At 63.5% G+C, this 55863-nt stretch carries 55 protein-coding genes and 1 riboswitch (2 of these 56 cut by a window edge); of the genes, 30 read left to right on the forward strand and 25 right to left on the reverse strand.

Annotated features, from left to right (window positions below; all coding sequences use genetic code 11):
• Positions 1-3087 carry the 3' portion of an error-prone DNA polymerase gene (locus ISS97_RS14840; protein ID WP_379985647.1) on the forward strand. It extends 6 nt beyond the left edge of the window, so the window shows 3087 of its 3093 coding nt (coding positions 7-3093); its start codon lies off the left edge, out of view; its stop codon occupies positions 3085-3087.
• Positions 3088-3107: 20 nt separating this feature from the next.
• Here ISS97_RS14840 and ISS97_RS14845 read toward each other — a convergent pair whose 3' ends face one another.
• The 4 genes from ISS97_RS14845 to ISS97_RS14860 all read right to left on the reverse strand — a co-directional run bounded on the left by ISS97_RS14845 (position 3108) and on the right by ISS97_RS14860 (position 8988).
• On the reverse strand, positions 3108-3776 hold the full coding sequence (locus tag ISS97_RS14845; RefSeq protein WP_379985646.1) for a TMEM175 family protein: 669 nt from the start codon (positions 3774-3776) through the stop codon (positions 3108-3110).
• Positions 3777-3870: 94 nt separating this feature from the next.
• Complete coding sequence (locus tag ISS97_RS14850) at positions 3871-7749, reverse strand: transporter substrate-binding domain-containing protein (RefSeq protein ID WP_379985645.1); 3879 nt, start codon at positions 7747-7749, stop codon at positions 3871-3873.
• A gap of 192 nt (positions 7750-7941) precedes the next feature.
• The gene (locus ISS97_RS14855) at positions 7942-8169 is read right to left on the reverse strand and encodes a hypothetical protein (protein ID WP_379985644.1); all 228 of its coding nucleotides are present in this window, start codon (positions 8167-8169) and stop codon (positions 7942-7944) included.
• 171 nt (positions 8170-8340) lie between these two features.
• The gene (locus ISS97_RS14860) at positions 8341-8988 is read right to left on the reverse strand and encodes a response regulator (RefSeq protein WP_379985643.1); all 648 of its coding nucleotides are present in this window, start codon (positions 8986-8988) and stop codon (positions 8341-8343) included.
• Positions 8989-9504: 516 nt separating this feature from the next.
• On the opposite strand from ISS97_RS14860, the gene ISS97_RS14865 reads away from it, so the two are divergent.
• Positions 9505-10281, forward strand: coding sequence for a ferredoxin--NADP reductase (locus tag ISS97_RS14865; RefSeq protein WP_379985642.1), 777 nt, complete (start codon positions 9505-9507; stop codon positions 10279-10281).
• Positions 10282-10293: 12 nt separating this feature from the next.
• Here ISS97_RS14865 and ISS97_RS14870 read toward each other — a convergent pair whose 3' ends face one another.
• Positions 10294-10947 carry a protein kinase family protein gene (locus tag ISS97_RS14870; protein WP_379985641.1) on the reverse strand — a complete coding sequence of 218 codons (654 nt, stop codon included), beginning with the start codon at positions 10945-10947 and terminating at the stop codon, positions 10294-10296.
• 116 nt (positions 10948-11063) lie between these two features.
• On the opposite strand from ISS97_RS14870, the gene ISS97_RS14875 reads away from it, so the two are divergent.
• The 3 genes from ISS97_RS14875 (at position 11064) to ISS97_RS14885 (ending at position 14191) form a co-directional block, all read left to right on the forward strand.
• On the forward strand, positions 11064-11822 hold the full coding sequence (locus ISS97_RS14875) for a hypothetical protein (RefSeq protein WP_379985640.1): 759 nt from the start codon (positions 11064-11066) through the stop codon (positions 11820-11822).
• Positions 11823-11833: 11 nt separating this feature from the next.
• Complete coding sequence (locus ISS97_RS14880) at positions 11834-12316, forward strand: DUF456 domain-containing protein (protein WP_379985639.1); 483 nt, start codon at positions 11834-11836, stop codon at positions 12314-12316.
• A gap of 102 nt (positions 12317-12418) precedes the next feature.
• Positions 12419-14191: a DUF885 domain-containing protein gene (locus ISS97_RS14885; protein WP_379985638.1), complete on the forward strand. Its 1773-nt coding sequence runs from the start codon at positions 12419-12421 to the stop codon at positions 14189-14191.
• Between the two features lie 45 nt (positions 14192-14236).
• On the opposite strand, the gene ISS97_RS14890 is transcribed toward ISS97_RS14885, so the two are convergent.
• The 3 genes from ISS97_RS14890 to ISS97_RS14900 all read right to left on the reverse strand — a co-directional run bounded on the left by ISS97_RS14890 (position 14237) and on the right by ISS97_RS14900 (position 15786).
• Positions 14237-14596 (reverse strand): hypothetical protein, encoded by a 360-nt coding sequence (locus ISS97_RS14890; RefSeq protein WP_379985637.1) that lies wholly within the window; start codon positions 14594-14596, stop codon positions 14237-14239.
• Positions 14593-15261 (reverse strand): PAQR family membrane homeostasis protein TrhA, encoded by a 669-nt coding sequence (gene trhA, locus ISS97_RS14895; RefSeq protein WP_379985636.1) that lies wholly within the window; start codon positions 15259-15261, stop codon positions 14593-14595. The genes ISS97_RS14890 and trhA overlap by 4 nt, the downstream gene beginning before the upstream one ends.
• Before the next feature lie 96 nt (positions 15262-15357).
• Positions 15358-15786 (reverse strand): hypothetical protein, encoded by a 429-nt coding sequence (locus ISS97_RS14900; RefSeq protein ID WP_379985635.1) that lies wholly within the window; start codon positions 15784-15786, stop codon positions 15358-15360.
• Between the two features lie 325 nt (positions 15787-16111).
• Between ISS97_RS14900 and ISS97_RS14905 the strand changes: the two genes are divergently transcribed.
• Together ISS97_RS14905 and ISS97_RS14910 are read left to right on the forward strand one after the other, a co-directional pair.
• A complete protein-coding gene (locus ISS97_RS14905) occupies positions 16112-16942 on the forward strand; it encodes a universal stress protein (protein ID WP_379985634.1) in 831 nt (276 codons plus the stop codon).
• Positions 16943-17136: 194 nt separating this feature from the next.
• A complete protein-coding gene (locus ISS97_RS14910; protein WP_379985633.1) occupies positions 17137-17802 on the forward strand; it encodes an energy transducer TonB in 666 nt (221 codons plus the stop codon).
• Between the two features lie 72 nt (positions 17803-17874).
• Here the strand turns inward: ISS97_RS14910 and ISS97_RS14915 are convergent, their stop codons facing one another.
• Positions 17875-18165: a hypothetical protein gene (locus tag ISS97_RS14915; protein WP_379985632.1), complete on the reverse strand. Its 291-nt coding sequence runs from the start codon at positions 18163-18165 to the stop codon at positions 17875-17877.
• Positions 18166-18368: 203 nt separating this feature from the next.
• On the opposite strand from ISS97_RS14915, the gene ISS97_RS14920 reads away from it, so the two are divergent.
• Together ISS97_RS14920 and ISS97_RS14925 are read left to right on the forward strand one after the other, a co-directional pair.
• Complete coding sequence (locus ISS97_RS14920) at positions 18369-18947, forward strand: cysteine dioxygenase (RefSeq protein WP_379985631.1); 579 nt, start codon at positions 18369-18371, stop codon at positions 18945-18947.
• 37 nt (positions 18948-18984) lie between these two features.
• Positions 18985-20352: an FAD/NAD(P)-binding protein gene (locus tag ISS97_RS14925; protein ID WP_379985630.1), complete on the forward strand. Its 1368-nt coding sequence runs from the start codon at positions 18985-18987 to the stop codon at positions 20350-20352.
• 118 nt (positions 20353-20470) lie between these two features.
• Here ISS97_RS14925 and ISS97_RS14930 read toward each other — a convergent pair whose 3' ends face one another.
• Together ISS97_RS14930 and ISS97_RS14935 are read right to left on the reverse strand one after the other, a co-directional pair.
• Positions 20471-21487, reverse strand: a complete 1017-nt coding sequence (locus ISS97_RS14930; RefSeq protein ID WP_379985629.1) for a zinc-binding alcohol dehydrogenase family protein — start codon at positions 21485-21487, stop codon at positions 20471-20473.
• An 87-nt stretch (positions 21488-21574) separates the two neighbouring features.
• Entirely contained in the window at positions 21575-22765 is a 1191-nt protein-coding gene (locus tag ISS97_RS14935; protein WP_379985628.1) for an MFS transporter, read from the reverse strand.
• Positions 22766-22912: 147 nt separating this feature from the next.
• Between ISS97_RS14935 and ISS97_RS14940 the strand changes: the two genes are divergently transcribed.
• The 5 genes from ISS97_RS14940 to ISS97_RS14960 all read left to right on the forward strand — a co-directional run bounded on the left by ISS97_RS14940 (position 22913) and on the right by ISS97_RS14960 (position 27077).
• Entirely contained in the window at positions 22913-23851 is a 939-nt protein-coding gene (locus tag ISS97_RS14940) for a LysR family transcriptional regulator (protein WP_379985627.1), read from the forward strand.
• 433 nt (positions 23852-24284) lie between these two features.
• Positions 24285-25217, forward strand: a complete 933-nt coding sequence (locus ISS97_RS14945) for a DUF6662 family protein (protein WP_379985626.1) — start codon at positions 24285-24287, stop codon at positions 25215-25217.
• A gap of 9 nt (positions 25218-25226) precedes the next feature.
• Positions 25227-25757, forward strand: coding sequence for an FMN-binding protein (locus ISS97_RS14950; protein WP_379985625.1), 531 nt, complete (start codon positions 25227-25229; stop codon positions 25755-25757).
• On the forward strand, positions 25726-26604 hold the full coding sequence (locus ISS97_RS14955) for an FAD:protein FMN transferase (protein WP_404580122.1): 879 nt from the start codon (positions 25726-25728) through the stop codon (positions 26602-26604). Before ISS97_RS14950 ends, ISS97_RS14955 begins: the two co-directional genes overlap by 32 nt.
• Positions 26601-27077 carry a hypothetical protein gene (locus ISS97_RS14960; RefSeq protein ID WP_379985623.1) on the forward strand — a complete coding sequence of 159 codons (477 nt, stop codon included), beginning with the start codon at positions 26601-26603 and terminating at the stop codon, positions 27075-27077. The genes ISS97_RS14955 and ISS97_RS14960 overlap by 4 nt, the downstream gene beginning before the upstream one ends.
• A gap of 4 nt (positions 27078-27081) precedes the next feature.
• Here the strand turns inward: ISS97_RS14960 and ISS97_RS14965 are convergent, their stop codons facing one another.
• The gene (locus ISS97_RS14965; protein WP_379985622.1) at positions 27082-27474 is read right to left on the reverse strand and encodes a hypothetical protein; all 393 of its coding nucleotides are present in this window, start codon (positions 27472-27474) and stop codon (positions 27082-27084) included.
• 207 nt (positions 27475-27681) lie between these two features.
• Between ISS97_RS14965 and pncA the strand changes: the two genes are divergently transcribed.
• The gene (gene pncA, locus ISS97_RS14970; RefSeq protein WP_379985621.1) at positions 27682-28332 is read left to right on the forward strand and encodes a bifunctional nicotinamidase/pyrazinamidase; all 651 of its coding nucleotides are present in this window, start codon (positions 27682-27684) and stop codon (positions 28330-28332) included.
• Between the two features lie 11 nt (positions 28333-28343).
• On the opposite strand, the gene ISS97_RS14975 is transcribed toward pncA, so the two are convergent.
• Positions 28344-28532 carry a CPXCG motif-containing cysteine-rich protein gene (locus tag ISS97_RS14975; protein WP_379985620.1) on the reverse strand — a complete coding sequence of 63 codons (189 nt, stop codon included), beginning with the start codon at positions 28530-28532 and terminating at the stop codon, positions 28344-28346.
• A 9-nt stretch (positions 28533-28541) separates the two neighbouring features.
• Positions 28542-29012, reverse strand: a complete 471-nt coding sequence (locus tag ISS97_RS14980) for a PIN domain-containing protein (RefSeq protein ID WP_379985619.1) — start codon at positions 29010-29012, stop codon at positions 28542-28544.
• Between the two features lie 142 nt (positions 29013-29154).
• Between ISS97_RS14980 and ISS97_RS14985 the strand changes: the two genes are divergently transcribed.
• Positions 29155-29796, forward strand: coding sequence for a DUF6348 family protein (locus ISS97_RS14985; RefSeq protein WP_379985618.1), 642 nt, complete (start codon positions 29155-29157; stop codon positions 29794-29796).
• Positions 29797-29812: 16 nt separating this feature from the next.
• Positions 29813-30145 (forward strand): DHCW motif cupin fold protein, encoded by a 333-nt coding sequence (locus ISS97_RS14990; RefSeq protein ID WP_379985617.1) that lies wholly within the window; start codon positions 29813-29815, stop codon positions 30143-30145.
• A 28-nt stretch (positions 30146-30173) separates the two neighbouring features.
• Here the strand turns inward: ISS97_RS14990 and ISS97_RS14995 are convergent, their stop codons facing one another.
• The gene (locus ISS97_RS14995) at positions 30174-31178 is read right to left on the reverse strand and encodes a quinone oxidoreductase family protein (protein ID WP_379985616.1); all 1005 of its coding nucleotides are present in this window, start codon (positions 31176-31178) and stop codon (positions 30174-30176) included.
• A 145-nt stretch (positions 31179-31323) separates the two neighbouring features.
• On the opposite strand from ISS97_RS14995, the gene ISS97_RS15000 reads away from it, so the two are divergent.
• Positions 31324-32271: a sulfotransferase family protein gene (locus ISS97_RS15000; protein WP_379985615.1), complete on the forward strand. Its 948-nt coding sequence runs from the start codon at positions 31324-31326 to the stop codon at positions 32269-32271.
• A 33-nt stretch (positions 32272-32304) separates the two neighbouring features.
• Here ISS97_RS15000 and ISS97_RS15005 read toward each other — a convergent pair whose 3' ends face one another.
• Positions 32305-32994 (reverse strand): alpha/beta fold hydrolase, encoded by a 690-nt coding sequence (locus ISS97_RS15005; protein ID WP_379985614.1) that lies wholly within the window; start codon positions 32992-32994, stop codon positions 32305-32307.
• A gap of 241 nt (positions 32995-33235) precedes the next feature.
• Here ISS97_RS15005 and ISS97_RS15010 point away from each other — a divergent pair, with 241 nt between their 5' ends.
• Positions 33236-34069: a DUF4377 domain-containing protein gene (locus ISS97_RS15010; RefSeq protein WP_379985613.1), complete on the forward strand. Its 834-nt coding sequence runs from the start codon at positions 33236-33238 to the stop codon at positions 34067-34069.
• A 100-nt stretch (positions 34070-34169) separates the two neighbouring features.
• Here the strand turns inward: ISS97_RS15010 and ISS97_RS15015 are convergent, their stop codons facing one another.
• The gene (locus tag ISS97_RS15015; protein WP_379985612.1) at positions 34170-34550 is read right to left on the reverse strand and encodes a YciI family protein; all 381 of its coding nucleotides are present in this window, start codon (positions 34548-34550) and stop codon (positions 34170-34172) included.
• Positions 34551-34917: 367 nt separating this feature from the next.
• On the opposite strand from ISS97_RS15015, the gene ISS97_RS15020 reads away from it, so the two are divergent.
• Both ISS97_RS15020 and ISS97_RS15025 read left to right on the forward strand, forming a co-directional pair.
• Entirely contained in the window at positions 34918-36231 is a 1314-nt protein-coding gene (locus tag ISS97_RS15020) for a carbohydrate-binding protein (RefSeq protein WP_379985611.1), read from the forward strand.
• 173 nt (positions 36232-36404) lie between these two features.
• Complete coding sequence (locus ISS97_RS15025; protein ID WP_379985610.1) at positions 36405-37115, forward strand: aspartyl/asparaginyl beta-hydroxylase domain-containing protein; 711 nt, start codon at positions 36405-36407, stop codon at positions 37113-37115.
• 3 nt (positions 37116-37118) lie between these two features.
• On the opposite strand, the gene ISS97_RS15030 is transcribed toward ISS97_RS15025, so the two are convergent.
• From ISS97_RS15030 to ISS97_RS15050, 5 genes are all read right to left on the reverse strand, one after another.
• Positions 37119-37484 (reverse strand): hypothetical protein, encoded by a 366-nt coding sequence (locus ISS97_RS15030; RefSeq protein WP_379985609.1) that lies wholly within the window; start codon positions 37482-37484, stop codon positions 37119-37121.
• 60 nt (positions 37485-37544) lie between these two features.
• Positions 37545-38312, reverse strand: coding sequence for a LytR/AlgR family response regulator transcription factor (locus ISS97_RS15035; protein WP_379985608.1), 768 nt, complete (start codon positions 38310-38312; stop codon positions 37545-37547).
• Positions 38305-39564 (reverse strand): sensor histidine kinase, encoded by a 1260-nt coding sequence (locus ISS97_RS15040; RefSeq protein WP_379985873.1) that lies wholly within the window; start codon positions 39562-39564, stop codon positions 38305-38307. Before ISS97_RS15040 ends, ISS97_RS15035 begins: the two co-directional genes overlap by 8 nt.
• Before the next feature lie 489 nt (positions 39565-40053).
• Entirely contained in the window at positions 40054-40944 is an 891-nt protein-coding gene (locus tag ISS97_RS15045; protein ID WP_379985607.1) for an ATP-binding protein, read from the reverse strand.
• A gap of 2 nt (positions 40945-40946) precedes the next feature.
• Entirely contained in the window at positions 40947-41594 is a 648-nt protein-coding gene (locus ISS97_RS15050) for a response regulator (RefSeq protein ID WP_379985606.1), read from the reverse strand.
• A gap of 710 nt (positions 41595-42304) precedes the next feature.
• On the opposite strand from ISS97_RS15050, the gene pgaA reads away from it, so the two are divergent.
• The 4 genes from pgaA to pgaD are packed head-to-tail and all read left to right on the forward strand — an operon-like array spanning position 42305 to position 48028.
• Entirely contained in the window at positions 42305-44392 is a 2088-nt protein-coding gene (gene pgaA, locus ISS97_RS15055) for a poly-beta-1,6 N-acetyl-D-glucosamine export porin PgaA (protein ID WP_379985605.1), read from the forward strand.
• A gap of 2 nt (positions 44393-44394) precedes the next feature.
• Complete coding sequence (gene pgaB / locus ISS97_RS15060; RefSeq protein ID WP_379985604.1) at positions 44395-46302, forward strand: poly-beta-1,6-N-acetyl-D-glucosamine N-deacetylase PgaB; 1908 nt, start codon at positions 44395-44397, stop codon at positions 46300-46302.
• 8 nt (positions 46303-46310) lie between these two features.
• The gene (pgaC, locus tag ISS97_RS15065) at positions 46311-47558 is read left to right on the forward strand and encodes a poly-beta-1,6-N-acetyl-D-glucosamine synthase (protein WP_379985603.1); all 1248 of its coding nucleotides are present in this window, start codon (positions 46311-46313) and stop codon (positions 47556-47558) included.
• The gene (gene pgaD / locus ISS97_RS15070) at positions 47555-48028 is read left to right on the forward strand and encodes a poly-beta-1,6-N-acetyl-D-glucosamine biosynthesis protein PgaD (protein ID WP_379985602.1); all 474 of its coding nucleotides are present in this window, start codon (positions 47555-47557) and stop codon (positions 48026-48028) included. Before pgaC ends, pgaD begins: the two co-directional genes overlap by 4 nt.
• 332 nt (positions 48029-48360) lie before the next feature.
• Here pgaD and ISS97_RS15075 read toward each other — a convergent pair whose 3' ends face one another.
• Entirely contained in the window at positions 48361-48834 is a 474-nt protein-coding gene (locus ISS97_RS15075) for a cupin domain-containing protein (protein WP_379985601.1), read from the reverse strand.
• Between the two features lie 97 nt (positions 48835-48931).
• On the opposite strand from ISS97_RS15075, the gene ISS97_RS15080 reads away from it, so the two are divergent.
• Positions 48932-49954 (forward strand): TraB/GumN family protein, encoded by a 1023-nt coding sequence (locus tag ISS97_RS15080; RefSeq protein ID WP_379985600.1) that lies wholly within the window; start codon positions 48932-48934, stop codon positions 49952-49954.
• Positions 49955-50694: 740 nt separating this feature from the next.
• On the opposite strand, the gene ISS97_RS15085 is transcribed toward ISS97_RS15080, so the two are convergent.
• Positions 50695-52197, reverse strand: coding sequence for a GGDEF domain-containing protein (locus tag ISS97_RS15085; protein WP_379985599.1), 1503 nt, complete (start codon positions 52195-52197; stop codon positions 50695-50697).
• Positions 52198-52356: 159 nt separating this feature from the next.
• A riboswitch (S-adenosyl-L-homocysteine riboswitch) is annotated at positions 52357-52433 on the forward strand.
• Between the two features lie 14 nt (positions 52434-52447).
• Here ISS97_RS15085 and ISS97_RS15090 point away from each other — a divergent pair.
• From ISS97_RS15090 to ISS97_RS15100, 3 genes are all read left to right on the forward strand, one after another.
• Complete coding sequence (locus ISS97_RS15090; protein WP_379985598.1) at positions 52448-53320, forward strand: ATP-grasp domain-containing protein; 873 nt, start codon at positions 52448-52450, stop codon at positions 53318-53320.
• Positions 53321-53682: 362 nt separating this feature from the next.
• The gene (locus ISS97_RS15095) at positions 53683-54792 is read left to right on the forward strand and encodes an NHL repeat-containing protein (protein WP_379985597.1); all 1110 of its coding nucleotides are present in this window, start codon (positions 53683-53685) and stop codon (positions 54790-54792) included.
• Between the two features lie 34 nt (positions 54793-54826).
• The gene (locus ISS97_RS15100) at positions 54827-55153 is read left to right on the forward strand and encodes a ubiquitin family protein (RefSeq protein ID WP_379985596.1); all 327 of its coding nucleotides are present in this window, start codon (positions 54827-54829) and stop codon (positions 55151-55153) included.
• Between the two features lie 81 nt (positions 55154-55234).
• Here the strand turns inward: ISS97_RS15100 and ISS97_RS15105 are convergent, their stop codons facing one another.
• The gene (locus ISS97_RS15105) at positions 55235-55744 is read right to left on the reverse strand and encodes a lipocalin-like domain-containing protein (RefSeq protein ID WP_379985595.1); all 510 of its coding nucleotides are present in this window, start codon (positions 55742-55744) and stop codon (positions 55235-55237) included.
• Between the two features lie 110 nt (positions 55745-55854).
• Here ISS97_RS15105 and ISS97_RS15110 point away from each other — a divergent pair, with 110 nt between their 5' ends.
• Positions 55855-55863: the start of a LysR family transcriptional regulator gene (locus ISS97_RS15110; RefSeq protein WP_379985594.1), read on the forward strand. Its footprint extends 840 nt past the window's final position; the window shows 9 of its 849 coding nt (coding positions 1-9); its start codon is at positions 55855-55857; the stop codon falls past the right edge of the window.

Here is a 55863-nt window from a genome sequence, read left to right on the forward strand (position 1 = left end):
GCGTACGCCGAGCTGCATTGCCTGTCGAACTTCTCGTTCCAGCGCGGTGCTTCCAGCGCGATGGAATTGTTCCAGCGTGCCAAGGCATGCGGGTATACAGCATTAGCCATCACCGACGAGTGTTCTCTCGCCGGCATCGTGCGTGCCTATGAGGCATCTCTGAAGACGGAACTCGATCTGATTGTCGGCGCGGAATTCAAGCTCGAAGATGGCCTGCGTTTCGTCCTTCTCTGCGAAACCAGGCAGGGTTATGCCGCACTCTGCCAACTCATCACCAAGGGTCGCCGCGCCTCGGCGAAAGGAAGTTACCGACTAACCCGCAACGACCTTGCCCATGGTCTACCTGGCACGCTCGCCCTGTGGCTTCCCGACGCACAACCCGATACCGATGCAGGGCGATGGCTCGCCGATCTGTTCGACAACCGCCTTTGGCTCGCAGTGGAACTGCACCACAGCCCGGACGATGCGAAACGCCTTCGCCTGCTCGAGCAGACTGCCCGCACGCTGAACATTCCCGCGGTGGCAGCGGGCGACGTACACATGCATGTGCGACGCCGACGCGCCCTGCAGGACACACTCACCGCGATCCGCCATGGGCTCACCGTGGCACAGGCCGGCTCCGTGCTGTTCAAGAATGGCGAGCGCCATTTGCGCAAGCTCGAAGCACTAAAGGAGGTCTATCCTCTACATCTTCTGCAAGAAACGGCACGCATCGCCGGTCGCTGCAGCTTCAAGCTGGACCAGCTCGATTATCGCTATCCCTCGGAGCTGGTGCCGGAGGGGCATAGCGCGACGACATGGCTGCGGCAGCTTACCGAAGAGGGCATTCACAAACGCTGGCCGGCTGGCATACCACCGAAGATTCGCGAACAGATCGAGAAAGAGCTCGTCCTGGTCGAGAAGCTCCAGTACGAGCACTACTTCCTTACCGTGCAGGACATCGTTCATTTCGCCGAAACGCAGGACATCCTCTGCCAAGGCCGCGGTTCGGCCGCCAATTCGGTTGTGTGCTATGCGCTTGGCGTAACCAACGTCAACCCTGAGGAAGCAAACCTCCTGACAGAGCGATTCATGTCGGAGAGCCGCAAGGACAGCAAGTACAACCGCCCGGAACCGCCGGACATCGACATCGATTTCGAGCACGAGCGGCGCGAAGAGGTCATCCAGTACATCTACCGAAAATATGGCCGTGAGCGCACCGCATTGGCCGCCACCGTGATCAGTTATCGCGGACGCAGCGCAGCCCGCGATGTCGGCAAGGCGCTTGGCCTGGCACCCGACCAGGTCACCGCGTTGAGCAATGCATTCGCCTGGCGCAGCGATGCCCCGATGCATGCGCGCCTGCGGGAGTACGGCCTCGATCCAGATAGCCAGCTACTACAGCGCGCATTAATGCTTATCGGCGAACTGCGGGAATTCCCACGCCATCTCTCGCAGCACGTAGGCGGCTTCGTGATCTCCGATGCGCCGCTGTCGCAACTGGTGCCGGTGGAAAATGCGGCCATGCCGGACCGCACCATCATCCAGTGGGACAAGGACGATTTGGATCGGATGAATCTGCTCAAGGTGGATTGCCTGGCTCTTGGCATGCTCACGTGTTTGCGCAAGTGCTTTGATCTGGTGAAGAAGCACACTGGCGTGCTGCACAACATGACCTCCATCAAGCCGGATAATGAGGAAACCTACGAGATGATCCAGCACGCCGACACCATTGGCGTGTTCCAGATCGAAAGCCGTGCGCAAATGTCGATGCTTCCGCGCTTGCGTCCGGCCAATTACTACGACTTGGTGATTCAAGTCGCCATCGTCCGGCCCGGCCCCATCCAGGGCGACATGGTGCATCCCTATTTGCGCCGCCGCCAAGGGAAAGAGGATGTCACCTACCCGTCCGAAGCCCTTCGTGATGTCCTTGAACGCACGAATGGCGTCCCCCTGTTCCAGGAGCAGGTGATGAAAATCGCCATGGTGGCCGCCGGCTACTCCGGTCAAGACGCCGACGAACTTCGCCGCGCCATGGCTGCATGGAAACGCCACGGTGGTATGGAGAAACACCGCGATAAGCTATTCAGAGGCATGGAGAAGGAGGGTTACAGCGAGGCCTTCGCTGCACAGATCTTCGAGCAGATAAAGGGCTTCGGCAGCTACGGCTTCCCCGAAAGCCATGCGGCCGGCTTCGCCAAAATCGCTTACATCAGTGCATGGCTGAAATGCCACCATCCGGCGGCCTTCGCCTGCGCACTCCTCAACTCGCAACCCATGGGTTTCTACAGCGCCAGCCAGATCGTGCAGGACGCGCAGCGCCATCATGTGCAGGTGCTTCCCGTCGATGTGCGTCATAGCGATTGGGACTGCACACTCGAACCCGGCACTCGGAACGATACCCTGGCCATTCGCCTCGGCTTCCGCCAAGTACGCGGTTTCAACGAACAGGCTGCGCAACGCATCTCGCAGGCCCGGACGCAACGGACCTTCCTCGACATCGTTGACCTTTGCACGCGGGCTAGCCTCGATCGCCGCCATCAGGATCTGCTCGCCGACACCGGTGCCTTGCGTGGATTAGCCGGGCACCGGCATCGTGCGAAATGGGCGGTAACTGGCGTGGAACCTCAACTGCCGTTGTTCGGCCGCACCAGCCCGGATGAGCAGGCCGTCGCGCTGCCACCGCCATCGGTGGCGGAAAACCTGCATGCCGATTACGCGCGAACGGGGCTCAGCCTGGGGCCGCATCCCATCCGGTTGCTGCGCACCCGCCTTCGCGCAGGCCGCTACAAGGACTCCAAAGAGCTGAGCCGCCAGCCACACCAATCCCTCGTGCGCACTGCTGGCCTGGTAACTCAGCGCCAGCAGCCGCAGACCGCCAGCGGCATCACCTTCATCACCCTGGAAGACGAGCACGGCAACATCAATGTGATCGTCCGCCACCAACTGGCCGAGCGCCAACGGCGCCCTTATCTCGAAGCCCGTCTACTGGGCGTGGAAGGTCACTGGGAGAACGTCGACGGTGTCAGCCATCTCGTGGCCCGCCGCCTGCTCGACATGAGCGAGCTGCTCGGCCAGTTGGATGCGCGCTCCCGAGACTTCCACTGAAACACCCTGCCTGTTGTCAGCTACCCGAGGCCGCCACCCTCGTCGCTGGCGTCGGATGTCATATCGGCCTTGCGCCGGCGCACGAACCAGCGCGATGCCATCAGGAGCAGCACCCCGGCCAGGGTGATCGCCAGCGCACCGCTCTTGATCTGTGCTTCGTATAGCACGGCCGCCAGCATGGCCAGCGGCGCCAGGATCATCTGCACCAGCCATTCGCGCGCCGTGGCGCGATCCAGATCCGGCGCCAACTTGGCGATGAACGCTGCATAGACCCAGAACACCAGCATGCAACTGAAAGTCGCGGCGATGGCCACCGCGTAAATGGTGAAAGCCTCCTGCTGGGACGTATCCTCGAACGAGAAACGGATCACCACCGGCATCAGCGCCACCAGACTCAGCAGCACCATATTGATGGCCGTGCCGACCGCATCGATATCGCGCAGATGCGCCACGATGCGCCGATGGTTGGCCCAGATCACGCCGATCAGCAGGAAGCTCAGGAAATACAGAAGCAGCGGCTTCGACCAGGCTTCCCACAGCGTAAGCCCGCCGCTCGATTCCGGCTTGATCTCGATCGCCGACAAAGTGATGGCGATGGCGAACACGCCATCGGACAACATGATCAGCCGGTCGAGATGACGCTGACCGACATGCCGGTCTTCGACCGGCTCGTGCACGCGACTACCCATGCCTTCCCCCGCCCTCCATTGAGTGGCGGCATGATGCCGTAGTTGGCCTGGCTTGCGCAGCTACCGCCTCCGGATCGATAGCGTCACTCTCGACCTAGGCCTCCGGCAGTGACCGCGCGACGACCTCGAGATGGTCGATATAGGCTTCCACACGCCGCCTGAAGATCACCGCCGTGGACAACGCTTCGTAGCGCCCCTCGGATTTCAGCGCATGCTCCAGCACCTCGCCTTCTCCAGTCAGCGGCATACTGCCGAATACCTGCAAGCCGCCCAGCAGACGATGCACCCAATGGGCCACATCAGCCGGACGGCGCTCGGCGATCAGCGAATCCAGCGTCGCCAGATCGATCCGTGTCGTGCGCACGAATCGTACGATCAGGGACTGGATCACCTGATCGTCTCCGAAGCTCTCACGCAACAGCTCCAGGTCGACGGCGAACACGGGATCGTTATCCGGCTCGACGGGAGGCGCAGCGACCGCGAATACGCGCCCGAGCTTGACGCCTAGCTCTGCGATGCGCACGGGCTTGGGCAGGAAATCGTCCATGCCCACGCTCGTACAACGCTCCAATTCGCCAGCCATCGCGTTGGCGGTCATGGCCAGAATGTACAAGTGCCCCCCGCTAGTGGTTTCGCGACGGCGTATAGCGCGAGCCAGCTCATAACCATCCATCACCGGCATATGGCAGTCGGTGATCAGCATGGCGTAATCGCGACGATCCAGGGCTGCCAGCGCCTCCATGCCATTACCAACCACATCACTGGAATAATCCAGTTTTTCCAGCTGAGCCGCGATCAATGTCTGATTGATGGGGTTGTCTTCGGCCACCAGCACATGCCGCCCCTGCAACGATGCACGTTGCGCAGCCGCCGGCTCCTCGCCCTCGCCTTCCAGTCCCAGCGCGCGCTGGCAGGCAATGGCGAAGGTTGACCATTTGAGCGGATTACTGGTGATGGTGATGCCTGATGCGCCGCTCGCGTATCCATGCGGCTCGGGAATGCCGGTTACCGCGATGCATGCGCTTGCTTCACTCGGGCGCGCACGACCGAACTCGTCATCGACAAAGAGCAGATCCGCATTGACGTCGGCCGCCTCCAGCGACATGCCGAGCGCCAGCAAATTCTGCTCCAGCGCATGAGCCACAACGGCATCCTCCAGCCGCACCCGCGCCACGCGATCGCGTAATGCATGATGAGGCAGGCTACGGCGATGAACCGGCATCGGCAACTCCACGTGCATGCGCGTGCCTTTGTTCTCCTGGCTCTCCAGCGTGATGCTGCCGCCCATCAGCTCAACCAGTCGACGACAGATATACAGGCCAAGCCCCGTGCCGCCGTAGCGGCGGGTGGTGGAAGACTCCGCCTGGGTAAAGGGTGCAAACAACCGCTCGGCCTGGTCGGCGGACATACCGATGCCGGTATCGATCACACTCAGTCGTACGCGCTGTATATCGTCGGCTTCATCCAGCACGACCACCTGCACGCTTACCGAACCAAGCATAGTGAACTTGATTGCGTTGCTGAGCAGATTGAGCATCACCTGCCGCAATCGCACATTCTCCGCGCTCACTTCAGCGGCCAGGCGCGCATCGATTTCAATGGCAAGTGACAGGCCCTTGCGATGCGCCTGTGCGGCCAGCACGCTGACCGTGCTGTCGATCAGGTCCCGTACGTCCACCGGCACGTACTCGATACTGAGACGGCCGGCCTCCATCTTCGAGAAATCCAGTACGTCGTCCAGAATCTGCAGAAGCGCGGTGGCGGAAGTCTCCACCGTACCGAGCATCTGACGCTGCTCTTCTGTCAACGATGTATGCCCAAGCAGTTCCAGCATACCGATGACGCCACTCATCGGCGTGCGGATCTCGTGACTCATGGTGGCCAGAAATTCTGTCTTGGCCTGCGTAGCGGATTCGGCCTGTTCTTTCGCTGTCGCAAGCTGCAAGGCCTGGAGGTGCTGTTCGGTTACATCCACCCAGTAACCGCTGAAATACACCGCATCGTCCACCTTACGTGGCGTGGCCGTGGTGGCCACCCACCGTTGCGCACCATTCGCACGCACGCGCATGGTGACCTGCATGGGCGTCATCGTATAAGAGGCCCGCTCCACCTCGGCCATCAGCGGTTCGCGGTCTTCCTCCACGATGGTCGCAAAAGCAGCGGGTTCGTCATCGATGAAAGTCTGAGCCGCGATACCAAAGATGGGTTCCGGGTTGCCTCCCACGAACAGGAACCGCACCACCCTGTCCGAGGTATAGCGGAACTTGTAGACCACCGCCGGCAGATTACGTGTGATATCGGTCAACTGCTGCTCGCTGCGTTGACGTTGGTGCGTCTCTCGACGAAGACGGATGTACGCATACGACACCGTGACCAGAAACAGCAACACTACCGCCATTACAGGCAGGGTCTTGCGGGCGATTTCCGACCACGATCCGCCATAGGTATAGCGCGATGCCAGCCAGGTATTGCGAATGGACTGCTGCCTGCGGTCGGGGAGGTCCACCAATACGCGATTGATCAATGGCACCAGTGGCGCATATCGCTGCGCGACCCCCATCGCCAGTACCACGTGATCGTCGGTCGGCGCGCTGATCTTCAGGCGTCCGGCGAAGTGCTCCCGTATGACGTAATCGGCATTCGCCAGATCACCGATAAAAGCATCCGCCGTGTCATCGGCCACCATGGCAAGGCCCTGATCGGTCGTGGCCACGGGCAGCACCGTTGCATGGTGCATCCGATCCGCGATCACCTTGATCGACTGCTTGGAAACATTGGCTGCCACACGCATACCATCGAGGTCGTGTGCTCCCGTCATCGGATTGGCGTCGCTGCGGGTCACGATCATGACTGGGTAATCGAGATACGCGACACTGAAATCCATCAGCTTCGCGCTCTCCTGACTGAAAGGCGACACCGCAGGCAGCAGATCAACCTTGCCTTCCGCCATCTGCTTCATGGCATCGGCCCAATCCTTCGCCGGTACGTAGGTCAGGCGGAGGTGGAGCGCCTTAGCTACTTCACGCAGGTAGTCGCTGGCGATGCCGGCTGGCTGCCCGTTGCGGTCGAGCAGCGTAAAAGGGGGCGAAGTCGGATCGATGGCGACTCGCAGCGGAGGCAATTTCTGCAGCCAGATGCGCTCCTCGTCATTGAGCGGTACCGACGCCTCATCGCCATGCGGCTGACCGAGGTCGCTATTGAGCCAATTCGCTCTCAGCCGCGCATGGTCCTCCGTTGTGAGTTTCGCAAGCCCTCTATCCAATAAATCGACCAGGACCGCTCGATCGCGAGACCCGGCGAACGCCAGCGACGAAATGGGCAATGCCACACGCTGTCCTACACGCAACTGGCGTTGTAGTCCCGCTGCGGCAATAGCCGCGTGCCCGGTATAGGGATCCACGATATAGGCATCCGCTCTTCCGTCAGCGACCAGCTGCAGTGCCTCCCGGATGCTCGCCACCTGGATGAGCTTGATGCCGGGAATGTACTTCTGTGCCGCGTCCCCCGTGGCGTCGCCCGTCAGCGCCACCAAAGTCGCATTGCGAAGATCGGACGAGTCCCGCAAACGGTCGTTGCCTATCCGGGTCACCAGCGCAGGCAAATCTTCGAAATACGGATGACTGAACCGCAAATACGTCATCCGTTCCGGCGTCGGCGAAACATTCATGAGCAGATCGACGTTCCCGTCGCGCACCGCACTGAGCGCCTCGTCCCAGCTTGGAAACACCCTATAGTTCACCCGAAGACCAAGCGGACGCGCGATCTCCACCAGATAGTCAGGCGCCAGTCCCCGCACCTGGCCGGACACCACAGCCTCAAAAGGTGGAAAACCCTCCACAGAGGTCCCCACCGTGATGGCCGAATGGGCATGCAGCCAGCTTTCCTCGGCCGGCGTCAGGGACAGCTCTTCGGCCTGCGCCAGCGAGGCGAGGCAGAAAAGTATTGAAAGGAGACAGCACCGCAACCAGGCCATTCAGAACGTATCCGTCGTCAGTTGGGAGCCTGCGGGAGGACGGCCGATGTACGGTCGCTTTGAGCAATTCCCCCACGCCTTCTGTTGCTAGCCTGAGGCGTCGGCTATGAGCGCCATGGCTTCGTGTCCCTGCCAGGCGACGTTAACACCCGTCAGGCGGGTATCACAGAGCGCGGCTGGGACCGACGTGGATCAACCGCGCCAAGCCGACCACAGGCCGATGCGGCGGGCTTCGCCACTGGTCTGCACGGCAACGCGGGTCATGCAGTCCGGCAACGCAGCCTCGCGCTCGGCAAAGTGCGTTGCAAAAGCCACTGCTTCGAACAGATCACCGCGATGGCCGATTTGCTCGTCGTTCCGGAAGACGGACCAACCGTCGTTCTCGCTATGGCTGACGTGGTATTCGACGTAAGTAACCATCGGTTTTGCTCCCTAAAGCAGAGAGCGATGCGCCGCGCTCTGTAGGGGAAAACCTTAGCCATCAATCCAAAAAGCGAAAATAAGACGATTCTTAAATATCTCTATGAGCTCAGTAAAAATCACTGCGATAAATCGCCGTCCCATATCGAATAGACGCTTCGCCTGCGCGTTTCATTCAAGAAAACCGTGCTCACGGGCATAGATCACCATTTCGCGATCATGCTCCAGCCCCAATTTCTGCATCGCCTGGCGCTTCTGCGTGCTCACCGTCTTCACGCTACGGTTGAGCTTCTCCGCAATCTTGGTCACGGTGAGGCCGCCCACATACAGACGGAACACTTCCAGTTCTTTCGGCGAGAGCTCGGCACCGCTTTCGGTCGGCCTGGCCAGCTCGGACTCCTCGAAGCGTTCGCGCAGCGAAGCGCTGATGAAGGACTTCTTGGCCGCCACCGAACGCACCGCCTGCACCAGCTCGGTCATGGGCGACCGCTTGTCGGCCAAGCCTAGCGCACCGCCCTTTACGGCATCGCGCAGCAAGCCCACGTTGTTCACCATGGTCTGCACGATCACTGGGATATTCGGATAAAGCAACGCGAGCTTGGAGATCAGCTGCAAGCCGTCACCATATCGCCCACCAGGCATGGTGAAGTCCGTGATGATCACGTCACAAGGGCAGCGCTTGAGCAACTCGATCAGTTCTTCGCCGTTACGCGCTTCGCCGACCACCTTGATGTCGGTATCGGGCGACCGCTCCAGCACCGCCTGTACGCCTGCCAGCACTACAGGATGGTCGTCCGCAACGATGACTCGAATCTGCAAGCCAACCTCCGCAATGTGCGAGCCCTTGTGCGAGATACCCACGCCATATGGCGCGCAAATCTCGTCCCATGCCACCGGCTCCGCCGGCGGCCGTCCGGCACCCTGCGGGGCTCGGACGTAATCATAATCACAGAGATTATTCTTAGTTTCCATGGCTAGCAAAATCCATATTCGAAAACAGAGACGTAACCGCCAAATCAAATAAATCGCAGCGTCCGGAATCTACAGGAGCATTCTTCGTTATCGGCTGAACGAAAAAGCAGGCGCCTCCATATACCCGTTTTTCACTTGAACCCCTCCGACACCCAGATGAGCCTCGTGGACCCACGCCACTCCGCCCGCCCCAGGGCGGACCGAAACCGCTGGGCGATGGCATAATGCGCGCCTGCGGCTGCGCTTCTGGGCAGCACTCGTCAGGCAGCGGCAAGCCGCCCACCCACGCGAGTCTGATGACTGGCCCCGTGCTGGTCTGCCTGCCTTGCAGCCCCTTCTGAATCCTTTGAGACGGTAACCGGCATGGTGGCTTTGGCGACGGAGCACGTAATCGACGTGCACCACTGGAACGACACCCTTTTCAGCTTCCGCACGACACGCGACCCCGGCTTTCGCTTCGACAGCGGCCACTTCGTGATGATCGGCCTGGAGGTGGAGGGGCGTCCGCTGATGCGCGCGTACTCCATCGCCAGCGCCAACTGGGAAGAGCACCTGGAGTTCTTCAGCATCAAGGTGCCGAACGGCCCGCTCACCTCACGCCTGCAACACCTCAAGCCCGGCGATCCGGTAATCGTCAGCCGCAAGCCTACCGGCACCCTGGTGCTCAACGACCTCAAGCCCGGCAAGCACCTCTATCTGCTCGGCACCGGCACCGGCCTGGCACCGTTCATGAGCATCATCCGCGACCCGGAAACCTACGAGCGCTTCGACAAGATCGTGCTGGCCCACGGCGTACGCCACATCAACGACCTGGCCTACGCCGATTATCTGGAGCGTGAACTGCCCCAGCACGAGTACCTCGGCGAGATGGTGCGCGAGAAGCTGATCTACTACCCCAGCGTCACTCGCGAAGCCTTCCGCAATCGCGGCCGCATCACCGACGCTATCGCCGACGGCCTGATGAGCGAGGCCATTGGCCTGCCGCCACTGAACCCGGACACCGATCGCGTGATGCTGTGCGGCAGCCCCGCCATGCTTGACGACACCTGCGCCCTGCTCGACGGCCGCGGCTTCCACGCCTCGCCACGCACGCGCGAACCGGGCGACTACGTGATCGAGCGCGCCTTCGTCGAAAAGTAGGCGCAGCTACGCCTATTGGCGGATGCGTCCCTGCCCTTCGTTATCCCAGTAGCCGAAGATCTTGCGCGCTACCAGCTTGTAGAGCCGCTTGAATGTGGCCCGCCACAGGCGCGCGTGCGGCGCCGGCGTGGAGAGGATGGCGCGCTGGCGGACACTCAGCGCCTCAGGGCAATAAGTGCGTTTGTGCTTGAGCAGATGGCGCAGATCTTCCCGCGCCAACAGACGGAATAGCGCGCCGCGCTTGCCGCGGGTCCACGCGATCTGGAAATCCACTAGCGCCGGCCGACCATCCTCCCGCACCAGCCAATTCGGCTCCTTGGCCAGATCGTTGTGCACAATGCCACGCCGATGCAGAACCGCGAGCAGACGCAAGGCCTCGCGGTAATACGCACGATCACGCGGCTGCGCCTGCTGCATCGGGGCACCCGCGATGTAGCCGCGCAAGAGTTCGCGACCGTTCCAGCCAAGCAATGGCGGAACCCCATCCACGCCCTTCAGCTTGGCCAGCGCTCGCGCCTCGCGTGCGGCAGCGCGGCGCGCGAAGGCGCGCGCCCACCAACGCGCGGCAGCCACATCGCGACGGATCACGGGAACGCCGTCGCGCTGCGCGATCTCGATGCGCCCCAGTTCGTCGGCCTTGAGCAGAATGGTGTCGCTGGTATTCACAGGTCTTCCGGCAAGCTGCGACCGGGGTACACTCGCCCGCCATGTCGCCAAGCATCTATTGTGGCCGATCCACAACGCGCTTGCGCCACAGGCCGAATCGCCAGGGAGAACACACCATGCTGTTGCGCTCGCCTTTGCTCGCCCTGCTGATGGCCGGCGGCGTTGCGTTATGCCCCATCGCCATGGCGGCATCACCGGTCCGTGTCAGTGCCGAAGCACCAAAGCGCGAAAGCGGTGAACTGGCAGGCCACACCTATGTAATCGACCTCGCCATCGCCCCACTCGAACCCGGCTGGATGGCGCTGCGGCAGTCGCTGGACCGCTACATCGCAACCCAGCGCGCGAATTTCCTGGAGAAGGTGAAGCACGCCGCACCCTCCCCTCTGCCGACGCCGTGGAAGCTATCCCTGGAATTCAGCGTGGCGGCCCGCACGGAGCGCTTCGTCAGCGTCGTCGCTTTTGGCGATATCGAGCCCGGCGGCGCCAGTCCAAGCGCCATCATCGACAGCCTTACCTATGACGCGAAGACCGGGCAGATGATCACACTGTCCGATCTGTTCACCGACTTCGCGCCTGCCGAGGCCGCACTCGCCAGCAGCGCGCGTGCGCAACTGCTGGCCAAGCTGAAACCCGGCAAACACCATCGGCCACTGGCCTCCGATGCGGCGACAGTGCGCAGCGGCACGGAGGCCGGCAAGGGCCGGCTCCGCATGTTTGTACCCATCGTGCACAAAGACAGCAGCGCACGCGGCCTCAGCCTGATCTTCCCTTCACGCCAGGTCGCCGCCGACACCGCTGGCCCGCAGAATGTGGACGTGCCGACCGCCGTGTTCGCTCGCTGGCTGAAACCCGAGTATCGCGACGCCTTCCACTGACCAGGAACGACATGGATATCGCCCTCTATTGCCTGGCCGCCGTACTGATCGTCGCAGGTGTCGCTGGCACCATCCTGCCGGCGCTGCCGGGCATACCCATGATCTTCGGCGGTATCTGGCTGGTGGCAGCGCTGGACAATTACGAACGCCTCGGCTTGTGGTGGCTGGTGGTCATCGGCGCGCTGGGCACGCTCGGGGTGATTGTCGATTTCGTCGCTGGCGCCATGGGTGCCAAGCGCGTGGGCGCAAGTCAGCTCGCCTTATGGGGAGCGACCGTGGGCACCATCGTCGGTATGTTCTTCGGTTTGCTTGGACTCGTCCTTGGCCCGTTCCTTGGCGCGCTGGCGGGCGAGCTGATGGCGGGCAACAGCGTGCTGCGCTCGGCCCACGTCGGTGTCGGCACCTGGCTGGGGCTGTTGTTCGGCACCCTGGTCAAGCTGGTGATTTCTTTCATCATGATCGGCCTGTTCGGCTTTGTCATGCTGCTGGGCTGAAAGTCGATAGGCCCAAAGCAGGAAGCCGGACCCGACCTTCGGCACAGGTACGTAGCCACCGCAGCCTTTTACGCTGCGTCGACCATTCAGGGATCCCACACCATGTCCAAACGTCTAGCCCTTGTCATCGCAACCGCACTGGCCGCGACCGGCACCGTACACGCGCAATCCAAAACACCAGAATGGATCGAACGCAGCAATGCCAACGCCAAGGTGCTGCTCGATGTGATGGCGCACTTCACGCCGGAATTCGCCTCGCAGGTCGGCTTCCCGGGCTACGACGACAAGGTCGCGGACCTCAAGCCCGGCATCGACGAACGCTCGCGCGCCGCACTCGCCGAGACCAAGGTGAAACTGCAGAAGCTGTTGGCCACAGAGAAAGACGCCAACGTGCGGCAGGATCTGCAGATCATGATCAAGACGGTGGACGAGCAGATCGAAGGTATCGATCTGAACCGCAAGTACATGCTGCCGGTACAGGACGTCGGCCAGCTGATCTTTGGCGGCGAATTCGCCCTGCTGAAAGACGATGTAGACCCCAAGCGCCGCGCACTGGCCCTCAACCGACTGCAGTGCTACGTGGGCAAGGCGCCCGGCTGCACGCCGATCACGGAACAGGCCAAGGCCCAGACCACCGAGCGTCTCGGCAACAAATCGCTACTCGGTCCGTACAAGGGCGAGATCGAGCAGAAGCTGTCGAATACGCAGCGCTATGTGGATGGCATCCACCAGCTGTTCGCCAAGTACAAACTGGATAATGCCGACGGCAAGGCCGCACTGGCTGCGCTGGACAGTCAGATGAAGGACTACGACGCCTGGGTGCGCAGCACGGTACTGCCGCGCACACGCGCTGACTTCCGCCTGCCCGAGCCGCTCTATGCATACAACCTCAAACAAGTGGGCATCAACATTCCGCCACAGGAGTTGATCAAGCAGGCCGAGCTGGAATTCGTCGAGCTGCGTTCCGCCATGCAGATGATGGCGCCCGTGGTGGCCAAGGCCGAAGGCATCAACGCCACCGATTACCGGGAGGTGATGAAGGCGCTGAAGAAACAGCAGCTCGGCAAAGATCAGGTGATGCCCTGGTACAGCGAGGTGATCGCGAAGATCGAGGACATCATCCGCCGCGAGCGCATCGTGACCCTGCCGCAACGCAAGATGGCGATGCGCTTGGCGTCCGATGCCGAAGCCGCCGCCGTGCCGGCACCGCACATGGACCCGCCGCCTTTCATCAATAACAAGGGCGAGCAAGGCACCTTCGTGCTGACCATGGGTAACCCTTCGGCCAAGGCCGGCAGTTCGGATGCCTACGACGACTTCACCTTCAAGGCTGCCGCATGGACGCTCACCGCGCATGAAGGCCGCCCCGGTCACGAGCTGCAGTTCGCGGCGATGGTGGAGCGTGGCGTGTCCCTGGCGCGCAGCCTGTTCGCGTTCAACAGCGTCAACGTGGAAGGCTGGGCACTGTATGCGGAAGCCGAGACGCTGCCGTACGAACCGCCGGCGGGCCAGTTCGGTGCGCTGCAGGCGCGCATGATGCGTGCGGCGCGCGCCTATCTCGACCCCATGCTCAATCTCGGCATGATCACCCGCGAACGTGCGCACGACGTGCTCACCCACGAAGTCGGCCTGTCTGAAGCGATGGCGCGCCAGGAACTGGATCGCTACACCTTCAACAGCCCCGGTCAGGCCACCGCCTACTTCTACGGCTACATGCGCCTGCAGCAGCTACGCCTGGAAACTGAACTCGCCCTCGGCTCGCGCTTCGACCGCAAAGCCTTCAACGATTTCGTGATCGGCCAGGGCCTGTTGCCACCGGAGCAGCTGGCGGAAGCAGTGCACACACAGTTCATTCCGCAATACGCGAAGAAGTAATTCGCTTATGGACAAGGGCGGCGCGTGCCGCCCTTGTCGCGAACATCAGCGGCGCCGCTTGGGCGCCGGCTTTACGCGCAGCGCCTCCACACTCCGCGCCAACCACTCGGCAAAAATCGGCGTGTCGCGGGTCAGCGAAAGCGGCAGCATGATGTATTGGCGACTGGGTGCCGCGCCTGGCTTGGCTTCGAGACGCGAAGTCCCTTCCACCGCCAGCAGGTCCGCCTGATCGTCCGTTGCCAGTTTCAGCGCCAACCCCTGCGGTGTGAGCCAGGCGCAGGGACGCCCGGCCATATAGGCCATCAATCCGCCGAACATGGGATGGAAACGCAAGTCGTGCGCCAGGCCGAGATGCGTAGCCGCATCCTCCAGGTCGTGTCGAAGGGTATCGAGTACCGTGTTCACGCCACCGGGTCGGGAATCACATAAAGCAGCACGGCCAGATAGTGCAGCACGCTGCCAGCCAGCACGAAGAAATGCCAGATCGCATGGTGATACGGCATACGGCGCGCCAGATAGAACGGCACGCCCAAGGTGTAAGCCACACCGCCGGCAATCAACAGCACCATGCCGCCGGTTTCCAGATGCGCGCTGAGTGGCTTGAACGCGACCATGCCCACCCAGCCCATCGCCACGTACAACAGCACGGCGAATTTGCGATAGCGCTTGAGCACACCCAGCTCCAGCGCACTACCCGCAATGGCCAGCACCCAGATCGTGCCGAACAGGCTCCAGCCCCAGGCGCCCGGCAACGCGACCAGCGTAAACGGCGTGTAGGTGCCCGCGATCAGCAAGAAAATCGCAATATGGTCCAGCGTGCGCAACACACGCTTGGCGAGTTCACCCGGAATCGAGTGATAAAGCGTGGACGCGGTATAGAGCAGGATCAGCGTGGTACCGAACACGGCGCTCGACACCACCGCGCGCGCGTCACCCACCATCGCGGCGTAAGCCACCAGCGTCGCCAGGCCGGCAATGCTCAGCAGGATGCCGATGCCGTGAATAACGCTGCTCGCGAGTTCGTCGCCGAAGGCGTAACGCGGCGCGGCCGCGCCATGGGTGGCGGACATGGGTATTCCTCAAAGAAACGGGGACGCCAATGGGCGTCCCCGTCACCTTACCTGTGCCGCCTGCGCTTGCATACTCCCGCGCATGGGCGGCCAGCGCTATTCGATGATGAAAGCACCGAAGGCGATGCCCAGGTTCCAGCCTTCGCCGGTACCGCTCAACGCCAGCGACACATTGCCCTTGGTCAACACCTGTGCCGAGGCCGACTTCTCGGCACCCGCATGCACTTGCGCATTGGCGTAGTGGCCCTTGATCTCGCCGATGCTGCTGACGCCGGTGAACTTGCCGACGCCGTCAGTAATCTTGCTCTTGCCAAAAGTGAGCCCACCGCCCTTGACGCGGATCCTCACCCGCATGCCCTGCCCGTTATCGCAGTGGATCGTGCCGCTGCCCGTGGCGGTCTGATAGAACACCGACCAGCCGGACAGCTGGAAATTCATCTTGCAGGAAATATCGGCGGCCTTTGCCGGCGCCGGCATCACCATCCATGCCACCGCCAGCGCGATGCCCCCCAGCCACTTCCACATAGTCGCTCTGCCTCCACCGTCGCATGCCGGCGACCGCCGGATCGCGCGATTGTGACAAGCGTGCATGAACTCGCGGCAACGCCTGGCCGGCCACCGCTCAAGTTGCTGGGTTGCCCGGCTGTGAACAGCCTGTTCACATGTATTCAACGCGGGCGAAAGCCGGCGCAGCGCAAAGTCAATAGTCCGGGCATCTCCCCCTCTCTCTCCCCCGATGCCCGGCCTATTACGCCCCGCCACCCTGAGCGGGGCTTTTTTTGTCCTGCATCAAGTCATCTCCGCGACCACGGGTTAAGCTGGAAGCGCATTTGGCGAACAGGAGCGACCAATGTCCAGCACCGACCTGCTGCTCTACCTCCAGGAGACCGATCTGCGCACGCCCGGCACGCGTGCCGCCATCGCTCTGGCAGCCAGGCTCGGGGCGCGACTCGACGGACTCTACGTCGCCGATCTGCCGGCCGCCGCTTTCAGCCTGCCCGAAGCGGTACCAGTGCAGCTGGAGGAAACCCGGCGCCGCTGCGCAGAGGCCGAGGAACACGGCAGCGAATGGCAAAGCCTGCTCGCCTCCCACTCGCTGATCGGCAGTTGGCGCGTCGCCCAGGGCGATACCGTGCAGACGGTGTGCCAGGCCGCCGCCGGCTACGACTACCTGGTGATGGAACGCAGCCAGCAGCGCAGCGATGCACCGGTCGGCTTCGGCACCGTGTCGCGCTGCGTGTTCGGCAGCGACCGCCCGGTGCTGGTCGTGCCCGATACCGCGCGCATCGACGACACCCTGGGCGCCCGCGTGCTGGTGGCCTGGAACGGCAGCCGCGAATCCGCTCTCGCCCTTGCCGCCGCCGCGCCGGTACTGCAACGGGCGGACGACATCCTATTAGTAGACGGCAGCGAGATGTACGCCGATACCATTGCGGTGTTGCCTCCACCCGGCCTGGCCGACTGGCTGCAGCGTCACGGCATCAAGGCACGTATCCAGGCACTCGACGCCGGCCCGACCCACGCTGCCGGCGCCCTGATCCTCGACGCCGCACGCGCCCATCGCGCGGACCTGCTGGTGATGGGCGCCTGGAGCCGCTCCCGCCTTGCCCAGATGGTGCTTGGTGGAACGACGCGCCACCTTTTCATGCACGGCGATCTGCCGATGCTGGTTGCCCACTAAGGTCGCCCTGCCGGGATCGTCAGGCGGCTTTTCTGGCGAACCGCTGTGGACTCCCTATTTAGCCATCCAAATACCCCACTTGCGCAAGCGCTTTCGACAGGCATAGGCTGAACCCGCGTTCCACACGATCCCCCTGCGTCCCCACGCAGCGTGTTTAGGGCGCGCCCAACATCGATATTGTCAGGAGGTCGCTTATGCCGTCCGCAAGCCTGGCTGTTGCTCATCGTCCGCATCCCGACCGCGTGCGCATCGCCGCACTCAGCGCGGCCATCGCCGTCAATCTCGCCGTGTTGCTGGCCGCGCTGCGGCCCATGGCGCCACAGTTCGTGGAAAGCCTGCGTCATCCCGAAAGCATGCAGCTCACCTGGCTGACTGCTCCCGAAGTCAAACCCGACCCACCACCAGTCGAAATGGCGCCCGCCGTAAAGACCCCGCCGACACCGCACACACATGTCACGCCCCGCTCGGTACCACCGGTCGCCGTACCCACCGATGACGGAAGCTTGGCAGCCCCGCCAGTCACCGCGACGCCGTCCATCGAGCCGCCCACCACAGCCACACCGACGGCCGATGCCGCACCGATCGAAGCCACACTGGCCTACCGCTCCTCACCACTCACCTTTCCCTCTATCGCCATCCGCAAACACATGCACGGCACTGTGCTCTTACGCGTACTGGTCAACGAGGACGGCAAACCGGTCGAGGTAAGCGTGGAGCAGAGCAGCGGCGAGCCCGTGCTGGATCGCAGTGCGCGCGAGCAGGTCCTGGCGAACTGGCGCTTCCAGCCCGCCACGGTGCAAGGCCGCGCTGTGCAAGCCTGGGCGAGAGTGCCGGTAAGTTTCGAGTTGCGCGAACTCTAGTCCGCGGCACTGAAGTGGAGAGGGACCCGGCGGCGATCCATGCACGCCGGGTCCTTCCACGGCAAACCTGCGTCAGTGCGCCGAGCTGGGCTGCGTCGGCGCCGGGCCGCGCGCGGCGCGCACCACCAGCCATATCAATGCCGCCAGCAGCAGCACGGGAAGGAACAACGGCAGCATGGCCAGCACCACCAGTGGCGCCACCACGACCAAAGCTATGCCGCCGATGACCAGGCCGAACAGCCAGCCGAGCACGCCGAGTACACCGCCCACTATCGCAAAGGTCAGTTTGAACACCGCGCCGATCAGCGCGGCGACCAGCCACAGCGACAACACCAACATCACTATCACGCTCATCGCAATCATGGTGCTCTCCTCATTTCGTCACTTCATAGGCGAAGGACACGAGCAGCGAACCTGAACTTCACGACCCGAATTCTGCGCGCCACCTGCATGACTTGCATGGTGCGGAAGTCATGGCAGGCACTGAGACGAATTCAAGGTCCGGGTTACAGGTCTTTAACGATCCGCATGCTCCACTGCGCGCCGGTTCCAACCGAGTCCATCGCATGAGTCAACCCATGCACACCCTCAAGGCGCTGCGTGAAATCGCCTTCGACCTCGGCGTCGGCCAGCATCCCGATCTCGCCGCCATGGCGCGCGAACTGGGTAGCGTGGTTCATCGGGATGCACAAGCATTGAACGAAGGACTGGCGCATCTGCGCGCACGCCAGCGCGGTTTCGAGCGCTGGCTGCTGGCCGAACGCAGCAAGCCGGGTCTGAGCATGCTGGTAATGGCGTGGCCCGCCAATCACGCCACCCCCGTACACGATCATGATGGCCTATGGGGATTGGAACTCGCACTGCACGGCGCACTCGAGGTGCAGGCCTGGTCGCGCGATGCCGCCACCGGCACCCTGCAATTGCAAGGCCAGGATTGGCTCGGCCCTGGCGATGCCACCTGGTTCGATGCGGACACGGCCTACGCGCACCGGTGCCGAAACCTTTCACGGCACGACACCGCGCTTACGCTTCACGTCTATGGCGGCGATCTGGCAAAGTACTTCGCGTACGAGCAGGTCGGTCAGGCCGATGAGTGGCTCGCACGGCCGCAACGCGCTGCGATTGCCGGCCGGCTGAGCGCCTGATCGCCGCATCCCGGATCAAGCAATACAAAGGAGTGGCATGTATCGACGGGTCGCCATTATCGGCGGCGGCGCGGCAGCGGCGACGCTGCTGAGCGAGCTGCTGGAACGCCAGCCGCCGCAGCCGCTGCATCTGGATTGGTATACGGGCAGCGGCACGCCAGGCCGCGGTATCGCCTATGGCACCCGCTCGGAACGGCATCTGCTGAATGTGCGCGCGGCGTCCATGAGCATGTTCGCCAGCAAGCCGCGCGGCTTCCTCGATTTCGCCCAGCGCGGCGACGGCAGCATCGCCGGCACCGATTTCCTGCCACGTCGCCTCTACGGCGACTATCTCGAAACCGAAATCGCGCGCGCACTGGAGCGCGCCACGTCGCTCGGCCATGACGTGCGTGTCATGCCGTTCGCGGTGGACGCGCTGGTGCCGGAGAACGACGGCGTCACCGTGATCCAGGGCGAGGAATCCACCCGCGTCGATGCCGCCGTCATGGCGCTTGGCGCGTTGCCGCCGCAACCGCTAAGCGGTGTCAGCGAAAACGCCTTGAGCAGCAGACGCTACATCACCGATCCATGGTCATTCCTGCCCACCGTGCAGCCCGATCCAGCGCCGCGCAAGGTGGTGCTGGTCGGTCTTGGCCTCACCGCCGTGGACGTGTTGCTGGAACTGGCCGCGCAGTGGCCCAACGCCACGTTCACCGCCATCTCCCGTCATGGGCATCTGCCGGAGGCGCATCTCGCCTCCGCCACCGCGCCTCGCGATGACAGCGCTGACCTGATCGAAACCATGAGCGCCGCACCGGACATCCGCACCTGGATGCGCCTGCTGCGCGAAGCCATTGCGCAGAGCAACGACTGGCGCGTCGTGATCGACAGCATGCGCCCGCATACACCCGGCTTATGGCAAAGCCTGCCGCAGGAAGAGCGTGCGCGCTTCCTGCGGCACGCGCGTTGGGCGTGGGAACGCGCGCGTCATCGCATGGCACCACAGATCATGAGCGCCATACAGGCGCTCGAAGACGCCGGTCGCCTGCAATGCCGCCGTGCCCGCCTGCATCAGGTCGATGTCGAAGGCGATCATCTGCATCTGAGCATCACTCCCACGGGCAGCAGCCGGCCCGAACCGATGGACACCGACCTGGTGATCCAGACCATCGGCCTCAACACCGACGTACGCCGCACCCAGCACGCATTGATACGACAGCTGGTCACCAACGGCCACATCAGCCCTGATCCGCTGGGCCTGGGTTGCAACGCCACGCCGGAAGGCCGCCTGCAGCACAACGGCGATACCTGGCCTCACCTGTACGCCATGGGCAGCCTGCTGCGCGGTACGTTGTGGGAATCCACTGCGATGCCGGAGATCCGTCAGCAAGCGCGCAACCTCGCCGAACGATTGCTCGCCGAATGACCGGGTGAGATGTAGGAGCGCACCCTGTGCGCGAAACGGCCCGCGAGGGCCGCGCTTTTTTTAAACAGCGGCCCTGCTGACGCAGGGCTTTCGCGCACAGGGTGCGCTCCTACCAGGGTCAGGCAAATCCGCCGAGCACCAGCTTGCCAATAGTGCCCGCGCCCTCGATCTGCGCATGCGCACGGCGCAGGTGAGCCGCATCGATCGGCCCCAGGTGTTCGCGCAAGGTTGAACGCAGCACACCGGCATCTACCAGATCGGCCACCTCGTTCAAAAGGCGATGCTGCGCTTTCATGTCCTCGGTCTGGAACAGCGAGCGGGTGAACATGAACTCCCAATGCAGCGAAAGACTGCGGCGCTTGAGCAGAGTGATATCCAGCGGCGTTGCCGGATCGTCGATCAGCCCCAGCTTGCCCTGTGGCTTCAGCAACTCCACCAGTGTCGGGTAATGCTGCTCGGTGTGCGTGAGGCTGAGCACGTAGTCCACACCTTGCGGCGATACCGTCAGCACCTGCGCCTTCAGGTCGCCACGGTGATCGACCACATGATGCGCACCGAGCTCCCGCACCCATGCCTGCGTCTCTGGACGCGAAGCGGTGCCGATCACGGTCAGGTTCGTCAACCGGCGCGCAAGCTGCACTGCCATCGAACCCACACCACCGGCGGCACCGGTAATCAGTACCGTGCCGCTCTGCGCTGCATTGCCACGCGCAATACCGAAGCGGTCGAACAACAATTCCCACGCCGTAATGGTAGTCAGCGGCATCGCCGCAGCCTGAAAGAAATCCAGCGTGGACGGCTTGCGCCCCACAATGCGCTCGTCCACTAACTGCAGCTCGGCGTTGCTTCCCGAACGATCGAGCGCGCCGGCGTAGTACACCTGATCGCCAGGCTTGAACAGCGACACATCCGCGCCGATGGCGACAACCGTACCGGCAGCATCCCAGCCCAACACCTTGTCGGCACCCTGCGGATCGACCCGCGCGCGAATCTTGGTATCGACTGGATTCACCGACACCGCTTCCACCCGCACCAACAGATCGCGCCCTTGCACCACCGGTTCCGGCAAGGTGACATCGACCAGGCTTTCCGCATCGGTGATCGGCAGCGAGCGGCGATAGGCAACAGCTTTCATCGTGTTCTCCATAGCGTTGAAGTCCCGGCGCGAACAGAACGATGCTGCACCGCCGGCAATCATCAAAAAGTGACGGCAATAAAGGGCTCAGGCACTGGCCGGACAGGAGGCGGCCGCGGGCGGGCGTCGTTCGATCGCCATGCTCCACAGTGTCGCCAGCAGGCCGAGCACCGTCACTACCGCGCCAGCGATGCCCAGCACCGGCAGGCCAAGACCCGCATCGATCACCACGCCGCCGATGAATGCACCAATAGCATTACCCAGATTGAACGCGGCAATGTTCAACGTGGATGCCAGATGCGGACCATCCACCGCCTGCTGCACCACACGCATCTGCAGCGGCGGCACGGTGGCGAACGCGGCCACACCCCATACAAACACGGTGACGATCGCCATCACGCGGTTGTGCATAGTCCAGGTGAAAGCCAGCATCACTAGCGACAGCACCGCCAGGATCGTCACCAGCGATGGCATCAATCGCCAATCCGCCAGACGTCCACCGAACAGATTGCCCAAGGTCGTGCCCACACCGAACAACACCAGCACCCAGCCCGTCGCACCCACGCTCACGTGCGACTGCGTCTGCAGGATCGGCGCGATATAGGTGAACACCGTGAACACGCCACCAAAACCCAGCACTGTCATCGCCAGCGCCAGCAATACCTGCGGCTGTCGCAACACGGCCATCTCCTTGCGCATATCCGGCGCATGCAGTTCGGGCAGGGCCGGCACCAGCCGCCAGACGCCGATGGCAGCAAGCACGCCGAGTCCGGTCACCGCCGCGAAGGTCGAGCGCCAGCCAGCCCACTGCCCAAGAAAGGTGCCGAACGGCACGCCGAGCACATTAGCCAAAGTGAGCCCGGCGAACATCAGCGCAATCGCCCGCGCCGCCTGCCCTCGCGGCACCACATGCGAGGCCACCACCGCACCAATGCCAAAGAACGAGCCGTGACAGAACGCGGCGACGACACGCGCCACCATAAGCACGGTGTAATTGGGCGCGACCGCACACAGCGCATTGCCCAGGATGAACAGACCAAGCAGGGCCAGCAGCGCATTGCGTCGCTCCATCCGCGCGGTCAATGCCGCCAGCAACGGGGCACCGGCGGCCACACCCAACGCATAGCCGGACACCAGCAAACCCGCCGAAGGAATGCTCACCCGCAGATCGGCCGCCACCTCCGGCAGCAAACCCATAATCACGAATTCGGTCGTGCCAATGGCGAACGCCGCCACCGACAGGGCGAACAAGGCCGCTTTGGAGTGATCGCGGCTCATGGCGCCGTCGCCTCTCGGCGTGGCGTAGGGATGCATGGCGTCAACATGGGGGAACACTCATCGACCTAGGGAGTGGGCACTGTGCAACTTGCCCAAACGAATGAGAATTCACCAAACTACGCAAGCATCTTTTCCACAAAGTTGAAGATGATCGATCTCGAAGACATGCGATTGTTCGTGCGCGCCGTCAGCGACGGCAGCCTTTCCGCGGCCGGTCGCGAGCTCGGGCTTTCACCCGCCGTCGCCAGCAAACGCCTCAGCCGCCTCGAACAGACCTTGGGCGTGCGCCTGCTCCAGCGCAGTTCGCGCCGCCTGGTGCTGACCAGCGAAGGCAGCGTCTATTACGAACGCTGCCTCAGCATCCTGGCTGATATCGATGAAGCCAATGCGATGGTGGGCCGGGGCCAGATGGAAGTGCGCGGCGTGCTGCATATCTCCGCCTCTCTCGATCTGGGCCGGCAATACATCGGCCCGATGGCAGCGGACTTCGCCTCGCAACATCCCGAACTGCGCATGCGCATCAGCACCTCCGACGCCATGCTCGACCTGTTCGAACATGGGGTGGACGTCGCCATCCGCAGTGGGGCCATGGCCGATTCGCGCCTGATCTCGCGCCGGCTCGCGCTCAACTATCGCGTGATCTGCGCCGCACCCTCCTACCTCGCAAAACATGGCCGCCCCACCAGCACCGACGATTTGCAACAGCACCATTGCCTGATGCTGCATCGCCCGGGCCGCGGCATCCTGCCGTGGATGCTGCAGACACCAGAAGGTCCGAGACCGCTGCGCCTGGAAGCCAATATCACCACCGACAGCGGCGACCTCATGCGCGAACTCGCTGTAGCCGGCCATGGCCTTGCCTTCAAATCGATCTGGGATATCGCCGACGACGTGCGCGCCGGACGACTGGAGCCAGTGTTGACCGACACCGCGTTCCAGGAAGCCCATATCTACGCCATCTATCCCAGCCGTGATTTCCTGCCAACACGCATCCGCCTGTTCGTCGATCACCTGCAACGCGAGATGCAACAGCAGGAAACCTCCGTGCTCGACCTCATCCGCCCCGATGCCGGAACCCCCGCATGACGCGCCGCGCTTTGTCGAACACAAAGTGATCGTCAAGGGGCACCGCTATCGCCATCAGGTTTTGTGCCGTATGGATGGACGTCCAAACGCACATGACCGGTGATGCTGCTCCTGCATAGCTGCAGCGAAAGCGGCGGCGATAACCAGAAACAGATGAGCCAGGGTCTGCCGCTATGCCTGAAAGAACATGGCGCGAATTTCCCGGCTTCGTGGTGATCCCGCAGGCACCGGAGGATCACTAATGGATCGGCGACGTGGAACAGGCCGCGATGTAAGCACTGGAAGCCAGCATCTAGACCCACCACAGCGCCGCGGATGACGAAGTCGTTCACGCATAGGCCATCGCAAGCGCAAAATCTTGCGCGTTGCTGATGCGAATGATTCTCGAACATAATCGCGTTCTGATTCTTCGCCTGGCTTTCTGGGGTTCTCTATGTCGTCCACCACCACCCGGTTCCGCACCGGGTTGTACGCCTTGCTATCCATCGCCTTACTTGGCGCCGGTCTTGTCAGCCAAGTGGCCGCCGAGGAAAGCCAGTTCGGCTACACCTACACCACTGACCTGCTGCCCCAGGGCGCGAAGGAAGTGGAGCAGTGGATGACATGGCGCCACCGCAAAGTGGCCGGCAGCTTCGATCAATTGGACGGCCGCACCGAGGTGGAATACGGCCTCACTGATCGCCTGCAAGTGGCGATGTACGCCAACTATGTGTGGGCCTCTGCCTATCACAACGGCCCGTTCGGACAGACCACGCCGCCGGAGCCGCTGTCGTATGACCAGCCCGGTCCGGACCAGCACTACAACGCCAAGCGTTTGGTGGGCATCTCCGGCGAGGCCATCTATCGCCTGTGGAGTCCTTACACCGATCCGCTCGGCGTAGCGGTCTATGTGGAACCCACCATCGGCCCGGCATTCCGCGAAGTGGAAACCAAGCTGATCCTGCAGAAGAACTATCTGGACGATCGCCTGACCCTTGCCACCAACTTCACCTACGCGCCCGAGTGGCGCTACCAGGAAACTGACGACCAGCCCGGCCACAAGACCTGGCAGGAAGAGACCGATGTGAATGTCAGCTTCGCGGCGTCGTATCGCTTCCGCGAGAACTGGTCCGCCGGCGTCGAGTTCATCAACGAGCACGAATACAACAGCTACAACTTCAAGCGCGAATCCAACAGCGGCTATTTCTTCGGCCCAGCCATCCATTACGGCGGCAAGCGCTTCTTCGTCACGGCCACGTTCCTTGAGCAGCTGCCCTGGGCCAGCGTGCATTCCGATTCGGTACCCGGCGCCATTGTGGGCCGTCGCGTCTATGACAACGATTTCGAAAAGTACCGGCTGCGCATCAAGGCCGGCTGGTACTTCTGAGGAGGCACTATGCGTTCACGCTTTCTGCTGATTCCCGCTTACGCGCTGGTCGCCAGCGCGCCGGTGCATGCCACCGTCTACCTTAGCGTCGAGCAGGCACAGGCGCTGATGTTTCCAGGCGCCACGCTGACCCCGGATTTCGTCACGCTCACGCCGGAGCAGATGAAGGCCATCGAGAAGGCCTGCGACGTCAACGTGCTCTCGCCGAACCTGAAAGGCTGGCGCGTCTCCACCGGCGGCTGGTTCATCGCCGACCAGGTGGTGGGCAAACACGAGTTCATTCCCTTCGCCGTGGCTATCGATGCGCAGGGCGCGGTAAAGAGCGTGGAGATTCTCGAGTATCGCGAGACCTTCGGCGACCAGGTACGTAACGAGGCTTGGCGCGCACAGTTCGTGGGCAAGACACACGACGCGCCACTCAAACTCGGCAGCGACATCAAGAATATTTCCGGCGCCACGCTGTCGAGCCGTCACATCACCGACGGCGTCAAGCGCCTGCTCACCACGTATGCACTCGTCCTCGCCACGCCGCACGGTTGAACGCGCGCGCCCCTTGCTGGGCACCACGGTAAGCATCCGGGTCGAACACGCGGACGAGCTGGCCGCGCATCGCGCCATCGACGCCGCATTCGCCGCGGTGGCTGGCGTGCACGGCGCGATGAGTTTCCACGAAGCCGACAGCGACCTGGCGCGGCTGCACCGCACACGCTGTGGTGTGCGCGTGCAGCTCACCGAGCAAACCGCCGAGGTCCTGCGCGAGGCGTTGAAGCTTGCCGCGCTCAGCGACGGCGTGTTCGACGTCAGCATTGCCACCCAGCTCGTGGCGTGGGGATTGCTGCCCCGGCCGGTGCATGTGAACCAGCCCGTCCCCGACGCCTGCTGGCGCGACATCCACCTCGACGAAGAACATGGCGTGCGGCTGGAGCGTCCGCTATGGATCGACCTTGGCGGCATCGCCAAGGGCTATGCCGTCGACCGTGCCGTCGAAGCCCTGCGCGTGCACGGGATCGATAGCGGCTGCGTCAACGCGGGCGGCGATCTGCGCACGCTTGGCGGCGGCCCGCACCACATCGCCATCGATACCGGCGAGGCAACGGCTTCACATCACCCTGTGCTTGAACTGGGCGAAGCCGCGGTGGCGACCAGCCACAGCCGTGCCCTGCCCGATCACGCCGCCACCCCGCACGTACACGGCCAGGCACGCACCGCGGCCGGTCGCCGACAGTGCGCCACCGTCGTAGCCGAACGCTGCATCCACGCCGATGCGCTGACCAAGCTGGTACTGGCGCTTGGCCCCGCCAGCACCGATCTACTGCTGCACTACGACGCCACCGCCTACTGGCAGGACGACGAAGGCCGCTGGACCACCCTGGGCACCACGCCATGAGTCCGCATCCGCACCATCCCACCGTCGTCGGACATCGCACGCCACTGCGCCTTTCGCGCAAGCGCCGCTATCTGGTGTACGGCATCGGCTGGACGTTATGGGCCAGCGGCGCGCTATGGCTGCTGTTTCACTATGCGCTGATGCAGAAAGGCGAGTTCGGCGATACGCCGCATCCGCTGGAGCCGTGGTGGCTGCGCCTGCATGCGGCGATGGCCTTTGCGGCGCTGTGGAGTTTCGGCCTGGTGTGGGGCGTACATATCGTGGCCGGCTGGCGTACGCGGCGCCAGCGCCTGTCGGGCGGCTTGTCAGTCGGCCTGCTGTCGTGGCTGGTGATCAGCGGCTACCTACTCTACTACCTCGGCGACGAGCAGTGGCGCAGCATCACCTCTGTCGCACACTGGCTGGCCGGGTTAAGCCTGCCGCTGCTGTTCGCCTGTCATGTCATTCTCGGGCGACGTCGCACAAAGCGATAAGCCCTTACTTGTCCGACGCATGCGAGTGCTGATCGCCCCGCCGCCCTACCAGCAGATACCAGGCCACAAACACGCCCACGGCCGCGCCGACAAACTCGAAGAACACGCGCGTGCCGAGACCGTCGGGATCGTGCACCTCGGCCAGCTTCACCTTTAGCAACTGCAGCGATTCCACGCGGCCGTAGCTGAAATAGACGATGTCCCACAGATCGCCGCTGCCGGTCAGGAACAGCGCCAGCAGATAGGCCCAGCCGATCTGCGTCCCCTGGCCCCAGCCGTTGCGCTGGCCCAGCCAGTGAAACAGGACATACAGCAGAAAACCGCCGGCCGCGGCGATAGCGCCGGCCTGCAGGCCGCCGACCATGCCGTAACCCATCCACGATTGGTTGTAGTGCATCTGCCCTTCCGTTGCCTGATGGCGTCAGCGCCCATTATGCCTGCCGGCTCAACTTTGGCCGCGCTCCGGCCGATAACAGCGTGACCTGATCCTTAACCTGGTCAAGTCGGGCGATTCCCCTACAGACTAGCCGTCCACCGCGTCACACCTTGCCCTACAGGGCTGACGCTAGACTCCTTACCCCGAAACACGCAAACCGCGACTGCCATGCGACATCCCATCAGCGAAAGCGCCGCTTTGATCCTCGTCGACGTGCAGCCGGATTTCATGCCTGGCGGCAGCCTGGCCTGCCACGAGGGCGACACGATCGTGCCGGGCATCCGCGATCTGCTGGAATCAAGCTCCTTCCGCCATGTCGCCGCCACCCAGGACTGGCACCCGCCGGGACACATCTCCTTCGCCAGCAGCCATCCCGGCCGCAAACCGTTCGAGCGCATTCCGCTGTATGGCCACGCGCAGACACTGTGGCCGGACCATTGCGTGCAGAACACGCCAGGAGCCGCGTTACACCCGGCCATCGATCCGTCGCTGCTGGACAAGATCGTAAGAAAGGGCAGCGACCCACGCGTAGATTCCTACAGCGGCTTTCGCGAGAACTATGGCCCGCATGGCGCGCGACCCGGCACTGAACTGGCCGAATGGCTGCGCAGTCGCGGCGTGGACGAACTCTACGTCTGCGGCCTGGCACGGGACGTGTGCGTGTTGTGGACCGTGGAGGATGCTGTCGGCCTCGGCTTCAAGACACATGTGCTGTGGGATCTGACCCGCCCGGTCACGCCGGACACCGATATCGCCACCCGGGCCCGCCTTGGCAAGCTCGGCGTGGATATCGTGGAATCGCTCGCGATGACCGCCTGAGCGCTACGCCGTCAGCCGTCGTTTTCACCGGCAGCGTCGACGCGCACGTCACCGTTCTCGTCCACGGCCACGGTCAAAACGATGGGACGGCAGCAGACCTGGCAGTCCTCGATGTATTGCTGATCTTCCACCGAGCCATCGACGAGGATGTCGACCGGTTCGCCGCAATACGGGCAATGGATAAGCACCGACGTGAGCATGGCAAAGCCTTAGCTGGAAATGCGCAACCACTCCGCCGGCGTCGCTATCGCAAACCAGCCCTCGCGCGCCGTGCGGCGCCCCAACCGTAGCACTTCCTTGTCCTTGCTGAGCAGCCAGCCTGCCTGCGCAGCAAATGCCAACTCCAGGAATTTCTGATCGTCGGTATCGGCGCAACGGGGCAGCTTCACCGTGTCGCTCACGCGCAAGTCGTGTGGCGCCATGCAACGCACGCACTGGTCATAGGAAGCCAGCGCGGCCGCTTGCGCCGCTTCGTCCAACGCCAGCTGCGAATACCCGAGTACACGCCGCCACTCGTCGCGGCAAAGCTCATTCGTCACGGCCTCCACCGCGCCCATCAGCAAGGCTTCGCGCAACGCGGCAACCTGCCTGTCGCCGAACACGAACAGATCAAGGCAAACATTGGTATCCAGCACCAGGCGATGCGCGGGGCCGCCTGATCGATCGGTTGGCAAGCTCATGCCAGCGCCCGGTATCCAGTGGAGGCGCGCACGGTAGCCCGTATCCCGCGCACTGTCCAAGAGCGTTTGTCACGACATTGCGCGAGAATGGCCGCTTGGCCAACCAGCCTGCCGCCTTCGGTGGGCGCGCCCAGGAATCCTTATGAACGACGCCGCCTTGCAGCACTACCTGCTTCGCCTGTTCGCCGACCACGGCATCGAACTGGAACCCGACGAGGACGGCTGGCTGGTCACCGAAGGCGACCTTCCCGCCATCCGTGCCACCTGGCACCCGAGCCAGAGCGAGTCGCCGGGCCGGCTCGACATCGACGTGGTGATCGACGACGAGCGCCATATCGAGGAGAGCTTTGCCGGCTACGGCCAGGGCGACGCAGCCTGCCGCGATGCGCTCGACGCCTTTGTCGCGCAGGCACTGCATCCGCTGCTCGCGGCCTGCTGGTATGTCACCGACGAACGCAAGATCGGCATCGAAGCCTGGGATATCGGCGTGCGCACCTGGGACGTCTTTAGCGGCGCCACCGGCATCCGCGGCACCATCGCGGTGCCGCCGGAAGTCCGCACGGCGCTGACCGATGCGTTGCGGCAGAAATCGCTTACGCCGGAGCTGCACTGGGTCCGCGTGTTCTATACCCGCACGGAGGACGGCACCGTCAACGCGGAAGCCAGTTTCGACAACGAGCCATGGGCAGAAGGCACGGCCGCACTCACCTCGGCGCCCTGGCCGCATGGAGGCCAGGCCGGCGGCGCGCGCTGGCTGACCCTGCTGGACGTGCGCGACTACTGATGGCGGATCGCCTCGCATGAAACTCCCCGAACTGCCTTTTACCGTCACTCACTGGAACGAGGTCCTTCCCTCACGCCACCCGGGCGAGCAAGGTGAAGCGCTATGGCGCTCGTTCAATGTGGGCGATCTGCGTGTACGTGTGGTCGAGTATTCGCCCGGCTATCTGGCCGACCACTGGTGCGACCGCGGCCATGTGCTGTACGTACTGGAGGGCGAGCTGCATACCGAGCTGAAGGACGGCCGCCGCTTCGTACTTACCGCCGGCATGAGTTACCAGGTATCGGATTTCGGCGATGCCGCACATCGCTCCTCCACGCCCACCGGGGTCCGGCTGTTCGTGGTGGATTGAGCAGAACCGCAAAAGCGGGTCTGCCTCACTACAAAATCAGCAGCACCTTGCCGATGACGCCGCGACTCTCGATATAGGCATGCGCCTTGGCGCCATCCGATAGCGAGAAACGCACGGCGATGCGCGGCCGCACCGTGCCGCTGCGGATCATCGCGAACAGCGCCGCGGCGCGCTCACGGCGAACGGCGGCACTGGTCAACACATTCCACAGATCGCCGCCGGTAAGCGTGAGCGAGCGATCCATCAACAGGCGCGGATCGACCGGTGCCGGATCGCCGGCGGCCATGCCATAGAACACCACGGTGCCGCCAATGCGCGCGGCTGCCAGGCTGTCGCCCAGCGTGCGGCCCACCGAGTCATACACCACGTCGGCACCGCGCCCGCCAGTCAGGGATTGCACGGCGGGCAGCAGATCGTCATAACCCACCGCCACGTCCGCGCCCGCAGCGATCACCTTGTCACGCTTAGCCTCGCTGGAGGCTGTGCCGAGCACGACCGCACCCATGCTCTTCAGCATCTGGGTCAGCAGCAAGCCCACGCCGCCCGCCGCGGCATGCACCACCGCCACATCGCCGGGCTTTACCGCATAGCTGTCGCGCACCAGATACTGCGCTGTCAGCCCTTGCAGCAGCACAGCGGCGGCGATGTCGGTGCCGATGTCATCGGGCAGCGGGATGAGTTTGTCGACATCCACCGCAACCAGCTCGGCGTTGGCATACGGCATGTCCGCGAAACCGACGCGGGTGCCGACGGGAAACAGGCTGTCGCCCGCCGCCGCCACTTCAATCACGCCCGCACCCTCGTAGCCGAGAATCCACGGCGCCGACCCGCTGAGGTGGTAATTGCCGTTGCGGCGATAGACGTCGGCGAAGTTCAGGCCGATGCATTGCATACGCACCAGAGCCTGTCCCGGCCCAGGTACAGGATCCGGCCGCTCCGCCCAATGCAGTACCTCCGGACCGCCGAAACGGTCAAATACCAGGGCGTGCATGGCAATGGTCTCCAGGTCAGTGCGCGGAAAGAACGCCAGCATGCCAGCTTTCGGGAGCATCCTGATGCAGAAAGTGATGCCGTAGACACTACGGGATCGTGCTCAGTCAACCAGCCGTGGAATCCTGCGTTTTTTTCTTCTCGATGGCCATGACGTCCGTGGCCTGCATGCAGGGGAAATCTCGCCGATGCGACGAACCTTTGTTGTCGGTTGCCCGCGCTCCGGCACCACCATCGTCCAGGCCATGCTGGCCCGGCATCCGGCCGTCTTCACTCTGCCGGAAACCGGCTTTTTCGAGCACCTGCACGGCAATACGGCATGGCGCTGGGGCGACGCCCGCATCGAGTACCAGCAAGCCCGGCTGCAGCAGCGTCTCGGCTTTTCGCGCAAGCATGAGCGCAACCTGTTCATGACTTTGCAACGCATGCTGTCCTCATCACCTGTTTCGTCCTTGCGCCCATCACTGCGCATCCGCACGCTCGAGCGGCGCTTCATCACCCTGCTTGACCGGCTGGCGCAGGAGAACGGGCGCGATATGTGGTTGGAGAAAACACCCAACCATCTGCTGTTCATCCCGGAAATCGAAGCCCTGGTACCTGATGCCCGCTTCGTCCATGTCATCCGTCCAGGCATGGACGTCCTCGCGTCGTTGGCCGATGCCAGCCTGCTGTTTGAGAACGACAATGCCTTTCCCGGCGGCACGGTGCATTGGACCAAGCGCTGGAACCGTGCGATGCAGATCCACCGCACCCACATGGCACAGCCGCAGCACTATCTGCTGTTCCTCGACGACCTGATCGAGCATCCCGAACGCGAGTGGCTGCGCCTGTGCGAGTTTCTCGACATCGCCGCGGACGCGCCGCTCAACGACGCCTGCATCCAGCTCATCGCCGACCTGGAGCAGGAGCCGTGGAAGCGCAGGTCGATCCACGGCCATCTGCGCATGCCCGATAGCAAGGCGGACGGCCTGTTCGGTCCAAAGCTGCAACGCTGGCTGCAGACCCGGCTGGCGTCGTATGACGATCTGCGTGCGCATCACATGCAGGCACATGGCGAAGACGCCCGTGCAGTACGCGAGCAACCGCTCCACGCTCAGCGCACCCCCAAGACCGTCGCCGCGCGTACGGGCCGCTGACTACGCAGCCCATCGCCGGCGCGTCACCGCGACTCAGACCTGCGAGACCGCCTCTTCGATAAGGCTCACGATCTGGTGCGGATGCGCTGCCAGCGAGGCATGGCTCGACGTCAGCGACATGATCTTCCGCGCACCGATGCGCTCGGCCATCCAGCGCTCGGTCTCCGGCGGGATCATGCGGTCCTCATCCGACACCTGATACCAGCTCGGCTTGGTCTTCCACGCAGGCGGGCCAGCCTTGTCCTCGAAGCAGCGCGCCGCAATGGGCTTCTGCGCTACCGCCATCACCAAGGCGGCATCGTCACCGAGATCCTGGCAGAAGCTTTCCTTGAACAGATCGCGATCGATCCACAGGAAGCCGTACGCATCGGGCCGGATACTGGCCGCGCCAGGCGGCGGCTCCTGCCGGGCGAAAATGCTGCCCAGGCTGTCGCCTTCGTCCGGCGCAAAGGCCGCCACAAAGACCAGGCCCACCACGTTGGACGCATGGCCCGCACCGGAAATGACTGCACCGCCATACGAGTGCCCGACCAGCAACACGGGTCCTGGCTGCGCCTCCACCAACCGGCGGGTGCGCTCTATATCGTCTTCCAAAGAGGTCAATGGATTCTGCACCGCACTGACGCGGTAGCCCTTGGCGTTCAACACCGGAATCACCTTGCTCCAGTGCGACCCGTCACCCCACGCGCCGTGCACCAACACGATCGTCGGCCTGTCGGCCATAACACGCTCCTCGACTCGCCCAACCTCAGGACCAGCGACATCCCCCGCACGACGCGACAGACGCTACCCCACGCGCCTGCATGCAAGAGGTGCAGCACGTGTGAATCCTCTGTCATGACAAAAGCGCAACGTCGTCTGTGGCATATCCCGCGGCGGCACGGAATCCGCCATCCCGGATAGAGGCTTTAACCCCTTTTGGCGCAGCCGTCCGTTGCACTACTGGTCACATGGAGAACCTCAGATGAAATACCGTTTGCTTCTGCTCCCGCTCGCACTGGCCGCCTGCTCGCAGACACCCCCGCCGGATAGCGGCAACACACCGGCTCCTGCGGCGGCGGCCAGCGCTCAGGCCAAACCGGCGGCATCGACCGCCGCTGTGGATACGTCGGCACTGGGCAAGTACCACTGGCAGCTGAGCGAGGCCACCGGCAGCGATGGCAAGCGCATCGACGCGCTGTTTGTGCGTGCGGACAAACCGCTGCAACTGGATTTCGTGCGCGACCGCCTCAGCGTCAGCAACGCCTGCAACCGCATCGGCGGCAACTACAGTGTCGACGGCGAACGCATGAAGATCGGTCCGATGGCGCAGACCATGATGGCCTGTCCCGACAAAGCCCTGGCCGATCTCGACGGCGCCATCACCCAGCGCCTGCAGGGCAACCCCAAGCTCGGCCTGCACACGGAAGGTGACACGCCACAGTTGCGCCTTGCCACGGACAGTGGCGACACCCTCGTATTCACCGGCCAGCCCACCGCGGAAACCCGTTACGGCGGTGAAGGCGAGACCGTGTTCCTGGAAGTGGCACCGCAGACCAAACCCTGCAGCCATCCGCTGATTCCCAACACGCAATGCCTGCAAGTGCGCGAGCGTAAATATGGCGAGAACGGCGTAGCCGTCGGCACGCCGGGCGAATGGCAGCCGCTGTATCAGAGCATCGAGGGATATACGCACGAAGCCGGCATCCGCAACGTGCTGCGCGTGAAGCGCTTCAACATCAAGAATCCGCCGGCCGATGCGCCGAACACCGCCTATGTGCTGGACATGGTGGTGGAGTCGGAAGTGGTGAAACCGTAAGCACCGCGCCTACAAAATCACGTCCATCAGTAGGAGCGCACCCTGTGCGCGACACGGCCCTGCGTTGCGGGGCTTTCGCGCACAGGGTGCGCTCCTACCATCAGGCCGCGGCGCCTACACGATGGCGCACGGCATTCATATCGCGCACCGGGCGAATCTCGATACTGCCGAAGCGCGACCACGGAAACTCCGCGGCGATGCGCTCGGCTTCGGCAACGTCCTCGGCTTCGATCAGATTGAAGCCGCCGAGGTATTCCTTGGTTTCCGCAAAGGGGCCATCCACGATGGTGGAACGACCGTTGCGCACGCGCATGGTGCGCGACTGCATCGGCAGTTCGAGCTGCTGACTGTCCAGCAGCTTGCCTTCCTTGCGTAGCTGGTCGGCCTTGGCGAAACAGCCGCGCATCAGCGTGTCGAACTCACCCGGGGGCAGCGCATCGAGCAGTACGGGATCGCAATAAATCATCATCAGGAACTTCATGATGCTTCCGTTCGCGTCGGAGGGGAGCCGCGATGGTAGTACATCCATCGCGAGGCACTCGAGTGGCGTCGCCACGACGAGGACAACGGATTGATAACGTTGTCAGATCGAGACAGACATCAGATGGACACCTCGTGCGATGCACGCGGGCAGCGTCCGCAAGAATTCCCTGTTGCATTGCATTAGCGCTTTTCAAGCCGACGGTCACAGTTTCCCTGACGCATAGAAGACAACGTTGTCATCGGATGGAGGAGAAGGGGCTCCACATGGGCGAAGCCGCCGCCATGCCCTCGTGGCGATGGCACACCGCCGCTCGACCAGCCATCCGCTTCCGTCATCGACGACAACGAGGAGAGGAGACAGCCCTATGCGTGCGAAACATTCGATAGCGTGGTCGCGGATCATCGCCGGCGCCCTGAGCAGTACCGCGGGTACGGCCATGGCCATGGGCCTGCTGGCCATGACGCCGGCGCAGCCTGCCCAGGCGGCAACCCTGCCAGCTTGCGCGCCGGCGTGGAGCGCAACGGCGGTTTACGTGGGCGGCAATACCGCCAGCGAGAACAACGTGAACTATGTGGCGAACTGGTGGACCCAGGGCAACGACCCGGCCACCAACAACGGTGGCTCCGGCTCGGGCCAGCCGTGGACCTCGCAGGGCGCCTGCGGCACCGGCACGCCACCACCTCCTCCCCCGCCGCCGCCTCCACCGCCCCCGCCGCCGGGCTCGGGTGCCGGCTTGCTGTTCAGTCCTTACAAGGACGTCACCATCAATCTCAACTGGAACACCAACACCATCCAGACCGCGGTCACCGGTTCGGCGATTCCGTTGGTGGGCAGTGGCAGCCTGGTGTCCAACTACGTACCCAAGCTGGGCGCGGTCACGCTGGCCTTCGCCACCGGCGAATGCGGCAGCGAGAACTGGGGCGGCATTCCGGGCGCGAGCTTCGCCAGCGCCAATATCGGCGCGCTTTCCAGTGCGGGCCTGAGCTACGTGGTTTCCACCGGCGGTGCCGCGGGCAGCTTCACCTGCTCCACGCCATCGGGCATGGCCAAGTTCCTGTCGACCTACAACTCGCCACAGATGGTGGGCGTGGACTTCGACATCGAAGCCGGCCAAACGCAGGCGCAGGTCAATGCACTGGTGGCCGCGGCGGTCTATGCGCAGGGCCTGTATCCCAAGCTGCGCTTCTCGTTCACGCTAGCCACGCTGGCGGCCTCTGACGGCAGCTACGGCGGGCTGAACAGCCAGGGCGACATGGTGGTGAAGGCGATCAAGGCCTCCACTCTGAGCAACTACACCGTCAACCTGATGGTGATGGATTACGGCTCGGCCAGCGCGTCCATCTGCGTGGTCGCCAACGGCCAGTGCGACATGGGTCAGTCGGCGATCCAGGCCGCCAAGAACCTGCAGCACACCTACGGCATTCCGCTCAGCAAGATCGAGCTGACGCCGATGATCGGCATGAATGATGTCACCAGCGAAGTCTTCACCGCGGCGAATGTCGACACCATGGTGAACTACGCGATAAGCAATGGCCTGGCTGGCGTGCACTTCTGGTCGCTGGACCGCGATACGCCGTGTTCGGGCTCCAGCAATTGGGCCTCGCCCACCTGCAATTCGGTGAGCGGCACCACGCCGCTGCTGTACACCAAGCGCTTCCTGACCGATCTCGGTCGGTAAGCAGGTCCTGCAACACCGGAAAACCCCGGGCCCATGCCTGGGGTTTTCTTTTGGGCGCCTCCCGAACCGACATAGCCGGGGACCCAACGGGGTCATGCCTGGAAACGCTCTTACAATCCAATCACAAACAGGCGTGTATCTCATGGCTCCAGGACTGTCACTTCCAGCCACCTATGAGCCGCCTATACGACCTTTCATCCCAAGCTTTGCGCGCCCTCTACGACCGGCGCATCGTCAATCCGCCGGTGCTGGATATCGACGCCCGGTTTCCCGCGGCCCGTCACTTCGTGGAGGCATGGCCCGCGCTGCGCGATGAGGCGCTGGCGTTGACCCCTCGGCTGCACGCCGTGCCGCGCTTCCATGAACTGATGAGCGAGCAGACCGCCATCTCCACCCACGACGGTCACGACTGGCGCATGTTTCTGCTCAAGGTGTACGGGCATCCGATCGGGCCGAACATGGCCGCCTGCCCGCGCCTCGCTGCCTTGATCAACGCTTCGCCGGACGTGCTGTCCGCCACACTCTCGCTGCTCGCGCCGCACAAGCACGTTCCGCAACACCGAGGCCCCTTCAAGGGCGTGTTGCGATTCCAGCTTGGTCTCTCGGTGCCGCTGGCCGCGGACGGCCGCCCCGCAGCCGTGCTGCGGCTGGCAGGCGAGGAACACCGGATCGGCAACGGCCAGGCCTTGTTGTGGGACGACACTTATCCGCACGAAGTGTGGAACGACAGCGACGAGTGGCGCATCGCGCTTCTGCTTGATGTCCGCCGTCGCGGCATGCCGGTCGACATGGCCCTGCTTTCCCGCCTGTTGATCGCCGGCATCGGCACCGTGGCGCGATGGCGCCTGCCGGCGCTGACACAGGCAGGCCGGCTCGATGCCTAAAAATCAGGGCCTGCCTTTGCTGCAGATCGATGTATCAGCGTTATCTCGATCATCCACACATGCCTTGAATTCCACCGGCAAGCCGACAAGCTCGCGACTCGCGCCCACCGCCAGCGCGAGCCGTTCAAGCGGCGGCGCATCGCACGCTTTATCGACACCGACATCAGGGCAGGCGGCGGAGAACAGCACGAAGTGGCATTGGCCGCTGGCGCTGCCCACGCATTCGAACTTGGCCACGCCGGCCTGCAAATGCACCACCCCATGCACCCTGTCGTGGCCATCGGTCATGCTGTGCATCTCGATCGTGCGACCACCGGTGCACCCCACCATGGCCAGCACGTAATAGATCACTGCGAGCAGATTGCGCATACGTCACCTCCGCCGCGGCGTGGGCCGCGACGCGCGGCACCGACGCTTGCCGGCATGCGTTTACATGGAGCGGAACAAGGCCATGAACGGCTGACTCACCGTCAGTGTCTCCGGCCGGTTTCTCAGCTTGATCGTGCCCTTGCCGCTGTCGTCGCGAACGATCGAAGCAACCGCTTTCAGATTCACAATGGTGGCGCGATGAATCTGCTTGAACACCGCCGGATCCAACGCACCAAGCAATTCGCGGATCGGCTTGCGCAGCAAGGCTTCGCCTGCCGCTGTCACCACCGTGGTGTACTTGTTGTCGGCGCGGAAATAGATCACGTCGTCGATCAGGATCAGCTGGGTTTCCCGCCCGCTGCTAGCGGTGATCCAGGTCAACGGCTGTTGCGCACCCGGCTGCAGCAGATTCGCGCCAAGTTGCCGCACCAGCGACGCCAGCGCTTCCGCATCGACGGCATGACCGGCGCGCGCCTTGACCCGCTGCACCGTCGCCGCAAGACGCTCCGGCGCGATCGGCTTGAGCAGGTAGTCGATGGCCCCGCGTTCGAAGGCATCGATGGCGTAATGGTCGTACGCCGTGACGAACACGATCTGCGTGGCCGGACTGACCTCGGCCGCCGCGGCCGCCACTTCCAGCCCGGTTAGGCCAGGCATGCGGATATCGAGAAAGGCGAGTTCGGGCCGATGCTCGGCGATCGCTTCCAGCGCACTGGCGCCATCCTCGCACTCCGCCACCACGTCCAGTTCCGGCCAAACCTGTGCCAATTGCTCCAGCAATGCCTGACGCAGCAGAGCCTCGTCTTCGGCGATCACACACTTAGTCATGGCGGCCCACCTTGTCCGGCGCGGCCGGCACAGTCAGCGTGGCGGCCACGCCGTGTGGAAAATTGGCGACGATGGCCAGCGATGCCGCTGCGCCATAGACCAGGCGCAGGCGTTCGCGCACATTCTTCAGGCCAATGCCGGTGCCGCCGCCCGCATCGCTGAAACCACAACCGTCATCCGCCACGGTCATCGAAACCGTACCCTCACCCGCGCGGCCAAGCAGCCACACCGTGCCGCCGCCTGGCTTGGGTTCAAGGCCGTGCTTCACCGCGTTCTCCACCAGGGTCTGCAACATCATCGGCGGCAGCGGTGTGGCATGCAGCTCATCTGCCACATCAATCTGCAGCTTCAGCCGGTCGCCCATGCGGATGCGCAGAATTTCCAGATAGGCGCGCGACCGCTCCAGTTCATCACCCAAGGTGGACAACACCTCGTCGGTGCGCGGCAGCGAGCGACGCAGATAGGCGATCAGATGCCCCAGCATGTCGTCGGCCCGCGCCGGATCGGTGCGCGTGAGGTACTGGGCGCTGGCCAGCGTGTTGTAGAGAAAATGCGGCTCGACCTGCGCATGCAGCAGATTCAGGCGGGCCACCGTCAATTCCTTCTCGGTCGCGGTCTGCGTGGCAGAAGCTTGTTCGCCTCGCCGGCGCTCAGCGACACGGCGCGTAATGGCACGCGTGATCGCTTCGGCATTCTCGAGATTGGTACCGTCGTCGACCCGGAACCAGTCGGTCCAAGCACCGTTGCCCGGCTCGCAGATCAGCGTGACGCTGCCGGTGCCATCGCTCGGCGTCACCGTGGCGAGAATCTGGTTGTCTTTGCGCCCAAACCAGTCAAACACACTTAATCGCTTCAGCGGCTTGTTGCCATAGGGATCAAGGCGCCGGACCTGCGCGCGTACCTGCAGGCTGTCACGCGCGCTTTCGATCGCCTCGGTACGCGGCAGTTCGCGGATCGCCGCATCCAGCAGGTCGAACGCCTCACCCGCCTCGAAGGGAATTTCCACTTGCCGGCGCTGCCGGTTGGCAAGGGTGTCGTGGTCCACGCGCCCCGCGATCAGCCGTACCCGGCGCACATGCGAAAACGCGCCGGTGATCACCATCGTCAGCATGGCGAGCGCGGCCAGCACAAAAGGCCAGGCCGGCCCGTGATAGTGCCCGTCGGTAATGCCCATCCACACCACCACGCACAGCATGAAGGCGAGGAACCAGGCCACGATCAGGCGAATGACAAAGAAGAAGCTGGTAACCACGGTGTCCCCCACGTCGGTATCGTCTCGATGGGGCGGGAGCATAGCCGGGCAAGGCCGGGGCCAGACGGGGTTACGACAGAACCGGGATAGCGGCGACGAAAGCGGGATTCCCGGGAGCGAACCCCGCGCTACGGGCAAAAAAATTGCGGGCCTTATGCAGGCCCGCAACCCATGGCGCCACCATGACCGGCACCTGTTCTCGGTTTGCCGAGGTACCCCAAGGGAGGGAATGGATACCTCTTGCGAACATCACAGCGACATCACGGACACGGAGGACAAGCCACCATACGCTGCCATTTCATTCACAACCGGCATCGCCCATCCATGGACACCGGGACACACCGGAACTATCACTGGAACAACATACAACCCACTCATCACACCTCGCAGACTCTGCCAACACGGGAGTGTGTGCAGCGGCATCGTCCTCACCCCGAGATGTCCAGGCATTTCAGCACGCGAATCCAAGTGGCTCTACAGGAAACGTTCCTAAAGCATGTTTTCCAAAGCCGAAAGCAGGGCCTCTACGCACTTCCTGTCGACGTGCTTCTGAGCGATAAGAATCCGATCGATGTCGTCGGCGAGCGCCTGCACGCGCCGATCATCGAACATCATCGTGCTACCTTTGATGCGGTGTGCATGACGCGCGGCCAAAGCCGGATCTCCTGAGTCCATCGCCGCGCGGATGGCTGCCATATCCTTGCGTGCCTCCAGCGCGAAAAGCTCTCGATCATCCTGCTCGATTTCCGTGAAACCGGCCGACGTCGCCAGCACCTTCCCGCGCTGTCCGGACACAGAGACCGGAGCCATCGTCGGCCTACCCTCTGCAACATCCTCGTCGACAGATACCGGGCCCGTCGGCAATTCCATGCGCACCGACGTTCCGACACCGACCTTGCTGCCCAGGCTGAGCCTGCCGCCCAACGCCTCCACGATCTCTCGACAGATGGACAAACCCAGACCGAAGCCACCCGGTTGCGTGACCAATAGGCCGTGAGCCTGGGAGAACGGCTTTAGCAACCTGCGCTGTTGATCGACAGGAATGCCGAATCCGGTGCCATAAACCTCCACTATCAGGCGTACACCACCCTTCCCGTCGCTCATCGGCTCCTGCCACAAGATCATGCCGACGCGACCATGTGCGGTGCACTTCACCGCGTTGCCGAACAGGTTATCCAACACCTGACGCAAACGCGTTTCGTCCAGCATTAGATATGACAAGGGGCCGCGGGGAAGGTCTAGCTTCACCTGCAAGCCTTTTGCTTCCATCGCCAGCCGCTGCGCGTCCACACAACAGCGCGCCACCGCCAGCACATCGCAAGCGACCAGCGCGGGCGTGGACTCCTTGACCTCAGCGCGGGTGCAACCCATTACACGCATGGTTACAGCCTGCCGTGCATCAGCAGAATCTGCTCCTTCATCTTGAACAGCTCTGCGTCGGCCTGGACGCCCAGCTTCTTGTACGCCATCGATTTCTGCGTGCTGATGGTTTTCAGGCTGCGATTGAATTTGCCGGCGATCTGACTCACCGACATGCCATCGAGAAAGCAGCGGAGCACCTCCCATTCGCGCGGGGACAGCGGCGCATGCAGCTTGGCCGGCGCATCGACACCGATGGCAGGCGGCAGATAGGTCTTCCCAGCCATGACCTCCGCGATGGCCTGAAGCATATCGTTGGCGTCCTGGTTCTTGCTGAAAAAGCCATTCGCTCCCTCGCGCAACAACATGTTCACGGTGATGCTCTGCTCATGCGCCGACACCACCAGAATGCGCAACGTGGAATGACGCGAGCGAAGCGTCTTCACCAGCGCCACGCCATCCATATCGTCAGCGGCCAATGCATAGTCGATCAACGCGACATCCACTGGCATGGCGGCCAGCATCGCGCGGAATGTCCGGCTGTTGCTGTGGCTTCCCACCACCGTGATGTCGGGTACTTGCTCAAGGTATGCGGTGAGGCCTTTGAGGATGAACTCGTGGTCATCCAGCAAAGCGACGCGCACGGGACCGGTGCTGAAAGAGGTCGACATAAGAAACTCGATGTGAGACGGATGGCATTCCATCCGTGGTCGCAATATCGGCGGCGCTCTTCTGACGGACCCGGGCGATGCGGATCGGGCCTGGAGCGCTGCAAGGGAAAGTCCATTGATGGCAGATGGCTTTGCCGCCTGCGTACGGTGCAGACGACCCGACGATTCCACCATGCGACCCCTAACGCTTCTATGGGAGCACTCTGAAACTACGGGGCCTTCAAACACGCAGCCGCCATGCCATGCAGCGATCACGGTCGCCCTGAAACCCTTGGAATTGCCGGATCCTGTTCGCCACGTCCGACCGGGTCCCATACCGATGCCTCGCCTGAGCGACACACTGTCAACGATCCGTGACGGCATAGGACTTTTCTGATTCCGATGCCCAGGCGATTTGGCAACACTGCATCCGCAACGACGCCAAGCCTGCTCCTGGCTCCCCGCCGGACCCGGGCCGATTCAACCGAGCGTCGAGCGTCATCCCGCATGCCATGGACGGTCATGCGTCGACCGTACGGTCGGAGACAGGCCGCACTACCAACCCCAGTGCGGCCTGTCGGGATCCTTTTACAGCCACGGAGCGAGGCGCGACGAAATCCGCATACCCAGTCATCGCCCCATGGGCGGATCGCTGCCATGTGCGCTCATTTCGCAGTCACACGGCTCCCAGGTACCGGTGTCGCCATTAGCGGCCCCGGGGAGCAAGTCCCATGCAGTCAGCTCGAACGCTACAACCCGTTATCGCAGCACCCACCCACCGGCACATTGCCCGGCTCGCGCTGCTCACGCTCGCCTACTGTGTCAGCGCCGCGCACGCCACCACGGCAACCAACGACCAGGCCACTCACGACCAGTTACTGGCGAATGCGCGCCAACAGCGCGACAGCGGTCACCGCATGGAAGCCCTGGCTGCCTGCGAAACCCTGCTGCAGCGCTGGCCGAACGATGCGGAAGCACAACGCCTGCGCGTTCGCCTGCTGTCCGAACTCGGCGCCGCGAACCAGGCGCTGCAGCTCGCTCGCGAACTCTCACCCTCGCTGGCACCCGACGACATGGCGCGGCTGGAAGCCGACGCCGCCGCGCATCAAACACGCTGGGCCAAAGCGGAACCCGCCGACCCGCGCCAACCGTATGCGGAAGCGGATCGCGCCATTGCGCTACAGGACGATGCGCTGACCCGCCACGGCAACACACCTGCCCTCGCCACGGAAATCCGCGCGGACCGTCTTGTCTCCTACGACCAGGCTTCACGCAGCGCCGCTGCGGTAAGCGATTACGACGCGATGCAGCGCGACGGCGGAAACATGCCGCCCTACGCAGCAGCCGCGATGGCCGACGCGCTGCTGCAACAGCGCCAACCGGAACGGGCCATCCCGCTCTATGAAGCAAGCATCCGCCATCATCCCGATGCCTATGCTGAAAACGAAACCGATCCCCGCATCGGCCTCACCTACGCTTATCTGGAAGCCGGTCGCTATCGGGACGCCGTAACGCTGATCGACCGCACCGCCGCTGCGGAAAAGACCTGGCTGCCCGCACCGGGGTCGACGCGCCCGCGCGACAACGCGCACAAGACCGACGCCGACATCGCCGCCGCGCAAGTCCGCCAGCAAGCGTGGCTCTACCGCGAAGCCTGGCAGCGCATCGACGCCCTGCGCGCGCAGGCGCCGGCCAATTCGACGCTATGGCGCGAACTCGGCGATGTGGAACGCGCACGCGGATGGCCGCGCCGTTCGGAAGACACGCTGGCTGGCGCAGCTTCGCTCGATCCCGAAGACATCGCCGTGCGCCTGGGCGTGATCGACAGCTGGCGCGAGCTCAACGATTTCCGCCGCGTCGAGCCGGCCTTGCAACAGGTGGAAGCCGTGATCCCACGCGACCCGCAAGCGCAGCTTGCCCGCCAGGCGTGGGATCGCCAGCGTGGCTGGCAGTTCGATCTCGATCACTCGCGTGGCCAGGGCGGTGCACCGAACTATGGCGACAGCGATCACGAAACCCAGGCCACCCTGCAAAGCCCGCTGCTCGATGATCGCTGGCGTATCTACGGCATCACCCGCCTCGCCAGCGCATCACTACCTGAAGGCAAGGGGCAGCGCGATCGGCTTGGTCTTGGCCTGCGCGGCTATGCGCGCGGACTGGAAGCCTACGTGCAAGCACTGCAAGGCATCGGCGGGGAAAGCCGCCGCGACACACTCGAAGCCGGCGTGCGCTGGTTCCCCAGCGATTACTGGACCTTCGTGCTCGGCTGGAGCAACACCGGCGACCAGGACGTACCGCTGCGCGCCAGCCACTACGGCATCACTGCGCATACGCTCGACGCTTCCGTGCAGTGGCGCCCCAGCGAACTGAGCTCGGTGAAACTCGGCGGCTCGCAGGATCACTTCAGCGATGGCAACCGCCGCCGCGGCTGGCAGGCACAGTGGATGCAGCGCGCATATACCGCGCCATGGTTCACGCTCGATGGCGGCGTGGAGCTCGGCAGCACCCGCAACACACGCACCGACGTGCCGTATTACAGCCCAACCTGCGCGCGCTGGGCCGCGCTCGACGGGCAGCTGGAAAGCCTGCTCTATCAACGCTACGAACGCAGCTGGCGCCAGCGCATCGATATCGCTGCGGGCAGCTATCACGAATGCCGCTACGGCAGTGGCTGGATGGCAAGCCTGCGCTACGGCCAGACCTTCGCGCCTCGCGGCGGACTCGCCTTCGGCTGGGGCCTGGGCTGGTCCAGCCAGCCGTACGACGGCAAGCGCGACAACCGCGTCACGCTGGACCTCACCATGCATTGGGGCGAATGACCATGCTGCGACTACGCGTCCTGCTCATGCTCATGCTCTCGCTGCTTATCGCGCCGGCGTGGGCGGCTGACCGCTTCGATGCACTCAGCGCACCACTGCCCGCGCGCGCATCGCTGCCGCCGTTGATCGTGCTCAATTACCACGACGTACGCGACGACATCCGCGACGCCGGCCGGCTGGACAGCACCGCCATCAGCACCGATCACCTGATCGCGCACTTCGATTGGTTGCACGCCAACGGTTTCCACATGGTCAGCCTGGACGATGTGATCGCCGCGCGCCGCGGACAACGCGCGCTGCCCGACAAGGCCGTGCTGCTGACCTTCGACGATGGCCTGGTCAGCTTCTACACGCGCGTGTTTCCGCTGTTGCGCGCCTATCGCTACCCGGCGTTGTTCGCGGTGGAAGGCTCATGGGTCGATCGCCCCGACAGCCAGCGCTTCGACTACAACGGCGAGCGGTGCGGGCATGAGTGCTTCGTCGGCTGGCCACAGGTGCGCGAGATGCGCGACTCCGGCCTGGTGGAGATCGCCTCGCACACCCATGACCTGCACCAGGGCGTACTAGCCAATCCGCAAGGCAACACCATGCCGGCCGCAGTCACGCTCGCCTACGACCCGAAACACGGTTACGAAACGGAGGCCGCCTATCGCGCCCGCATCCGCGCCGACCTCAAGCGCAGCGCCGACGAGATCGAGCATCAGACAGGAAAGCGTCCGCGCGCCATCGTGTGGCCCTACGGCAACTACAACGGCATCGCGCAGGCGGAAGCGGCGGCGCAAGGCATGGATGTGTCCTTCAGCCTGGACGACGATCCCGTCACCCTGGCGCCCGGCAGAACCATCCCGCGCCTGCTGATCGCCGACAACATCGGCGTCGATGGCCTTGCCGCGCTGATCTACCGCCAACGCGCCGTCATGCCGCAGCGCGTAGTGCAGGTCGACCTGGACTACGTCTACGACCCCGACCCCGCGCAGCAGGACAAGAATCTGTCCGCCCTGCTCGACCGCATCCGCCGCATGAAGCCGAGCCAGGTGTGGCTGCAGGCTTACGCCGATCCCGACGGCGATGGCGTAGCTGACGCCGTGTACTTCCCGAATCGCCATCTGCCGGTGCGCGCCGATCTTTTCTCGCGCGTCGCCTGGCAACTGCGCACGCGCTGCGAAGTGGAGGTGTACGCCTGGATGCCGGTGCTGGCCTTCCGCTTTCCGCATGCGGACAGCTTGCCAACGCTGGGCAAACAGAACGCTCCCCATGACGGCGACCATTACCGTCTCGCACCGTGGAATCCGCAGGTGCGCGCGATGATCGGCGATGTCTACGAAGACCTCGCCATGCACGCGCCGCTGAGCGGCCTGCTGTTCTCCGACGACGCCTATATCCGCGACACTGACAACCTCGGCCCGCTGGCGCACAGCACGCCTGCACAGCGCACCCAGTACCTGATCGACTTCACCACCGAACTGACGTCGCGTGTGCGTCCATGGCGCGCGCAGATCAAGACCGCACGCAACATCTACGCGCGCCCCGTCCTGCAACCGGAGGCGGAAGCCTGGTTCGCGCAGAGCCTGCCGGCCTTCAACGCTGCCTATGACTACACCGCGCTAATGGCGATGCCGCAGCTGGATAAGCAACCCGCCACCGACGGCTGGTTCCGCCGGCTGGCGGCCGCCGTAGCGGCACAACCGCACGCGCTGGATCGCACCGTGTTCGAACTGGCGGCCGTCGACTGGCGCCATGGCGACACGCCGATCCCCGCCAGCGTCATCGGCGGCCGCATGCGTCTGCTGCAGGCGCAGGGTGCGCGGCATCTCGGCTACTACCCCGACAACTTCATTACCGGCCAACCCGCGCTGGAGGCCATCCGGCCGTATATCTCCGCCGCTGAATACCCCTATCCGGAACGTTGAGGAAGGGCATGCAACAGATCGTCACTTGGCTGTTCGATTACGCCTTCTATTACCCGCTCGTAATGTCCTTCGTGTGGATGAGCGGCGGCCTGATCTACTACCTGCGCTGGGAGCGCGGGCAGCCAAAGCGTGTCGATCCGCCGGCGCTGGAAAGCTACCCGTTCGTGACATTGATCGTGCCTTGCCACAACGAAGGCGAGCAGGTGCGCGAGACCATCGCCCACCTCGCCGCGCAGCGTTACCCGCATTTCGAGGTGATCGCGGTCAACGATGGCTCCACCGACGACACCGGCGCGCAACTGGATGCGTTGCTGGCGGAGTATCCGCAGTTGCGCGTGATCCACTTCGCCAGCAACCAGGGCAAGGCCATGGGCCTGCGCATGGCCGCCATGGCGGCGCGCGGCGAATTCCTGGTCTGCGTGGACGGCGACGCCCTACTCGACGAATACGCCACGCACTGGCTGATGCGACATATGGTCAGCAGCTCGCGCGTCGGCTCGGTCACCGGCAACCCGCGCATCCGCAATCGCTCCACCTTGTTGGGCAAGCTACAGGTGGGCGAGTTCTCTTCGATCATCGGCTTGATCAAGCGCGCGCAGCGCGTGTACGGGCGAGTGTTCACCGTCTCCGGCGTGATCGCCTGTTTTCGCCGCAGCGCCGTGCACGATGTCGGCTATTGGAGCACCGATATGGTGACCGAGGACATCGACATCAGCTGGCGCCTGCAGATGCATCACTGGGATATCCGTTACGAACCCAATGCGCTGTGCTGGATATTGATGCCCGAAACCCTGCGCGGCCTGTGGAAGCAACGCGTGCGCTGGGCCCAGGGCGGTGTGGAGGTGATCCTGCGTTATACCCGCCAGCTGCTGCGCTGGCGCCGGCGCCGCATGTGGCCGATAGCGCTGGAATACATCTTCAGCCTGGTGTGGGCGTACGCGATGGTGAGCATCGTGCTGCTGTGGCTGTTGGGCCTGTTCCTTCCACTGCCGCCCGCACTACATGTCCCGACGTTGCTGCCGCAATGGCATGGCGTGATGTTGGGCATGGTCTGTCTGATCCAGTTCGGCATCGCCACGCTGATTGACCGGCGTTACGAGACCCGGGTCGGACGCAACTATTACTGGATGATCTGGTACCCGCTGACCTACTGGCTGCTCAGTACGGCCACCACCGTGGTGGCCTTTCCCAAGGCGCTATTCAAGCGCAAGGGAACGCGGGCGGTATGGACCAGCCCTGACCGAGGTGTGCGATGAGAGCCGAAGCCATTCTGATTCAACGACCGGAGCGCCAGCATCCGGCCCAACGTATGCTGTTCACCACCGCCACTTTGTTGGCCTGGGCGCTATGGGCGTCATTGTGGCTGCCCTTGGTCACTCTGGTCGCGTGGTTGCTCGGCTTGCGCGTCAGTTATGTGGAATTGGTCGTGCGCGAGCACAGTCACGGCGTGCAGGATCTGCTGACCATGCTGGTGATCGCTCTCGCCTGCGCGCTGACCGCGGCGGCATGGGCTGGCTACAACCGCCTGCGCTATGGCCATTTGCGCCGGCGCCACCGCAGCCTGCCCGCTGACCGCACCGCCATTGCAGGTGCATTGGGTGTGCAGCATGCCACGGCTGCCTGGATGTATACGGCACCGCGGATGGTGTTGGAGTTTCTGGAGGATGGGCTGATCGTGCATCAGCAGGGGGTGCAGCAGCGTGTCTTGCGTAGCGCTGCTGCCTAGGCCTCGTTGGCTTTGAAGCTCGGCTTGCTCCCTCTCCTCCGGGGAGAGGGCTGGCGAGGATTCGGCCCTTGAGCCAATTCCTCCTACTCGTCATTCCGGCGCAGGCCGGAATCCAGTAGTGGCGCGCTTCGGTTGTTGCGACTGCGTGCTCTGGCCGCTTATGCAGCGGGCATTTCGGACGCCTGCCGGCGCCCGAGTTACTTTCTCTTTGCTGGCCCAAAGAGAAAGTAACCAAAGAGAAATGGCCTCAGAGCGGGCGGTGTGCTTTGTAGCTGCGCATCTTCCAGTGCCAGACGTCGGTGTAGGTTTCTCCAGTCGGCCCACCAAAGCAATCAGATCGGTCCTTGCTGGATGTGGTCCATATCCACTAACTCTTCCACCTCGCCATTGATATAAAGCCGCTTGTTCTGGCGCGGGTAGTCGCAGACGTCCTGTGCCAGGCGCTGTCCTGCCACCAGCAGCACCAGTGGCTCGGTGCCGGTGTTGGTCACGGTATGGGCGGGGCCCCCGCGGGCAAAGCCCAGAAAATCACCGGTGCCGAGATCGTAGTGTTGCTCGTCGATCACTGCCTCGCCGCGACCCGACAGGACGTAGACGCATTCTTCCTCGTAAAGGTGCCGGTGATACTCGGCCGCGTCGTGGCCCGGCATCAGCGTCACCATCAGAAAGCCGAACTGGGTCAGGCCGGTGGCGTCGCTCAGGCTTTTCTTTAGGCGCACGGCGTTCGGGTTGAGGGTGTGGACTGCACGCTGCGCCGGCATGGCGTCGATATCGGCGGCCTTCAATAGCTCGCGTGGCTTGCTCATCGGCTTCTCTCTAGGGACCCGCCACAACACGGCGCACCCGAGTATCCTGCGCAGGCCGTAGCGCGGCAATCGTGTACTTGCTTGCATGGAGTTCCGGATGCGCGGGAAGACCATCCTCTACGTCGGTGCCTTGCTGATCAGCATGAGCGCATGGGCGCAATCCGCCAGCGATGCGCAAAAACCTCCCTCCCCCGTGGACGCGGTACGCCTGCAGACGGTGACCGTCACCGGCATCCAGCCCGGTCCCGGTCTGTGGAAGGTCAGCCAGGGTGACCATGTGCTGTGGGTACTCGGCACGCTGACGCCGCTGCCCAAGCATATGAAGTGGCGCTCGACTCAGGTGGAGCAGGTCATCGCGCAATCGCAGGAGCTGCTCGAGCCGCCCACGGCCGAACTGAGAATGCATGAGGGCCTGCTCAGCCGCCTGAACCTGCAGCCCTCGTTCAATTCACACAAGAATCCGGATGGCGCCAACCTGCAGCAACTGCTGCCGCCAGACGTATTCGCGCGCTGGCAAACCCTGAAGCAGCAGTACATCGGCAACAACAGCGGCATCGAGTACTGGCAGCCCATGCCGGTCACGGAGAAGCTGCGCGAAAAAGCGCTGGACACCGCCAAACTCACCGACACCAGCGACGTGGTGGATACCGTGACCCGGCTCGCGCGCAAACACAACGTCCGCCTGACGCCGGTGAAGTACGAAATGATGGTGGGCTCCGCCGTCGATGCGGCGGAAACGCAGCGCCAGATCACCCAGCGCGATATCGCCTGCCTCGACCAGACCATGCAAAGCATCGAGCGCGATCTCGACACGCTGACGGTTCGCGCCAACGCCTGGGCCACCGGCGACATGGCGACCCTGCGCAAACTGGCGCCGGGCAGCCGCTACGACTCCTGCATCGTGCCCGTCGCCAACGCCGATTTCGCCCAGCAACTCGGCCTGCACGATCTGCCTGAGCGCATGGAAGGCGCCTGGCTCACAACCGCGCAGTTCGCACTCTCACGCAACGCGCAGACGTTCGCGCTGCTGCCGATGGAACAGGTGCTGTCGCCGGACGGCCTCGTCGGCAAGCTCAAGGCACAGGGATATACCGTGCAGGCGCCGGATGAACTTGAGTAGTGGGGTGCCACGCTGGAAGTCTGCTCACTATCTTTGATTCTGTATGGAACAGGGTGCGCTGCTCGGGTGTAAGTCTTTGGTTCGCGGCTTCCTACTTTGATGTTGGGCTATCGCGACCTGGCCGCTTACGCAGCGGGCGTTCCGCCTCGCTACCGCGAGCCGGGTCACTTTCTCTTTGTTGGCCCAACCCCCGAGGGGGCCTAGAGAGAAAGTAACCAAAGAGAAATGGCCTGAGAGCAGGTGGTGGGCTCTGTAGCTGCGCATCGTCCAGTGCCAGACATCGGGATAGCTTCGCTTCTTGTTCCGCTCTGCTGTGGAACTGGTTGGCGTCGTCAGACCCGCACATGCTTTTCTCCTCCCCCTGCTCGCAGGGGGAGGCCGGGAGGGGGTAAGCCCTTGCGACAACCTCTCCCGATACGCCTTCCCAAGTACTCACCCCTCCCCAACCCTCCCCTGCGAGCAGGGGAGGGGGCACGAGCAAAGGCAAAAACATCCCAACGTCTGACACTGGAAGGAGTGCGGCTACGAAGTACGCCGCGCTCTTCTAGACCATTTCTCTTTGGTTACTTTCTCTCTAGGCCCCCTCGGGGGGTTGGGTCAGCAAAGAGAAAGTAACTCGGGCGCCGGCAGGCGTCCGACATGCCCGCTGCATAAGCGGCCAGGTCGCGATAACTCAACGATTGTCGCGACCATAAAGAACAGCCCTCAACGCTTCCCGGCGCAGAGATTTAGAGCAGCCCCTAAGCCGGCGCATCCCGCGCCGGCTCAAGCGGCGGCGCATAGGCGATGCGATCGCGACCGCTGCGCTTGGCCTCGTACAGTGCCTCATCGGCACGCGCCACCAGATCGGTCGCGACCTGGTCGCCGCTCATCGGATAGACGGCCAGACCGACACTGGTCGTGACAATGCCGAAGGGACTGTCGGCATTGACGATCGCCATGCCGCGGATGGTCTCGCGAACCTTGACCGCCATAGCGGTCGCGCCGGCCAGATCGGTGTCCGGCAACAGCAATGCGAACTCTTCGCCACCATAGCGCGCCAACAGATCGGTCGAACGCTGGCACAGCTTGCGCAACTCGCCGGCCAGCTCCCGCAGACAACGATCACCGACAAGATGGCCATAGCGATCATTGACCAACTTGAAGTAGTCGATGTCGATCATCAACAGACCAAGCGGCTGTCCAGTGCGCTGCGCCCGAGCGTACTCTCGCTGCAAGGCATGATCGAAGCCCCGGCGATTCAGGGTGCCGGTCAGGGCGTCTTCCCAGGCCAGGCTTTCCAGCGCGGCGCGGTCATGGCGCAGGGCATCTTCCGATGCGATATGCCGGGCCTGCATCAGCGTGCTGCGCAGGCCATAACCCACCAGGGCCACCACCACACCCGCCACGCCGAGATAGAAATGTTGGCGCAGCAGAAACAGCGAAGTCAGCAGCACGGCCAGCGCCAGCATGAGCGGACTGCCGCTATGAACGATCCGCGCCAGACGCGGACTGTGCAGCACTGGCGGAATCACGCAGCGCCATCCCAGTGCCGCCAGCAACAGAAACGGCATCTCGATCACCCACAGCGTGCGATAACCACCGACCTGCGGCGCTTGCAGGGCCAGCACATGATTGAAGTACACCGCGGCAAACAAATAGGCCACGGTATAGATCGCCAGCAGGCCGAACAGCCGGCTCTCGCGATGCCCCTTCGCCGCCAGGTAGCGCAGGACGCAGCAGAACGCGAGAAACAGATTCTCGAGATCGAACATCCACACTACCTGCCGCGCATGGTCGGCATCCGCCGCGCCCTGCAAGGTGGTCAGCGAGAACACATACACATAGAACAGATAGCCAAGCGAAACGGCCATCGCCGCATCGACCGCGCGAACGATTTTCGACTGGCGTTCTTCGTTGGCGCCGGAAGCCGCATAGGTAATCGGCACGCCGTACTGGATATAGACCAGCATGATCGCCCCCGGCGTGAGGTTATGCCGGTCGAGCACCAGCTCGGACGCCGCACTCATCGCCATGCCGAGCGTCCACAGCAGCATGCTCGCCGCCACCAGGATCCACCCCTTGTAGAGCGCAAACCCATCGAGCAGGCAGCGCCGCAGCATCACCAGGGTCGCCAGCAATGGTGCGGCGATCATGAAGGGGTAGGACAGCGTCATATCGTTTTGCGGAAACAGCGCTACAACCAGCACCTGCAGTGCCAGGAACGCACCAGCGAGAGCCAGCTCGATCTTCGGCAGTGGCATGCTCACATCCGCGATAACCGGGCCAGCCTCCATGGCTTCCCCGCTGTGGCACAGCTTGGGAAATCGCCCGTTCAAAAGCAAGGACGTGATCCGCATACCGGCAAACGGCATGCGCCGCGTTGACGGCCGGGGTGCCGCTCGGGGAGACTAGTTATCTATCGGGCTGAGGGGTGCTGCGACGGACTGGTTCCGCCACGCTCAGCCTGGATCCATCCAGACAAGGGCGCCCTCCATCATTGGAGGTTTCAGCATGTCCGCAACTATCCCCCTTCGCCTCGCGATCGCCACGTCCGACCTGGTTCCCGGCATCCATCCGGACGACGCCCATCTCGCCGCCACCCTGCGCCAGCTCGACATCGAACCCACCGCCTGCGTGTGGAACGATCCCGCCGTGGACTGGGCCGCCTACGACGCCGTACTGCTGCGCTCGACCTGGGACTACTTCAAGCACTACGCCGCCTTCACCCGCTGGCTGGACCGCCTGCCGATTCCCACCATCAACGACAAGCCGCTGGTGCGCTGGAACAGCGACAAGCGCTACCTGCTCGACCTGGCCGCGCAGGGTATCGACATCATTCCCACCCAGATCGTGCCCGCGAAAGACCTGCCGCAAGCCCTCTCCGCGCGACACGGGGAAGAGGTAGTGGTGAAACCCACGGTGAGCGGCACCGCCTGGCACACCGCGCGCGGCACGGTCGGCGAAGCAAGCTTCCAGCAAGCCATTGCGCAACTCCCGCTGGCGTTCGACTACCTGGTGCAACCCTTCCTGCACGAAGTCGTCAACGACGGCGAATGGTCGCTACTGTTCTTCGGCGGCGAATTCAGCCATGCCGTGATCAAGCGGCCGGCGGCCGGCGACTATCGCGTGCAATCGGATTTCGGCGGCACCGCCGAGCTGATCGAACCCGATGCCGCACTGATCGCCAGCGCACAACGCGCCCTCGCCGCCACCGCCGCACTCGGCCACGCCAAGGTCGCCTACGCGCGCGTGGATGGCGTGGTGGTGGGCGGCAAGTTTCTGCTGATGGAACTGGAGATGATCGAACCCTTCCTGCATCTCGAAGTACGTCCGGACGCGGCGGAGCGTTTTGCCGCGCACGTGAAGCAGCGATTGACAGCGTGATCGCGCAGCACACGATCAAGCGTTTTGTTGCCAGCCCGTGACATCGCCGCGCGCCTCACGATTTCTTTCCGCGTACATCCCAGAACAAAGAAGCCGGCGCGCATTTTCATCGGCTGTTGACGCCGCGGCGCCATCGGGGGCGTAGAAGGACGATGGCGAGCCGCCGACATGGAGGCGGCCGGCTCGCCGTTGCCGGAACAAGAAATCATTGACTCGCTCATGCGGGCACCCCATCAGGCCACCCGGCGGCCCGGTGCGGTACGTCTGTGTCCAGAGACGTGGTGCGAATCCGGCGCGGATCGTGCGTCAGTTTGAGAGCTTTTGAAGTTTCGCTACTCCACTCTCAGCCACAGGACACAACGATGAAACGTCGACTTTTGTCGTGCCTGCTTTGCGCAGGTACTTTCGCAGGTAGCGCGCTGGCGAGTTCGCTACCACCGGGAACGCTGTTGGCGGTAGACCAGACAGCCGGCACCCAGCATCTGGGCTCGCTATTCACAGTCAACCAGAGCAATGGCCAACGCATCGTCTTCAGCGACTTCAGCAACACATCACAAGGCGTAACCGGCGTCGATCCCAACGGCGTCGCCTGGCTGCCCGGGCAGCTGCTGGGCCTGATTCCCGGCAGCGTACTGGTGACGGACGGCAGCGGCGGTACCGACGAGCGCGGCGCGCTCTACCGCATCGATCCATCCACCGGACAGCGGACGCTATTCAGCGATTTCGGCAACGGCCTGCAAGGTCCACTCGGTATCTACCCAGTGAGCGTACTGGCCGTACCACCAGGCCTGCTGAGCTGGAGCGGCGTGCTGGTATGCGACCCCTATGCCGGCACCAACGGACAGGGCGCGCTGTTCTCCGTGGACACCAACGGCCATCGCACCGTCCTCATCGATTTCGGCGACGGCAACGGCCCACAGGGCACCTACCCCGACAGCATGGCGCTGTATGGCGGCCTGCTGGGTCTCGGCCGCACGGTACTGGTGGCCGACGGCAGCGCCGGCACCAATCAACATGGCGCACTCTTCAGCGTCGACCCGCTGGGAAAGACCCGCACCGTGATCAGCGACTTCGGCGATAGCAGTGAAGGGTGGGTCGATCCGAATCCATTGAGCACGCCGGTCGGTATCGCGGTTTCTCCATCGAATCAGGTCTACGTACTGGTCGATGAAGCAGGTACGGGGGGCGCGGGCGCGCTGGTAGAGGTCAACGCGACAACCGGCTATCGCACTTTAGTGAGCGACTTCGGCAACGCCACTCAAGGCACCATCGGCGCCAGCCCAAGCGGTGTGACCTGGCTGGCCAACTACGGCGGCCTCGGCGTATCCGACAGCCTGGCGGGCACTGGCGGCAACGGCACGGTGTTCCTGGTCAACCCCGCCACAGGCGCGCGCACCACGCTGAGCGACTTCGGCAACACCGCGCAAGGCGCGCCAGGCGCCGAACCCAGCGGACTGGCCGTCATCCAGTAGCGCGACCACGCCCTCCACTCTGCAAGGAATCCCTATGAAAACCGAATCCAAACACCGGACACGCCTGTCCGCATGGCTGCTGAGCCTGGTGATCGTCGGCGGCGCCGTGTTCGCACCTGCCGCAGCGGCAATGCAGGAGTACGTCAAAACCTTGACCGGCAAGACCATCACGCTCGAAGTCGAACCCTCCGACTCCATTGAGAACGTCAAAGCAAAGATCCAGGACAAGGAAGGCATACCGCCGGACCAGCAGCGGCTGATCTTCGCCGGCAAGCAACTGGAAGACGGAAGAACGTTGATCGACTACAACATCCAGAAGGAATCCACCTTGCATCTCGTACTCAGGCTGCGAGGCGGCTGATCTCGGCTTGAATAGGCATGAAGGCCAGCACCATCGGGCAGGTCGCCCATGATGCTGGCCTTTCCAGTCAGCGATGCCCGCCTACGGCAACCGCCGCCACACCACCTCGCCATGCGCGCCTTCACTAGCGCCGCTGGAAGGCTTGGCGACGACATAGCTGAGTTCATCGCCTTTGAGCGTGTACGCCGAGTTGCCATCCTTGCCGTTCCAGTTCGGGAACGAAGCCTGCTCGATGTGTGTATGCATCGTGTGGTCATCCGCACTGATGCGGCCGAAGTGCGCATTGCTGTCCAGCGACGCCGCGCGATATTCCTCCGGCGTGCCCTTCGATTTGTCACCGGCGGCAAAGCCGCTACGCTGGGCACGCACCATCTGCATCATGTAACGCCCTTGCGCATCGATGATCCACAAGCCTTGCGGATGCGGCCCGTACAGCTCCACCCGCCGGCCATCCGGATAGACATTGTCGACCCGCTCCAGCGTCCAGGCGCCGACCAGCGCACTGGGCACAGGCATCTCCGAAGCGGCATGCGCCATACCCGCCGCCCACGCCAGACCCAACAACGCCAAAGCCATTCGATACCGCTGCATAAGCTGTTCCCGCTCCGCCAAAGTGCGAACAGCGTAGTTCGCTATGATGCGGCGGTTGTACCGGCCAGCGCGACTTTCAGTCATTACAAAACCATATGGCTCCCGTCCCCATGAAGACG

It is taken from the genome of Dyella koreensis (genome assembly GCF_044904565.1).
In the GTDB taxonomy this organism is placed as follows: Bacteria; Pseudomonadota; Gammaproteobacteria; order Xanthomonadales; family Rhodanobacteraceae; genus Dyella_D; species Dyella_D koreensis.

Excerpts from the sequence above, each read along its gene's own strand:
- ISS97_RS15050 (WP_379985606.1), bottom strand. The coding sequence starts at position 41,594 with ATGTCGACCTCTTTCAGCACCGGTCCCGTGCGCGTCGCTTTGCTGGAT.
- ISS97_RS14965 (WP_379985622.1), bottom strand. The coding sequence starts at position 27,474 with ATGCACTACAACCAATCGTGGATGGGTTACGGCATGGTCGGCGGCCTG.
- ISS97_RS14980 (WP_379985619.1), bottom strand. The coding sequence starts at position 29,012 with ATGAGCTTGCCAACCGATCGATCAGGCGGCCCCGCGCATCGCCTGGTG.
- ISS97_RS15030 (WP_379985609.1), bottom strand. The coding sequence starts at position 37,484 with ATGCGCAATCTGCTCGCAGTGATCTATTACGTGCTGGCCATGGTGGGG.
- ISS97_RS14950 (WP_379985625.1), top strand. The coding sequence starts at position 25,227 with ATGCGTTCACGCTTTCTGCTGATTCCCGCTTACGCGCTGGTCGCCAGC.
- ISS97_RS14900 (WP_379985635.1), bottom strand. The coding sequence starts at position 15,786 with ATGTGGAAGTGGCTGGGGGGCATCGCGCTGGCGGTGGCATGGATGGTG.
- ISS97_RS14995 (WP_379985616.1), bottom strand. The coding sequence starts at position 31,178 with ATGCTGGCGTTCTTTCCGCGCACTGACCTGGAGACCATTGCCATGCAC.
- ISS97_RS15075 (WP_379985601.1), bottom strand. The coding sequence starts at position 48,834 with ATGAGCAAGCCACGCGAGCTATTGAAGGCCGCCGATATCGACGCCATG.
- ISS97_RS14975 (WP_379985620.1), bottom strand. The coding sequence starts at position 28,532 with ATGCTCACGTCGGTGCTTATCCATTGCCCGTATTGCGGCGAACCGGTC.
- ISS97_RS14910 (WP_379985633.1), top strand. The coding sequence starts at position 17,137 with ATGCCGTCCGCAAGCCTGGCTGTTGCTCATCGTCCGCATCCCGACCGC.
- ISS97_RS15105 (WP_379985595.1), bottom strand. The coding sequence starts at position 55,744 with ATGCAGCGGTATCGAATGGCTTTGGCGTTGTTGGGTCTGGCGTGGGCG.
- ISS97_RS14845 (WP_379985646.1), bottom strand. The coding sequence starts at position 3,776 with ATGGGTAGTCGCGTGCACGAGCCGGTCGAAGACCGGCATGTCGGTCAG.
- ISS97_RS14960 (WP_379985623.1), top strand. The coding sequence starts at position 26,601 with ATGAGTCCGCATCCGCACCATCCCACCGTCGTCGGACATCGCACGCCA.
- trhA (WP_379985636.1), bottom strand. The coding sequence starts at position 15,261 with ATGTCCGCCACCCATGGCGCGGCCGCGCCGCGTTACGCCTTCGGCGAC.
- ISS97_RS15090 (WP_379985598.1), top strand. The coding sequence starts at position 52,448 with ATGTCCGCAACTATCCCCCTTCGCCTCGCGATCGCCACGTCCGACCTG.
- ISS97_RS14915 (WP_379985632.1), bottom strand. The coding sequence starts at position 18,165 with ATGATTGCGATGAGCGTGATAGTGATGTTGGTGTTGTCGCTGTGGCTG.
- ISS97_RS15005 (WP_379985614.1), bottom strand. The coding sequence starts at position 32,994 with ATGGCCGACAGGCCGACGATCGTGTTGGTGCACGGCGCGTGGGGTGAC.
- ISS97_RS15025 (WP_379985610.1), top strand. The coding sequence starts at position 36,405 with ATGAGCCGCCTATACGACCTTTCATCCCAAGCTTTGCGCGCCCTCTAC.
- pncA (WP_379985621.1), top strand. The coding sequence starts at position 27,682 with ATGCGACATCCCATCAGCGAAAGCGCCGCTTTGATCCTCGTCGACGTG.
- pgaA (WP_379985605.1), top strand. The coding sequence starts at position 42,305 with ATGCAGTCAGCTCGAACGCTACAACCCGTTATCGCAGCACCCACCCAC.
- ISS97_RS14925 (WP_379985630.1), top strand. The coding sequence starts at position 18,985 with ATGTATCGACGGGTCGCCATTATCGGCGGCGGCGCGGCAGCGGCGACG.
- ISS97_RS15035 (WP_379985608.1), bottom strand. The coding sequence starts at position 38,312 with ATGACTAAGTGTGTGATCGCCGAAGACGAGGCTCTGCTGCGTCAGGCA.
- pgaD (WP_379985602.1), top strand. The coding sequence starts at position 47,555 with ATGAGAGCCGAAGCCATTCTGATTCAACGACCGGAGCGCCAGCATCCG.
- ISS97_RS14955 (WP_404580122.1), top strand. The coding sequence starts at position 25,726 with ATGCACTCGTCCTCGCCACGCCGCACGGTTGAACGCGCGCGCCCCTTG.
- ISS97_RS14885 (WP_379985638.1), top strand. The coding sequence starts at position 12,419 with ATGTCCAAACGTCTAGCCCTTGTCATCGCAACCGCACTGGCCGCGACC.
- ISS97_RS14930 (WP_379985629.1), bottom strand. The coding sequence starts at position 21,487 with ATGAAAGCTGTTGCCTATCGCCGCTCGCTGCCGATCACCGATGCGGAA.
- ISS97_RS14855 (WP_379985644.1), bottom strand. The coding sequence starts at position 8,169 with ATGGTTACTTACGTCGAATACCACGTCAGCCATAGCGAGAACGACGGT.
- ISS97_RS15020 (WP_379985611.1), top strand. The coding sequence starts at position 34,918 with ATGCGTGCGAAACATTCGATAGCGTGGTCGCGGATCATCGCCGGCGCC.
- ISS97_RS14865 (WP_379985642.1), top strand. The coding sequence starts at position 9,505 with ATGGTGGCTTTGGCGACGGAGCACGTAATCGACGTGCACCACTGGAAC.
- ISS97_RS15045 (WP_379985607.1), bottom strand. The coding sequence starts at position 40,944 with ATGCGTGTAATGGGTTGCACCCGCGCTGAGGTCAAGGAGTCCACGCCC.
- ISS97_RS14990 (WP_379985617.1), top strand. The coding sequence starts at position 29,813 with ATGAAACTCCCCGAACTGCCTTTTACCGTCACTCACTGGAACGAGGTC.
- ISS97_RS15085 (WP_379985599.1), bottom strand. The coding sequence starts at position 52,197 with ATGCCACTGCCGAAGATCGAGCTGGCTCTCGCTGGTGCGTTCCTGGCA.
- ISS97_RS15095 (WP_379985597.1), top strand. The coding sequence starts at position 53,683 with ATGAAACGTCGACTTTTGTCGTGCCTGCTTTGCGCAGGTACTTTCGCA.
- pgaC (WP_379985603.1), top strand. The coding sequence starts at position 46,311 with ATGCAACAGATCGTCACTTGGCTGTTCGATTACGCCTTCTATTACCCG.
- ISS97_RS14875 (WP_379985640.1), top strand. The coding sequence starts at position 11,064 with ATGCTGTTGCGCTCGCCTTTGCTCGCCCTGCTGATGGCCGGCGGCGTT.
- ISS97_RS14850 (WP_379985645.1), bottom strand. The coding sequence starts at position 7,749 with ATGGCCTGGTTGCGGTGCTGTCTCCTTTCAATACTTTTCTGCCTCGCC.
- ISS97_RS15010 (WP_379985613.1), top strand. The coding sequence starts at position 33,236 with ATGAAATACCGTTTGCTTCTGCTCCCGCTCGCACTGGCCGCCTGCTCG.
- ISS97_RS14880 (WP_379985639.1), top strand. The coding sequence starts at position 11,834 with ATGGATATCGCCCTCTATTGCCTGGCCGCCGTACTGATCGTCGCAGGT.
- pgaB (WP_379985604.1), top strand. The coding sequence starts at position 44,395 with ATGCTGCGACTACGCGTCCTGCTCATGCTCATGCTCTCGCTGCTTATC.
- ISS97_RS15080 (WP_379985600.1), top strand. The coding sequence starts at position 48,932 with ATGCGCGGGAAGACCATCCTCTACGTCGGTGCCTTGCTGATCAGCATG.
- ISS97_RS14945 (WP_379985626.1), top strand. The coding sequence starts at position 24,285 with ATGTCGTCCACCACCACCCGGTTCCGCACCGGGTTGTACGCCTTGCTA.
- ISS97_RS14985 (WP_379985618.1), top strand. The coding sequence starts at position 29,155 with ATGAACGACGCCGCCTTGCAGCACTACCTGCTTCGCCTGTTCGCCGAC.
- ISS97_RS15015 (WP_379985612.1), bottom strand. The coding sequence starts at position 34,550 with ATGAAGTTCCTGATGATGATTTATTGCGATCCCGTACTGCTCGATGCG.
- ISS97_RS14920 (WP_379985631.1), top strand. The coding sequence starts at position 18,369 with ATGAGTCAACCCATGCACACCCTCAAGGCGCTGCGTGAAATCGCCTTC.
- ISS97_RS15100 (WP_379985596.1), top strand. The coding sequence starts at position 54,827 with ATGAAAACCGAATCCAAACACCGGACACGCCTGTCCGCATGGCTGCTG.
- ISS97_RS14940 (WP_379985627.1), top strand. The coding sequence starts at position 22,913 with ATGATCGATCTCGAAGACATGCGATTGTTCGTGCGCGCCGTCAGCGAC.
- ISS97_RS14905 (WP_379985634.1), top strand. The coding sequence starts at position 16,112 with ATGTCCAGCACCGACCTGCTGCTCTACCTCCAGGAGACCGATCTGCGC.
- ISS97_RS14935 (WP_379985628.1), bottom strand. The coding sequence starts at position 22,765 with ATGAGCCGCGATCACTCCAAAGCGGCCTTGTTCGCCCTGTCGGTGGCG.
- ISS97_RS15000 (WP_379985615.1), top strand. The coding sequence starts at position 31,324 with ATGCGACGAACCTTTGTTGTCGGTTGCCCGCGCTCCGGCACCACCATC.